The organism is Amycolatopsis camponoti, from assembly GCF_902497555.1.
In the GTDB taxonomy this organism is placed as follows: Bacteria; Actinomycetota; Actinomycetes; order Mycobacteriales; family Pseudonocardiaceae; genus Amycolatopsis; species Amycolatopsis camponoti.
The window spans coordinates 2,724,084-2,779,950 of the sequence record NZ_CABVGP010000001.1 but is presented as its reverse complement, the minus strand read 5'-3'; the positions used below and the strand labels follow the sequence as shown (position 1 = coordinate 2,779,950).

The following is a 55,867-nucleotide window of genomic DNA, read 5'->3' as shown; positions in this document are numbered from 1 at the left end:
CGGCGGGGTTCGCCGGTCTGCAACGCCGCCGGTGGTGGCGCCGGCGGCCGCCGGCGGCGAGGCCGGCGCAGCTCGTCCTGGACGTCGACCGGATCGACGAGATCCGGGCCGCGTGCGTCGACCACGGCCGGACGCTCGGCCTGAACGAGGCCGAGGCGACGCTGCTGAGCGACGCCGTGCACGGTGTCCTGCGCCGGGCGGCGGACGGTGGCCGCGGGTGAGCGCCCCCGTCCTGCCGGCCGTGGACGAGCCCGAGGCCGGGCACCGCTTGCGCGCCGTGCCCGCACCGTCGCGCCTGTGGTGGGTCTACGTCCTGGTCACGCTCGCGCTGGCCGCCACCGGCGCGGGCGCCGCCGAGGCCCTGTTCGTCACGCACGACTTCGGCGACTACACCGCGGCGCAGGATTGCCTGGCCCGCAACGGGATCTCGATCTCCGAGACGACGCAGCCGGTTTCCGCGGGGCCGGTCTACGCCAGCTGTACGCGCGACTACGACCGGCGGCTCGCGTTCACCAGCCTCGCCGGGGCGGCCGCGTTGCCCGCCGCGGCCGGGCTCTTGATGGTCCTCGGCGGCCTGGGCACGCGCCGGCGGCTCCGGGCCTCCCGGCTCGCCGGGGTGCCGCCCGCCGACCTCGAACCGCTGACCGCCCGCTTCCGGACGTTGTGCGACAGCCAGGGCCTGACCGGACGACGCCGGCCGCGGCTGGTGGTCGCCCCGCCCGCGACGGCCGTCACGGACGCCTTTACCGCCGGCCTGCCCGGCGGCCGGCCGTGGGTCGTCGTCCCCCAGGCCTGCGCCTACGCCGATCAGGCCGCGTTCGACGTCGTCGTGCTGCACGAGCTGGGTCACGTCCGCGCGCGGGACATCTGGTGGGCCTCGGCGGTCTGGTGGGCCGGCTGGCTGGTCTTCCCAGTACTGGTCCTGGCGTTGCTTCCGATCCTGGGCGTGCCCGAGGCGATGTGGGACTTCTACGGCGGATCGCTGATCGTCGCCGCGGTCACCGCCGTCGCGCTGATCGTGGTCCGCGCGGCGCTCCTGCGCCACCGCGAGCTGGCCGCCGACCGGTACGCGGTGGACGCCACGGGCGATCCGGACGTGATGGCCACCGTCCTGCGCGCCGGAAGCAGCCCGGTTTCGTGGCCGGGCCGGGTGTTCCGCACGCATCCGGCGGTGTCGGACCGGCTCGCGCCGGCCGGCCGCGGTGCGCACTGGGACGGCGGTTTCGTCTTCACCACCGCCGCCGGCGTCGTGGCGATGGTGACCTACCACGGCGTCCAAGCCGTGCTCAGGAACCTGCTCGGCTTCGTCGACGAGGATCCGCGGCTGTCCGCCGACGTCGCGCTGACCGTGGCAGCGCTGCTCTGGACGACGGTCGTGCTGCCCGCGTGGACCCGCCGGGCCGCGCGGGAGAAGCCCGCGTGGGCGGGCCCCTGGGCCGGTGCCGTGCTCGGGCTGGTCGCCGGGTTCTGCCTGCCGACACCGGGGGCGAGCGCCGCGATCACCGACTTCTTCGCTCCGGAACAGCCGCTGCTGGTCGTCGTGCTGACGCTGGCCGCGTTCGCGGTCTGCGTGCTGACGTCGGCGATCGCGACCCGCCTCGCCGTTCCCGCGGGCAGCGTCCCGCACCACCGGCTGAGCCTGGCCGGCGCCGCGCTCGCCGTCGCGGTCACCCTGGCGGCGGCCGTCAGCGGGGCCGCGTCGTCGGTGGCGACCTACCTCCTGTTCCACGACCCGGCGGTCGCTCGCGGGCACGTCGCCGGGCTCGGCAGTGATCGTGCGTGGCAGTACGCCCCGGCGGTGCTCCTGGCCGGGCTCGCGGCGGTCGCCGCGCGGTCGCGGTGGCGCCGGCCCCGGCCGGTCGTCGGGGCGGTGATCGCGGTGACGGCCCTGGCCGGGGGAACCGCCGCCGCGCTGTCCTTCTTCGTACGGGTGCACGACGTCCAGGACGACAGCCTCCGGTACGTCCTGGCCTACCAGCGGTGGTGGATCTGCGCGTTCGCCGGGCTGGTCGCGACCGTGGCCGTCGTGCTCGCGAACCGGCGTCGCGGCGCCGCCCTGGCCGGGGTCCCGTCGGCGCTGGGCGGTGGCTTGCTCGTCACCACCGTCGCCGGGGCCATCCAGTACACGGCCGTCCGGATCGCCGGCTACGCCCGGGAATCGACGGTGTTCCAGCAGTCCGTCCAGCTTCCCGGCTGGCTCCTGGTGGTCGCGCTGATCGTCACGCTTCCGCTGACTTCGCCGCTCGTGTCCGCCTGGGCGCGCCGGAACCCGCGGTGGGGCGCGGCGGCCTGGGCCGTGGGGTCCGGTGCCGCCACCGTCCTGCTGGCCGTGGCCCTGGTCGGCGGCGGGCTCTCGGCGGTGACCGTCGCCGAGTCCGACTACGCGGCCGGTCGGGCGGTCGCCGCGTTGGCCGTGCCGTCACCGCCTCCGGCCCCGCCGGTTGCCCCGCCGACGGCGGCGGACCACGGCCGGCCACTGGACGAACCGGCCGTCACCGCGGCACTCTCGCGCCTTCCCGCGCTCCTTCCCCCCGACGCGCGGCTCGAGGACAACGCACCATCGACGTCGGAGACGGTGACCCCGCCCGCCTGTGACGCCGCGGAAAAGAGCCTCAGCGCCACCGAGAAGGCCCTGCCGCGGACCGCCGACGTCGAGCGCACCTACGCCTTCGCGGCGGACGGCACCGTCGGCGGCGGGTACGTGTCGGCATCGATCACGTCCTACACCGGCGTCGACGACCTGTTTTCCGCGATGGACGACGCCCTGAGCGCGTGCGCGCGTTTTCGCACCCCGCAAAAGAACTTCGACGGCGGTCACCTCGACGGCGTCCTCACCCCGGGACCGGCGCCCGCGCTCCCCCAGCCGGCTCGCACGCGCAACCGCTCGCTGACCGGGCGGTTCCACGGCAAGCCCGCCGCCGTCATCAGCCGGGACTACAGTGTCCACATCGGACACAACGTCGTATTCGTCGAAGTCTACTTCGGATACATCCGGACGCCGCCGCCGCAGGACGTGCTGCGGAAGTTCGACCGGCTCCTCACCGACGTGACGGCCGGCCTCGCGGGATCCCTCTGAGCCCGTTGTCCCCCGGGCGAGCTACTCGGACTGCTCGCTCCGGGGTGACGTCTTCGCCGTCCCGATCTCGATAACTTCGTCGCCTTCACCGCGTGCGGCGGACCGCAAGGGGTTCGCCGGCGCGGAAATCGGAGGGCGAGCACATGAGCAAGACACGCGGGTCCGGGCGACGGAGCCACCGGTTCGCCGCGGCCCTGGCGGTCACCGGCCTGACCGTTCTCGGCGTGGCCGCCTGTGACAGCGCGGACGACGAGGACACCCCCGCGGCCGCGGCTCTCCCGTGGGGCCCGTGCCCGGCGGCGGCGCCCGGCACGGCCCGGGATCCGCGGCTCACCTGCGCGAAGGTGAAGGTGCCGCTCGACTACGGCCATCCGGACGGCGCGTCGATCGAGGTCGGGATCTCCCGCCTGGGCGCCACCGACCCGGCGAAGCGCCACGGCGTCCTGCTGCTGAACCCGGGTGGCCCCGCGCTGCCGGGTCTCGACACGCCCAGCGCGATGGCGCCGACGTTGCCCAAGCCCGTCCTGGACGGCTACGACCTGATCGGCTTCGACCCGCGCGGCGTCGGGACCAGCACCCCGCAGAGCTGCGGCCTCGACAACCCGAGTCTCGCCGCGCTCTTCCCGTACCCCGCCGCCGACGGCTCGATCGACGCGAACGTCCAGGCCGCCCGCGCGACGGCCGCGAAGTGCGCCACGAAGCCCGATCTGCGCTACTTCACCACGGCCAACACCGCACGCGACCTCGACCGCGTCCGCGAAGCGCTCGGCGAAGCCAAGATCTCGTACTGGGGCCAGTCCTACGGCACCTACCTCGGGACCGTCTACCGCGCGCTGTACCCGGACCGGACCGACCGCATGATCCTGGAGGGCAACGTCGATCCCGCCCACGTCTGGGCCGGGGAAGCGGAGAGCTGGGGCAAGGGCATGGCCGAGCGGTTCCCCGACGCGGCCGCCGTCGCCGCCGGGCAGAACGCCGCCCTCGGGCTCGGCGCCACCCCCGAGGAGGTCACACGGAACTACCTCGCGCTCGCCGACCGGCTCGACCGCCGGCCGGCCCCGGTGCCCGGCACACCGCAGGCGCTGAGCGGGGCGCTGCTGCGCGGCGTCACCTACGCCCTGCTGCTCCACAACGACACGCTCCCGGTGCTCGCCCAGGTCTGGAAAGCGGCCGCGGACCTGGCCGACGGGCACGTCACCGACGCCGACGGCAAGGTGCTCCAGCAGGTGTTCGCCGACTCCCCGGCGGCCCCGGGCGTGCCGGCGGACAACCAGGCGACCCTGTTCCTCGCCCTGACCTGTGGTGACGCCGAGTGGTCCCACGACGTCGGCAGCTACGCCCAGCGCACGGCCGCCGACCGCAGGACCTGGCCCCTGAGCGCGGGCATGCCGGCGAACATCTGGCCGTGCGCGTTCTGGCCGCAGCCGATCGAGAAGCCGGTCGCCGTGACCACCGGTGGCGCGCACAACACGCTGATCCTGCAGAATCGCCGCGACCACGCGACCCCGTGGGACTCCGGCGTCGGCCTGCACCGCGCGTTGGGCGACGGCGCCGCGTTCGTCGGCGTCGACAACGGCGGGCACTACGTCTACCACGAAGGTTCGGCCTGCGCCGACAACGCGACGGTGGCGTTCCTCGACAGCGGCCGGCTGCCGGACCAGGACCTCGACTGCACCGACGTCAAGCGGCCGTGACCCCGGCCGGGCGGCGGCCGTCCCGTGGAGGGGCGGCCGCCGCCCGGCGACGGAAAGTCCGCGGATTCAGCACCGAACTGCCCCGGCGGGCCCTGATTCCGGCCCCCGGAACCACTCCGGACTCCTTCGTGCGAACGCCTTTCCCGCCGGGGCGACCGGGGCGTGCCGGACCTCGCTAGGCTCCCCGCCATGCCGAAGCTGGGACGTCTCCGGGACCGCTGGGCGGACGTCACCCCGGAGGTCCGGGACCGGGCCCTCGCCGTGGCCGTCACGGCCGCCGCTTTCGTGCCGGGGCTCGGGATGATCGGGGCCCAGTTCGGCGACCTGCCGAGGCACGACGGCGGATTCCTCGCGGTGCTGCTGGTCCTGGGGCAGACGCTCCCGCTGGCGGTGCGCAGCCGGTGGCCCGCGGCGACCCTCGTGCTCATCGCGATCTGTTTCGGGGCGCACGAAGTGCTCGCGTACCCACCGACGATCGGCAGCCTCGCGCTGTACTTCGCGCTCTATTCCGCCGGGGCGCGCGAGGAGCGGTTCCGCCGGGCGCTGCCCGCGGCGATATCCCTGGGGTACCTGGTCTTCGCGGTCTCGGTCACCTTGCGCGGATCCCCCACGGGCGTGCTGACCTACCTCCTGTACTACGCGGTCCTGGTCCTGTTCTGGTCGCTGGGCACCCTGGTGCGGCAACGACGGCGGCAGGAGGCCGAACGGCGGCGGCTCACCGCGCGGGCCGCGGCGGCGGACGAGCGGGCACGGCTCGCCCGCGAACTGCACGACGTCGTCACCCACCACGTCACGGCCATGGTGGTGCAGGCCGACGCCGCGCGGTACCTCCCGCCCGAGAACGCCCCCGGGGTGTTCGCCGCCATCACCGGCTCGGGTCGCGACGCCCTCACCGAACTCCGGTTCCTGCTCGGAGTCCTTGAAGCGACCGGCGCGCGCACACCGGGCCTGGGCGCCCTGCGCACCCTCGTCGACCAGCCGGGCCGGGTGGTCGAGCTCGTCGAAGCGGGCGAACGCCCGGAGCTGCCGCCGGAAACCGAGCTCACCGCGTACCGGATCGTGCAGGAAGCACTGACCAACGCGGCGAAGTACGCCGCCGGCCGTCCCGCGACGGTGCGCGTCGGCTACCGTGCCGACCTCCTCGAAATCGAGGTGACCACGCGGGGTCCGGCGACCGCGCCCGGCGTTCTCGGCTCCGGTGGACGCGGGCTGGCCGGGCTGCGCGACCGGGTCGGCGCGCTCGGCGGCCGGTTCACCGCCGGGCCCGCGGAGGACGGATTCCGGGTCATTGCGCAATTCCCGACCGGCGGCACCCCGGTGGGGAGCGACCGGTGACCGGCGACCCGATCCGGGTGCTGATCTGCGAGGACCAGCAGCTCATCCGCGCGGGGTACGTGGCCGTGCTCGGCGCCCAGCCCGACATGGCGGTCGTCGGGCAGGCCGCGAACGGCCGCGAAGCGCTCACCGAGATCGGCCGGCTGCGCCCGGACGTCGTCGTGATGGACATCCAGATGCCGTTCCTGGACGGGATCGAGGTGACCCGCCGCGTCGCCGGCCCCGGCGCGGAGACGCCGGCGAAGGTCCTGGTCGTCACGACGTTCAACGTCGGCCAGTACGTCTACGACGCGCTCCGGGCCGGGGCGAGCGGGTTCCTGCTCAAGGACGCGCCCCTGGACGAGCTCGCCGCCGGGGTCCGCACGGTGGCCCGCGGCGAGTCGCTGCTCTCCCCGGCGGTGACCCGGACGCTGATCGGCCGGTACGCCGACCGGATCCAGCCGGCGGCACCCGCCGGAGGCCCGCTGGAGCGGCTCGCGCCCCGGGAGCTGGCGGTGCTGGAGCTGATCGCCGGCGGCCTGTCGAACGCGGAGATCGCGGCCGAGCTGGTGCTGAGCGTGGAAACGGTGAAGACCTACGTCTCGCGGATCCTCACCAAGCTCGACCTGCGGGACCGGGTGCAGGCCGTGGTGCTGGCCTACCGGACCGGGCTCGTCAGCGCCGCGGGGTGAGCGCGGCGCCGGCGGCCGTCGCCGTCATCCGGTCCCCGGCCCCGGCGCGAAACCGGGGTCGACACGGCCGAACAGTTGCTGGGCCACGGTTTCGCACACCTCGGCCCCGTACCGGTGCTCGTCACCCCGGTCCGGGTAGTGGACCATGACCGCGAGCACCCAGTGGTCCCAGATCGCCAGGCAGTTCACCGCCCACCAGGTCCCGTGCCGGGTCCAGCCGTTCTTGACGGCGGGAGACCGGCCCGCGAGCGCCGGCGCCTCCGCGATGCCGAAGGCGGTGGCGGGATCGACCGACCGCATGAGCCCGAGCAGCTTGTCCCGCCACTGCGGGCTCACCCCCGGGCCGCGGACCACGCAGCGGCCGAGCTCGGTCGCGTCGGGCGCGGACATCGTGGTCTTGGACCACCAGCCCGGGTGGACGAGCGTGTCGTGCAACCCGCAGGTCGAGATCATGCGCCGGATCGAGGCGTCCCCGCCGAGCCGGAGGTACAGCGTCTGGGCGGCGCGGTCGTCGCTGACCCGGATCATCCGGGTCACCCGGGCCTCGTCTTCGGCCGGGATCCGCGAGTCCCGCGACGCGAGGAAGTCCACGGCCAGCCAGATCTTGATCATCGATTCGGTGGTGTTGCGCAACGTCCCGTCGCCGACCACGGCACCGGTGCCGAGCTCCCGCAACGCCCAGGACAGCTCGCCCCGGATCTCGACGGCCACCTTGCCGCCGTCCGGACCCGGCAGGGCCGCCCGGGTGGCCGGGAAGCCCGGCGGCGACGGTGGGTGGGAGACGGGTTTTCCCGCCGTGGCCGGCGCTTTCGCGGGACGAAGCCAGACCGCCGCCGTGAGCGAACCGAAGACGAGACCCACCAGGACGACGAGCAGGAAGGCACGCATCGAAGCTCCTGACGGCCGCGGCGGGCGCCTCGCCCGCAGGGATGTGGTCCGGGGGTCCCGTCGACGGTTCGGCCGTGCACCGGGACAGCCGGGCGCGGCGGCTGTCCCGGCTGTCCTCAGCGGTCGAGCCGGACGGAGTCCAGCAACGCCCGCGCGGCCTGCTCGTTGGCGGGCGAGCTGTCGATTTCGACGGTGTAGGCCCCGACCGCCCGGTGCTGGTGCACGGGCAGCGGGTCCTGCGGGAAAGCGCTGTCCGCGAAGTGGCTCGTCAGCGACACGGTCAGGGAGAAGCACCGGCTGTCGAGCGGGGCTTTCCCGACCACGGCGCCGGGGCACAGCACCAGGGTGTTGGTCTCGGGCTCGCTGGTGAACGAGCCGACCTCCTGCCCCTCGGGCACCCGCACCGACTTGAGAGGCGACGCGACCACCGGCGGCGTGGTGCCGATCTTCCCCAGCAAGGTCAGCATTTCCCCGGCCGTCATGGGCTTCGTGGTCCTCGCCCAGATCCACCGGTCCGGTCCGTCCTGCCACATGACCGACTTCGGGTTCGGGAGCTGACCGGCGGCCGTCGGCTTCGCGGCCAGGGCACTGGCCGGTGCGGCGCCGTCACGGACGTCGATCTCGAACGCGTACTGGTGGGCCTGCCCGTAGTGCAGGGCGGCGAAGTGCGGCCGGGTGGACCACATCAGCAGGCCCCAGGAGCTGTCCTGGAGGCTGATCGCCGGCGCGGGCGGGGGTACCTTCCCGGTGGCCGGCGCGGCGGACGCCGAACTCGCGAGCGTCGCCGGCGGTACCGTCGCGACGCCCCGATCCAGCAGCGCGACCGCACCAGCACCGAGGGCGGCCACGGTGAGCGTCACGGCCGCGACGCTGATCGTGCGGCGGCGCCGGATCCGGCGGGTCACGGTGGCGAGCACGTCGCCGGGGTCGGGCGCCAGGGACTCCCGGGCGCGCAGGGCGCGACGCACATCGTCGAGGTCGGTCATCACACGCTTTCCTTGCCTTCCTTGAGCTGGACGCGCAGCGCGCTCAGGCCACGCGAGATGTGGCTGCGCACGGTTCCGGGCGCGCAGCCGAGGACCGCGGCGATCTCGTCGTCGTCGCGGTCCTCGTAGAACCGGAGCACGATCGACGCCCGCTGGGCGCGGCTCAGCCCCGCGAGCAGGCCGGTGAGGTGGTCGGCTTCGGCGATCCGCGACGCCGGATCGGGCGCGGTCGGCTCGCCGAACCCGGTGACGTCGGAGGCGGAGTGCACCGACCGCTGGTACCACCGGCGGCGCCAGCCGAGGTAGCCGTTGACGACCATCTTCCGCAGGTACAGGTCCGGCCGGTCCGCGGCCGCCACCCGCCGCCATCCCTGGTGCGCGCGCACCAGTGCGTCCTGCACCACGTCCTGGGCCAGCTCACGGTCACCGGTCAGCACGCCCGCGAAGCGCACCAGGCCGGGCAGTTGCTCACGTGAGAACTCTTCGAACTGCACACCCTTAAGATGCCGCTACCCGGGCGGGCTGTTGCGCTTCCGCCGGGAAAATTCCGGACGTGTCTTCGGGCCACGGGGACGCCCGGTCGGCGTCGAGCCGCTTTCCGCCCTTTTCCGCACTGACCGGCTACTTCCCCGGCTTCTCCTCGATCGACTCCTGGTAGATGTCGGCGTAGGTCCGGGAGTCCTTGATCAGCTCGTCGCAGAAGGCGGCGACGTCCTCGCCGATCACTTCCAGGACTCCCCTACCGGTCGCGGCGCCCTCCTCGAAGAAGTCGACGATGCCCGAGAGCAGGTTGCCCTCGAGCAGGTCGACCGGGCCGACCTTGAAGAGGTACTTCTGCATTTCCTGGTAGACGATCCGGTAGTCCGGCGGGAGGGCCTTGACCCGCGCCTGGTGCGCCCGCCACTGCTTCTTGCCCTCGATGATGTCGTGGATGCCCATCTCAGCCTCCCAGCCGGCCCAGTTTTCTCGCCACATTCCTGTTCAGCTGTCTCCGCCACCGGTCGCGGAAGGTCCGGGACTCTTCCCCGCCGGCGAGCGCCGCGCAGAAGCCGCCGATGTCGTCCCCCAGTACGTCGTGGACGCTCTGCCCCTCCGCCGCGGTTTCCTCCAGCAGCCCCAGCGCACCGTCGAGGATCGGCATCAGGTTGCGGCCGGTGAAGTCCCCGTACGGGACGAGGTGTGCCTTGATCTGCTCCCACGCCGCCCGGTAGTCCTCCGGCAGCGCGCCGGCTCTGGCTTCGAACGCCTGGTATTCCCGGGTCATGTCGCTGCCGGTGACGGTCTCCCAGAAGTTCATTTCCCGCCCTCCTTCAACTTGTCGATGCGCGACGACACGTACTGCCACTTAGCCCAGAACCGGCCGAGTTCTTCGCGACCGGCCTCGTTGAGCCGGTAGAACTTGCGCGGCGGCCCCTTCTCGGACGGCCGTTTCGTCACCTGGACGAGCTTGTTCTTCTCCAGCCGCAACAGGATCGTGTACACGGTCCCCTCGACGACGTCGCCGAAGCCGAGGTCGTTCAGCCGGCGCGTGATGGCGTAGCCGTAGGTCTCCTCGCCGCCGATGATCTCGAGCACGCAGCCTTCGAGGGTGCCTTTCAGCATCTCCGTCAGATCGTCCATCGCTCCTCCGGGCTCGCCCTGGCGCCACTAGTCAGTACTACTGTATACCAGTACTCAGCACCACTGAGTAGTCCGACGAGGGGATGACCATGACAGCGATCCGAGTTCGCGGCCTCGAGAAGTCGTACAAGACACTGCGGGTCCTACGCGGCGTGGACTTCGACGTGGAGCGGGGCAGCATCTTCGCCCTGCTCGGCTCGAACGGCGCCGGCAAGACCACCGTCGTGCGGATCCTGTCGACGCTGCTGAAGCCGGACGCGGGGACCGCCGCGGTCACCGGCTCCGACGTCGTCACCCAGGCCGGCGACGTGCGCGCGGCCATCAGCCTCACCGGCCAGTTCGCCGCCGTCGACGAAATCCTCAGCGGCCGGGAAAACCTCGTCCTCATCGCCAAGCTCCGGCGCCTGAAGCACCCCGGAAAGATCGCCGACGACCTGCTGGCGCGCTTCTCCCTGACCGACGCCGCCACGCGAAAGGTGGCGACCTACTCCGGAGGCATGCGCCGCCGCCTGGACATCGCCATGAGCCTGATCGGCGATCCACCGGTGATCTTCCTGGACGAGCCGACCACCGGGCTCGATCCCGAAGCGCGCCTGGAGGTCTGGGACGCGGTGAAGGGCCTCGCCGCGCGCGGCACGACGGTGCTGCTCACCACCCAGTACCTGGACGAGGCCGAACAGCTCGCCGACCGGATCGCGATCCTGCACGAGGGCCGCATCATCGTGAACGGCACCCTCGCCGAACTCAAGCAGCTCCTCCCGCCCGCCCAGGTCGAGTACGTCGAGAAACAGCCGACCCTCGAAGACGTCTTCTTCGCCGTCGTCGGCCACCGCACGGAAAGCGAGAACCGATGACCACGCACGCCCTCGGCGACACCACCGTCCTCTTGGGACGCTCCCTGCGCCACATCACCCGCAGCCTGGACACCATCATCACGACCGTCATCACACCGGTCGCCATGATGCTGATGTTCGTCTACGTCTTCGGCGGCGCGATCGACACCGGCTCGGCCTCGTACGTGAACTACCTGCTGCCCGGCATCCTGCTGATCACGATCGCCTCGGGCATCGCCTACACGGCGCTGCGGCTCTTCTCCGACCTCGAGAGCGGAATCTTCGAACGCTTCCACTCCATGCCGATCACCCGCTCGGCCGTGCTGTGGGCGCACGTGCTGACCTCGCTGGTCGCCAACCTGATCTCGCTCGTGATCGTCGTCGCCGTCGCCCTGCTGATGGGCTTCCGCTCGAGCGCCGGCGTCCTGGCCTGGCTCGAGGTCACCGGCATCCTGCTCCTGTTCACCTTGGCGCTGACCTGGATCGCGGTCCTCGCCGGCCTCACCGCCAAGACAGCCGAAGGCGGCGGCGCGTTCTCCTACCCGCTGATCTTCCTGCCGTTCCTCAGCTCGGCGTTCGTGCCGACCGGCACGATGCCCGGGCCGGTGCGCTGGTTCGCCGAACACCAGCCGGTGACGTCCATCGTCACCACCCTCCGCGCCCTGTTCACGCAGGCGCCGGTCGGCGGCGACAGCTGGACCGCCCTCGCCTGGTGCGCCGGAATCCTCGTCGTCGCCTACGCCTTCGCCACCGCGGCCTACCGGCGCAAGGTCTCCTGAGCGTCCACGTCGCGGCCGCCCGGTGGTCAACTTCCGGGGCGGCCTCGGCGGGGCAGAAGGCCCGGCCATGGCGTGGAAGGACCGCTGGGGTGACCCAAGTCACGCACAGTTCCTGTCAGCAATCGAGGCGCTGTCCCGCTCAAGCCATCGAGAGCAAGCGAACCGACAGGAGCACCCCATGAAGCACCGCATCCTCGTTCTCGGTGCCGGCTACGCCGGGACTTTCGCGGCCGGGAACCTGGCCCGCCGGCTGTCCCCTGTGGACACCGAGATCACCGTCGTCAACGCCGTGCCGGACTTCGTCCAGCGGATGCGGCTGCACCAACTGGCCGCGGGGCAGGATATCGCGTCCCCGGAACTCACCGACGTCTTCGCGGGCACGGGGATCCGGCTGCGCCCGGCCCGGGTCACCGCCGTCAACCCCGAGCGTCGGCTCGTCACCGTGGCCGACAGCGACGGCGGCGGCGAGCTGGGCTACGACACGCTTGTCTACGCGCTCGGCAGCCACGTCGCCGATCATGGCGTCCCCGGGGTGGCCGAGCATGCCTTCACCGTCGCCGGCCGGCCCTCCGCGTTGCGGCTGCGCGAGCGTCTGGACAGCCTCGGCGGACGACACGAAGGCGGGAGTGTGGTGGTCATCGGCGACGGGCTGACCGGCATCGAGACCGCCACCGAGATCGCGGAATCGCGGCCCGGCCTGCCGGTCACGCTGGTCGCCCGCGGCGAGCTGGGCGCCCGGCTCTCCCTGGCCCGCAACCACTTGCGCCAGGCTTGCGACCGGCTGGGCATCACCGTCCTGGAGCACACCGGCGTCGAGGCGGTCGAAGCCGCGCGGGTGCTGTGCGGCGACGGAGCGTCCCTGGTGTCCGGCGCCACCGTGTGGGCCGGCGGGTTCGCGGTCAGCCCCATCGCCACCGCGAGCGGGCTGTAGGTTACCGAAGAGGGTCGGATCGTCGTCGATCGCACTATGCGGTCGGTCTCGCATCCGGACGTCTACGCGATCGGCGACAGCGTCCACGCCATCGGCGACAACGGCCGGCCGCTGCCGATGTCCTGCGGCTCGGCCGGCTACACCGGCAAGCAGGCGATCGAAGCGATCGTGGGACGCCTGACCGGCCGGGAGGTGGCGACCACCAAGCTGGTTCACACCTACCACGCCATCAGCCTCGGGCGTCGCGACGGGATCCTGCAGACGGTGGACGAGGAAGGGCGGGCGAAGCCGAAGTACCTGGGCGGCCGGACGGCCGCGCGGATCAAGACGAGCATCCTCACCGGCTCGCTGTGGGCCACCTCGCACCCGACCTTCGGCGTCCCCCGGCGCAAGCACCGCCTGACCGCCGTCCCGCCGAGAAGCGATCTCCTGACTGCCTAGGGTGACTCGCGTGAACAGCACCGCCACCGATCGCTTCGACGCCAACCGGTTCGAGGCCGGCCGCACCCGGCTGGCCTCGCTGGCCTACCGGCTTCTGGGCTCCGCCGCGGACGCCGAAGACGTCGTGCAGGACACGTTCGTGCACTGGCAGGCCGCCGACCGGGCGCGGATCGAGCTGCCGGAAGCGTGGCTGACGAAGGTCGTCACCAACCTGTGCCTCGACCGGCTTCGGTCGGCCCACGCCCGCCGGGAACGCACCGTCGGCGCCTGGCTGCCCGAACCGCTCCTGGACGGCGACCCGATGCTCGGCCCGGCCGACACGTTCGAGCAGCGCGAATCGGTCTCCCTGGCCGTGCTGACGCTCCTGGAGCGCCTCTCGGCCGTGGAGCGGGCGGTGTACGTCCTGCGCGAAGCGTTTTCCTACAGCCACGCCGAAATCGCCGAGATCCTCGACGTCACGGAGGCCGCCAGCCAGCAGCACCTCCACCGGGCTCGGCGCCGCGTCACCGCCGCGCGCCGCGGCGGCGAGGTCGATCCGGCGTCCGCCCGCGAGATCGTGGCGGAGTTCCTCGCCGCCGCTTCTTCGGGCCGCACCGAACGGCTGGTGGAGTTGCTCACCGACGACGCGGTCGCGATCTCCGACGGCGCCGGGCTGACCGGGACGCTGCTGCGGTACGACACCGCCGAGCGCATCGCCGCGGTGGCACGGGCCGGCTTCAAGCCCACCCCCGCGAAACGGCGATTCGCCGGCGGTGCGCCCGCCGTGCACCACGCGCTGGTCAACGGCGCCCCAGCCCTGCTTTTCGTGCTCGGCGGCCAGGTTGTCGGCGCCGTGACGTTCGACCTCACCGGGCGCAGGATCGCCACCGTGCGCGGCATCGCCGCGCCCGCCCGCCTCGTCCGGCTCACCGAATTCTGGCGGCGGCACGAACCGGACACCCCGCTCATCACCGAGTGGTGACCCGACGCTCACCCGCTGACGGCACGCCCCAGCCGTGACCGGTCCTGCTTCGGTGGCCGGAAGCCGCCCATCTTCTGTTCCAGCAGTTCGGCCAGTCGCAGCGGGGTGCGGTCCTCGAACATCGGGCCGATGAGCTGTACCCCCACCGGCAGGCCCTCGGCGGACCGGCCCGCGGGGACGGCCGTGGCGGGCAGGCCGGGCATCGTGGCCACGCCGGCCCAGACGAGCTGGTCGAAGTACGGGTACTCGGTGCCGTCGATGTCGATGTGCCTTTCCAGCGGGTTCGGGTGGTGGTCGTGGGGGAACGCGGGGGTCGGCGTGATCGGGCACACCACCGCGTCGAACTCGGTGAACAGCCGCCGCCAGGCGTCGCGGTGGACCTCGCGGCGGTGGTTCGCCGCCAGCCAGTCGCGGTGGCTGAACGCCAAGGCGCGCAGCCGCTCGGCGTCGAGGCTCCGGTCGTCCGCGCCGGGCGGCTCGTACGATTCCATCGGAAACCGCGCGACCGAGCCCGAAATCAGCAACTGCATGTACAGCGTCGCGGCTTCGGTCAGGTCGGGCAGCAGCGGACTGTGCCGCGCGACCGGGGCGCCGCCGTCGGCGAGTGTCGCCGCCACCCGGTTCACGCCCGCCCGCACGGCGGCTCCGGTCGGGATGAGCGGGTGCTCGTCGAGGACCAGGACCCGGAACTCGCCGAGCCGCTGGTGGCGGGACGGCGGCAGCGCCAGCCGGTGCGCCACGCCGTGCGTCAGCGGGTCCGGTCCGGCCATGACGTCGAGCAGGAGCGTGAGGTCGCACGCGGTGCGGGCCATCGGACCGACGACGGCGAGGTCGAGGTCGGCCGGCAACGCCGGCTCGGACGGCGGGACCATGCCGCGGGTGGCCGCCAGTCCGAGCGTCGGCTTGTGCGCGTAGACGCCGCAGAAGTGCGCGGGGGTGCGCAGCGAGCCGGCGATGTCGGAGCCGATGGACAGCGCGCCGAACCCGGAGGCCAGTGCCGCCGCCGACCCGCCCGAGGATCCGCCCGACGTGCGACCGCGGTCCCACGGGTTGGTGGTGGTGCCGTAGATCTCGTTGAAGCTCTGGATGTCCTGCAGCCCCAACGGGACATTGGTCTTGCCGAGCACCACCGCGCCCGCGTCCTTGAGCCGCGACACCTGCACCGCGTCCTCGGCCGGCACGTGGTCCCGGTGCGGCGGCATGCCCCAGGTCGTGGGCAGCCCGGCGATGTCGTAGGACTCCTTGACCGTCACCGGAACGCCGAGCAGCGGCCGCTCCTCACCCCGCGCACGCGCCTGGTCGGCCCGGCGCGCGGCGGCCCGCGCGCGGTCGAAGTCCGGCACGCAGATCGCGTTGATCACCTCGTCGTCGCGCTCGATCCGGGCGATCGCCTCGTCGGTCAGCTCCACCGACGTCACCGCGCCGGCACGCAGTGCGGCAACGAGTTCTTCGGCTGTGCGCAAGCTCCATTCCATGAATCGGAAGCTAACGACCCGCCCCGGAAGGCACGAAATTCCGGTTCGCGCAACGAAGAAGCCGCGCCGGGCGGTGGCCGTCTCCACCGCGTAAGCCATGAAATGCCGCATCGTGCAACGGGACGCAAGTCTCACTTCCCGAGCCGCGCGGGCTCCGGTCTCACCGGTGTTTCCGCGCCATCCACTGCCAGACGTGGGTGCCGCGGACGCTCGGGTCGTTGCGGGCCACGTAGATCCACGACCAGTGGCCCGGGAACTGATGACCGTTCCACACGACGTGGTCGTAGAGCGTCACCTCGGAGCGCGGGATGAGCTCGTGCGCGTGGACGGTGTTGGCCCGCGGGTCCACCGTGTCGTCGTCGAGGGAGGCGACCAGCCAGGTGGGCGTGCGGATCGCGGCCAGCTCGGCGTCGGGCACCAGCGGCGGGTCGCCCTCCTTCCGGCCGGCGACGACGCCGCAGATCGGCACCGACGCCGCGAACGTCGCCGGGTAGACGGTGGTCATCTTCACGCTCATGTAGCCGCCGTTGCTGCAGCCGGCGACGTACACGCGTCCGGGGTCGACGGGCCGCGTGCGGAGCACGTCCCGGATGATCTCGTGGATGAGCGGGGCGAAGCGGGGACCGTCGTCCATCCAGGCGGACGTGCTCTGCGGGGCGACGACGTAGGCGCCGTCGAAGATCCCTTGCGCCTCCCGGGTGGCGAACCCCAGCGCGCCCCGGTTGGCGCGCAACGTGGTCTCGTTGTCGTAGTAGCCGTCCGGCAGGGAAGCGCCTTCTCCGCCGCCGTGCAGCCAGACGATCAACGGCCGCCGGCCGTGTCCCGACGTCGGCGAGTACAGCCGGTACTTCATCCCGGACCGGGACGCGTGGTAGGTGAACGCGTCGACTTCGGGGTTGACCAAGCCGCGTTGCGCGAAGCGGCCGATGGAGACCGGCCGGCCACGCCGCGTGCGGACGGGAGCGTTCTGCGTGAGGGTGTAGACGAGGTCGAGCCGGACATTGCGGCCCTTGCTGTTGATGTAGCCGAGAGTGCCGCCGCCGGTCTGGCCTTCGCCGTGGCTCAGCTCCAGGACGATGTTCCCGCGGCGGTCGAGCCGCGCGGCCGTCACGGGCCGGTCGAGGGCGTAGCCGATGTCCTGGCCGCCGGTGTCGATCGGGCTGGTGGCCTCGACGTGCACGCCGAAGGTGCCGGTGGTCAGGCTCGCCGGGTCGATCGGCCCGAGCCGCGAGGTGTCGAGGGTGAGGGACGTGACCTGCTCACCGCCGTCGAGCGTTTCGGCGTCGAGCGTGAAACCCACGCTGGCGTCGGTGGAGGAGGCGGCGGCGACACCGGGCACCGCCAGGCCGGCGGTGACACCCGCGGCGGTGACCAGCGCGACGCGACGACTCAGCACCTTGTCCATGCGAACTCCTTTGTCCGAGGATCCATCCGGGCGTCGGGGTTGGAGAATCTCCGTCAAACCGTAGTTGCCCGGACAGGGTGTTCCCAGGTCCCGAAGTGGGAACCACGCGGTCCCCCGGCACCGGCCGCGAGTAGCGGACATTTCCTGACCGCTACCGCTGCCACCGTGGTCCTCGTCGCCGGAATCCTCCGGCGGCGGAACCGCTCGTGAAGGACCGGACACCATGTCGCTCAACGCTGTCACCCACCTGAACTTCCACGGCCAGGCCCGCGAAGCCCTGGAGTTCTACCAATCGGTCTTCGGCGGGCAGCTCACCGTCGCCACCTACGGCGACTTCGGGATGCCCGCCGGCCTGCCCGGCGCCGACCACGTCGTGTTCGGCCAGGTCGTCGCCGACAGCGGCTTCCGGGTGATGGCCTACGACGTGCCGGGCGAGCACGCGCCCGCCGACCCGGGCGCGCCCTCCACGCGTCGCGAGAACGGCACCACCATCACCCGCGAGCCGTTCTTCCTCTCCGTCCGCGGCGAGACCGTCGACGAGGTCACGCCCGTCTGGGAGGGACTTTCCCGGGGCGCGACCGTGATCGAGGCGTTCGGTCCGGCGCGGTGGGCGCCGGCCTTCGGGATGCTGGCCGACCGCTTCGGCGTCACCTGGATCGTCGACGTCGCGGCCGAGTACCTCCAAGCCTGACCTTCCCCGGGGTGCGGCCGGCCCCGGCCGCACCCCACCACCGCGCAGGAGAGCCCCGTGCCGACCCCCCGGAACCGACGTCGAACCGGTCGACGTGGCCTACGTCCCGCCGTCGCTCACGCGACCGGAGCCGCGGCGCCGCGTCGCGGGCCGGTCACCGGTGTGACCGGACGACCAGCGAAAGCCCGGTGCCGGCCACCGCGCATTCGACGTCCCGCGAGCCGAACGCGACGAACACCACCGCCGCACCCACCCTCGACGCGACGCCGAGCTTGCGGATGATCCGGCTGACGTGCGCGCGCACCGTGCGCTCGCTGATCGCCAGCCGGCCCGCGATCTCACGATCGGTCTTGTCCTCCGCGACGATCGCGAGCACTTCGAGCTCCCGATCGCTCAACACGTCGAACAGGCCACACACCACTCCGGTTTCCACGATTCCCGCCCCCTCGAACCGAACACCCGCCGTGCCTCCGCCCCGGCGAATGCCCCTACGGTCCCAGATCCCGTCGACAATCCGTCGACAGCCGGCCAGTGGGGTCAGCCGGGCGGCCAGCGCCGGGCGGCGAGGTCGGCCAGCGGGGTGTTGACCAGTTGACGGCGACGCTGCGGGGCAAGCCCTTCGTACGCCGGGAGCATGTCGGTCTCGATCCACTTCCACCGGTGCTCGAACACCGTGAGGTCGCCGTCGGGCACCACCTCGCGGAACGGTTTCCCGCCGGGTACCGGCGACAGCGCCTCGCGGGACATCCGATCGGGGATCAGGTCGAAGTCCTTCATGTCGCGGATCCGGCCGTAGAACGGCGCCACGACGGTCTTCTGCTCCCGAAGCAGCAGTTCGCGGTTGCCTCGCCGGACCCGGCCGGGATCCCCGGAGGCGATGTCCCGCCAGGCGTCGGCCGGCGCGCCGGCCGTGGCCACCAGCTCCGCCACGCCGGCCTGCGCGAAGGCCTGGTGCTGCCAAGCCAGGTCCTCGAAGATCGCCCGCTGCGTGTCGAGCAGCACCACCTGCAGCCCGTGCGCGTAGTTCACGATGAGACCGGCGCCGGGATCCTGGCCGATGCCCCACTTGGCGGTGTCGAACTGTTGCTGCGCCAGCATCAGCCCGTGGTACACGGCACCGCCGGCGAGCTTCGCCATCCCCGCCCACAACAGGTTCTCGTCGCGGTTGAACAATCCCGCGTAGTAGGCGTAGACCCGTTCGACGATCGGCCGCTGGCGCTCGAACCCGTCGTCCGGTTTCCACTCGGCCGGGACGATCCCGGCCGCGGCCAGTGCCAGCCGGCGCCATTCGGATACCGGCCGTGGCGGTGGCGCCGGGGTCACCGCGACGGGCGGGGCCTGCAACGCCGGGCGCACGATGGTCATGCGGATGGTCGCCCACTCCCGGCTCAGCGCCCGCTCGCCGGACCGGATCGCGCGCCCCCGCAGCTCCGGGTGGCGAGCGTGGAAGACGACGTCGGTCAGCCAGTTGTCGTCCCGTCTTCCCCCGGAGACGAGCAACCGGACGGCCAGGGTCGTATTGCCGGACTTGAGCGCCACGCGCACCAGGCTCGGCAGGCGCGCCACCGTGTCGGCCCAGTCCTCCAGCTCGCGCTCCACCGAGAACCCGGCTCCACGGTCCCCATCGGACAGTCCGGGGATGTCCGCCGCGAACGGGCTGGTCAGCGGGAAAGATCGGTCAGCCACAGCCAGCCCGTCCTTCCCGCGTGCCGCCCGCCGGTCACCGCGACCTTCGTCCAGAACCACGACCGGGACGGCACGAGCGAACTCGGGCGGAGGTCGATCCGCTGCAGTGGCGTGCCCTTCGGCAGGGCGGCGATCGTCACGCGCGTGACCAGGTTGTCCCACAGCTGCGCGGTTTTCGCCGTCACCGTGCGGCGCTCGGCGATCGGCACCGCCTCCGGCCGAGCGTCACCGGTGGTCTTGCTGTCGTTCCACAACCGGGCCGCGGCCAGGAAGGCCGGCGACGGCACGCCCGCGGAGACGACCTCGAACTTCAGCAGCTCCGGAGCCCGGCGTTCCGGCCAGCTCCAGCCCCACCGCACGGAGCCGTAGTAGGTGCCCTTCTGCGGCCCCGCGGTCGCGACCGCCGCCGTCTCGAACTGCTGGCTCCACGCCCCGGTGTGCGCCACGGCCGCCGACGTGCCGTCGTCGCCGGAGCTCAGGTTCGGCCCGTCGGTCATCGACGCATCCGTCGGCTTTTCCTTCGCGTCCTTGCGGCGACGGCCGGGAGTCGCCGGGGCGTACCACGGTACCGGGCTCCGCGGGAGCTGGTCGATGTGCGCGCCGTCGCCGGGAACCATCCGGCTTTCGGCGGTCTTCCGCTCCTGGTCGGTCGCGGTGTACTTGTTGTACGGCGCGCCGTTCTTGACCGACCGCGCCAGCTGGACGAACTCGATCCGGTCGGCGTCGACGAACGCGTTGGGCCGGAACGACATGCCGATGGCCGCCCCGTACCCGACGACCAGGTCGCCGACGTCCGGGAACACTTCCTGAAGGGCGTAGCGGCCCACGGTGAACGAGCCGGCCCACGTCCCCACGGTGGCGATCCGGCCCGGTGCCCGCCCGGCCGGGCCTTCCCGTTCCACCGACGGCGGCTCGGGCCCGGACGGGTGCGTCCACTCCCACTCCCACCGGGGTTCGGGGAGCGTCCAGCCGCGCACCGTCCTCACTCCTTCCGGCCGTTGACCGAGGGCATGAGGGTCGCGCCGTTCGGCGACGGCACCTTCGCGCCGGACGGCGGCGACGCGGGCACGGGCACCCGCAGCGGCTGGGTGCCGGTGACGACGGGACGCGGGTAGGCGGGCGATTCCTTGACCCGCTCGCCGGTGGCCGACTGCCAGTTGTTGATCACCGAACGGGCGTCGCTGACGAGGTTGTTCTTGCCGGTGAACAGGCTCGCCGCGGTCTCCTCGGTGTCGAACAGCCCGAGCTCGATGCCGCGCAGCAGCGTCGACATCGGTTCGGCGAGGTCGAACAGCTCCCGCGACCGCAGGGCCGGGGTGATCCCCACCTTCTGGCCGAGCGCGCCCAGCCGGTCGGCCGCGTTGCTCGCCTGCGCCTGCAGGTCGGTGATCACCGACGTGTCGGTGTCGATGGTCAGGTGGAACCAGTTCAGCATGGTCACGTAGGCGAACTCCTCGCGGGCGAGCGCGCCGCCGCGGCGGCGGTTGCCGAGCAGGTCCTTGATCGCGGTGGACAGCAGGGCGATGTAGCCCGGGTCGGTCGGGTTGGGACCGCTGTTGTTCGCCGTGTTCTCCAAGCCGATCCAGACCTGGCGCAGGAACTCGCTCCACTTCTGCCGGAAGTCGAGGTTCACCGGGCCGGTCAGCGCCGTCCAGTCGGCGAGCGGGCCCGACCCGGCCCACACCGGCGGCACCGGGTGCGCGAGGTCCAGGCCGAACATGCGCCAGTACGCGTTGCGCCGGTTGGTCCGGTCGAACGGGCGGACCTCGCTGAGCACGCTGGCCACCGAGAACGTCGGGATGTCCCGGAAGAACAGCTGCTCGGTCGCGCGCAGCCAGGCGATGCTGTCCGGAGACAGGACGCCCATCGTCTCGCCGACCAGCAGCCGCCGCACGACCTCGGCGAAGATTTCGACGATGCCCGTGCTCTCGAGGACGTACGCGTAGGCCAGGTGGTGCCAGAGCAGCGGTGGGCAGAACAGCTGGTTCGGCCGCCCGCTCCACTCGAACGGGCCGCCGGAGTTGACGCCGGACGGCGCCAGGAACGCGTCGAGCCCGTCGGTCGAAGTGAACGTGTCGTCGCCCGGCTGCGTCGGCAGGTCGAGCGCGTCGAGCACCTTGTCGTCGAAGAACGTGGTGAAGAAGACGAGGTCCGACTGCCCGGTCGGGTCCGGGATCTGCGGTGTCCGGCGGGCCGAACCCCACACCTCGTCCAGCAAGTACGCGATCTGCCAGGGATGCAGGCGGAACACCCGCTGCGTGCCGAGGATCTTGGCCAAGGGAAAGAACATGACGCTGTCTCCGTTGTCTAGGGGGTCATTCGCCCGGTACCGGGTCGAGGCACGGGCCGATCGCGACCGGCGTCCCGTTGCGCGCGGTGAAGGTGACGATCGAGTCGATCCGCTGGTCGTACCGGATGGCGTCCTTGCCGTCGTCGATGGTCACGGGGGTGCCGTCCACCAGCCCTTCGAGCAGCCGGACGACGTTGTTCGCCGCCCGGACCCGCGCCACCGTCGCCGGGCCGAGGCCGGTGAAGGTGAGCGTGCGGGTGTCCCGGTGAACGTCCACTTTGGTCAGCTGGAAGACGCTCGGTGCCCGCCTGCCCAGTGCCACGCCGAGGAAGTTGTAGGCGAAGCGGACCCGGTCCGGCTTCGAGGTGTCGTCGGCCGCCGCGGCCGTCACCTGGGCTCCGGCGGAGCCGTTCTTCTGCTGGGCCAGTTCGCCGATCGACTGCGTGAGCGAGACCAGCTGGGCCAGCATGGCGTCGCGGTCGCCGGTGGACTGCACCTCCGCGGCGGCCGGCTTCGCACGGCCGGCGACGGCGCGGGATTCGGAGGTCTTCGGATTCGTCATGACGTCTTCTCGTTCCGTCCGGTCAAGCTGCACGATGGGGGGCGAGCGGTGCGGCGTCCGCGCCGACGGCGGTGACCCAGGCCAGCAGGGCCGCCTGGTGGTCCGCCGCCGCCTCGGGAGCGAGCACCGCGCGGGTGGACAAGTGGGCGAGGATCCGCAGGGGCTCGCGCCGTCTCAGGTACGCCGAGGTGAGCAGCGACGGGCCGGCCTGCCGGGCCAGTGATTCCAGCGCCGGCGGCGACACCCGGCGCGGATCGAGCAGCGCCGAGAGCGGTTCGCCGCCGAACGCCGCCATCGGCAGGCGGGTGCACACGTCGGCCACGTCCGCCAGCACCGGGAGGCTCGCCCGCGCCAGCGCACCCGCGTCCCCGGGGGCCCGCTCGACCGGGTGCCGGTGCTGCCACGCCGCCGCGAGGTCGTCCCACGGTCCGGCGCCGAACCAGCGGCGGCAAAGCTCGACGTTGAACATCACCCGCAGGAACGGGAACGGGTGCGGGTCGCCGAACCTGATCCGGTACACCGCCGACGTGGGACCGTCGACGACGTTGGCCAGCGCGGCGACCGGTGCCCAGCCCGCCTGGACGAAGGCGTGGACGTCGCCGGCGATCTCCCCGGCCCAGTCCCGCCAGGCCTGCGCCAGCTCGGCGGACCGCGGCGCGAGCCGGGCCGCCAGCGCGTCGGCGAGCTCGGTGTTCCAGCCGGTCAGGTGGGCGACCTGGTGGCCGGTCTCGTGCAGCAGCGCGGTCGGGTAGGCCAGGTTGTGCCGGGTCAGCTTGATCGCCGCGGCCGGCGAGGGGTGGCTGTGGTCCCACAGCCGGATGCCGGCCCGCAGGATCGACGCGCCCAGCCCGTGGTCCAGGTACACCAGGGCGGGCGGTGGCTCGATGCCGACGCGGGTCAGGATCGCGGCCATGCTGTCGCCCGCGAGCGTGTCGTAGCCGCGCAGCACCGCCCGCAGTGCCGGGTTGGTCCGGCTGTTGACCGCGTGACCGTAGAAGTCGAGGATCGTCTCGACCTGGAGGTACCGCGTGCGCAGCTTCAGCACCGCCCGCCGCACCGCGCCGGGATCGCCGCCCTGGCCGAGCATGCGGCGCACCGCCGTGCCTTCGGCCACCAGCACGGCGACCACCTCGGACAGCCGGTCGCGGACCCGGCGCTGCAGGTAGTCCTCCAGTGCCTGCCACGCCTCGGGCGCGGCCACCGTGTCGAGGTCGGCGAGGGCCTCGACCGCGAGCTGCCAGTGGGCCAGCTCCGCCTCGGTCTGCCGGTCCACCGCCTCAGTCACGGTGGCGCCCCGGCCTGATCGCGACGGCCGGGTCGCTCGCGGGAGTGCCCGCGGCGAGCGCCGCGCGGTCGGCGAACCCGAACGTGAACGTCAGGGTGGCTCCCGGGGCCGGATCCTGGGCCGCCTTGGCGAGGGTGGCCGCGGCGGCGGGAAGCTGGTCCGACACCGTGCGCAGGACGCCGTCGACGAGCCGCTGCGCGAGCTTGGCCGCCGCGCCGGCCTCCACCGTGATGCCGTGCTTGGTCATCAGCCGGGTCAGCCTGCGTTCGATCGCCCGCAGCGCGGCCGTGTCGAGCAGCTTCCGGACGATCGAGACGACCTGGACGAAATGCCGCCGCTGGAGGTGCGCGGCGAGCTCGTGGGTGTCCCGCTCGCCGAGCACGAGGTTCAGGCGGAGCACCGGCTGCGGCGCGGTGAAGTCGACCAGCACACCGAGGAAGTGCTTGCGGCGCAGGGAATGCCCGTTGCGGCGGAAGCGGAAGTAGCGGCTGCCCGGGCGCCGGTGCCTGCCCGGCGTGCCGTGGTGCCCGGCGTGGGCCAGGCGCGGGTTGCCGGCCAGCACGGTCGCCGCGGACTCGGTGAGCTCCTCGAACTCCTCGGCCGCGGCGACCGGCCCGTCGGCGGATTCGAACGCGGACACGTGCCCGAGCCCGCCACCGGGAAGGAGCTCGTACAGCTCGACCTCGCCGTCGACCGGCCAGGCCTCGGTTCCGTCGTCGACCAGCCGTCGTTCCAGCGAATCGCCACCGGACAGGATCACCGCGCGGGCCATCGGCCGGGTGATCCGCACCGGGATGACCCGGCTGTACTTCTTGTAGCGGAAGCACGGCCGGGTGGCGCGCGGCATCATCAGCCACACCCCGTGCTCGCCGTCGGCACCCGGCTCGACCAGTTCGGGGCGGAGCACGGTCGCGGGCAGGTGACGGGCGGCCGCCTCGGCGAACGCGTCCTGGATCTCGGTTTCCAGCAGCAGCTCGTTCTCCAGCGACTCCGGCGGCAGCGTCAGCACCTCCCGCACGGTGTCCTCGGCCGCCGCGGCGAGCGCCTCGCCGCCCAGTGCCGGGTCGCCGCCGCCGGCCTCCAGGCCGAGCAGGCCCAGCCCGGCGCTCGCGATGTGCCGCGACAGCAGGTTCGCCGCGTCCTGCCCGACCATGCTCGCGATCAGCTGCGAGAGCGGCTTGGCGATCCCGTCGACGATCCGGTCGCGGCCGATCAGCCGGACACCCATGCGGATCAACGGCATCGCCGCCATCACCACGGGGATGAACTGCTCGAGCTGCGCGACGGGCGGGACACCGGGGTCGGCCTCGGTCAGCTCGCGGGCCAGCCGGACGCGGGCCGAGTCCAGCTGGTGCGCGGCCGAGGGCGCGTACGCGTCCTCCTCCGCCGGCTGCAGCTCGGCCAGCATCCGCGCGGCCGTGGCGTCGTCGGGGGCGGTCACCAGCTCGGCGAGGCTGCGGTCGAACGTCTCCGCGAGCTCCTCTTCGTGGCTGCCGGTCTCGCCGCGGAGCTTGGCGGCGAGCTGGGTGGCCAACGGGCGCAACGATTCGGGCAGCTTGCCGATCGCGGTGTCGAGCACCTTGCCCAGCAACGGCTTGACGAGCAGGCGCAGCTGTCCGAACAACGGGCCGAGCGCGAGGTTCCCGACGACGGAAAGGCCCTTCTTCGCGAGCTTGACCGCGCCCTTCGCGAGCTTCTTCGCCTTGTCCAGCAACCTTCCGAAGAACAGCTGCTGCACGTCCGCCGGATCGGTGAAGCCGTCGATCCCGGTGGCCGCCTCGATCTCGCCCTCCTGCAGCGAGTCCGCCGGGCGGTCGCCGAAGTACGCCTCCAGCGCGCCCAGCATCCGGTCGGCCTCGCCGGCCAGGTGCTCCAGCCATTGCGTGGTGTCGGCGGTGGCGAGCGTCGGCGCTTCCGAGTCGTTCGACCAGGTGCCGACCGACTTGAGGTGCCGGGCGGCGGCTTCGTCCGCCAGCGCCTCCAGCGCCTCGGTGAAACCGGGGTCTTCGAGCTCGGCGAGCAGGGCGTCGGTCGCCTCGGCGGCGCGGTCACTGTCACCCGCGGCGACCGCGGCCTCCGCGAACGGGGAGTGCAGCGCCTGGCCGGGCCGCGGCGCCGCGGCCGCGGGCTCGGCCATGGCCGCCAGGCTCACCGGCGCGAACGGCGAGGTCGCGCCCCTCTCGGTGGTCACATCTTCGCCGTACGGATCGAGCACGGGAATGCTCATCGGAACCTCCACAGCCGACCGCTCCGGCCCGGGGCCGGCGCGACGAGTTCGACATCGCGGAGAGCCGGCGAGCCGCCACGGTTCTCCGCACGCGTCCTATCTGGACGGACGATGTGACATCAGCGTGACAGCCCGCTCCGGTGGTCACCAGTGGCTTTTCCGCCACATGTGAGCAGGAACAGGGCCGAACGGCCCTGGTACTCCTGCTGCGCCGACCGGAAAGAATCGAAGGCGACACCGCACAGGCGGAGCTTCGGGAAAGGTCTCACGATGACCGACAGAATCGCGGTTCTTTCCACCGTCAAACGCACAGTGAAACAATTCGCCAAAAGCGCCGAAGACGTCGTTCAGCGCCTGCTGGCCGCGGCCGGGGCCCGCCAGTCCGAGTCGAGGCTCGCCGCCGACTCGCAGGCCTACTGGGCCGGCGCGGGCGGCGACCGGTGGCGCGCGAACTCGCACTGGCGTGCCGCACACGTCTTCGACCACGACGACCTCTGGCAGCGGATCGGCCTCGACCACCTCGCCATGGCGGACCGCGGCGCGCGGATGATCGGCTTCGACCGGCCCTGGTCGCGCATCGTCGACTGGGGCTGCGGCGGCGGGGCCAACGCCGTCGCCTTCGCCCCGCGTGCGGCGGAGTACGTCGGCGTCGACGTCTCCGCGGAAACGCTGGAGACGTGCGAGAAGGAAGTCGCCGCCGTCTGCGACACCCCGTTCACCGGGCTTCGCATCGACGTCGAGGACCCCGAGGCCGTTCTCCGCCGGATCAGCCCACCCTACGACCTGTTCCTGTGCTTCTACGTGTTCGAGCTGATTCCGTCCCCCGAATACGGCGCCCGCCTGCTGCGCATCGCCGAACAGCTGCTCGGCTCGGGCGGCGCCGCCCTGATCCAGATCAAGTACACGACCGGGACGTGGCGCACGCGTCCGCGCCGCCGCGCCTACCGCACCGGCCTGGCCGAGATGACCACCTACACGGTGCCCGAATTCTGGGAGCTGGCCACCGCGTGCGGCCTCACGCCCCACTCCGTGCAGCTGGTTCCGCGCAACGAGCTCGACGAGCGCTACGCGTACTTCCTGCTCACCAAGCCATGACGTGGCCGTGCGTCCGTTCCGCCACGGCGGTTCCGGTAACTTCAGGCCCTGGCCGGGGAATCCGCTGTCGCTTGGCACGCGAGCGCGCGAAAGCACCCGCGCCGCACGGGGCGGACCTCCAGCCGAATCGCTGCCTCGCGCGGCCGAAGATCGACCGGCGACGCCGGTGAGAGATTCGCCGGGACGGCGACCGGTTACCCGGTGCCGCCGGCCACGGCGATCTCCTTCCGCGGCAACCGGTTCAGGCGGTAAGAACGTCGAGCGCCGCGGCGTGCACTCCCGGGGCGGCGGCCAGGTAGCTCTCCGAGGTGACCGTCCACGGTTTCCCGTCGAGGTCGGTGACCACCCCTCCGGCCTCGAGCACCAGCAGCACACCGCCGGCGTGGGCGCGGACGTTGTCGAACTGCCAGTGCAGATCCATCCGCCCCGCCGCGACCTGGGCGAGCTGGTGGCTCACCGGTACCGAGATCCGGACGTAGAGCGCGGCCTTGGACATCGCGGCGAACGAGGCGCCCGTGCGGTCGGCCAGTGCGACGGTCGTGCCGGGCTGTGCCTGGCCGGTTCCGGTCAGCGCGCCGTCGAGTGACTGCTTGTCGGAGACCCGCACGGGCACGCCGTTCAGGAAGGTGCCGCCGCCCTCGGTGGCGGTGAACATCTCGTCCAGCAGCGGGAAGTACAGCACCGCGAGCACCGGACGGCCGTCGCGGACCAGGCTGACCCCGATGTTCCAGTCGGTCATCCCGTGCACGGCGTTGAGGTTGCCGCCGACCGGATCGATCAGCCACCACGCACCCTCGGGCAGCGGGCCGGAGCCGTGCTCGTCGTTGAGCCAGCGCGCCTCGGGGACGATCTCGGCCAGCGCGGGTTCCAGCACGTCGACGACGGTCAGGTCATTGGCGTGGAGCTCGGCGAGCAGCTCGGGCAGCCCCGGCTGGCGGGCGGCGGTGGAGTACCGCTTCAGCAGCCGGGCGCCCGCCTGGCGGACGGCGGCGGTCGTGGCACGCAACAGTTCCTGAGACACGCTTATCTCCTGAGTCGGCGATCGAAAAGGGTGGTGAACCGGACCGTCATTTCGCGAGCGGGAGCGCGATTCGTCCGCCGTATTCCGGCCGCTCCGCCTCGTCGAGCATCGCGGCCGCGACGGTGGCACGGCTGATCCGGGCGGGAAAGAGCCGGCGAGGAGCGTCGTCGAGCGATACCGTGCGCCGAGCCGGGCTGAGTTCCCCGTCGGACAACGGGCCGGCGTGGAAAACCGTACCGCCGCTGCGGCGCACGATCGCGTCCGCCGTGGTGCGGTCGTCCAGCTCGTTCCGCATGAAGGTGCGCAGCAGCGTCCGGGTGAGAACGCCGGCGAACGGCGCCGACTCACCGGTGCCGAAGGCGGCGAGCCACACGATGAAATCCGGTTCGGCGCCGGCTGCCGCCCGAGCTCCCGCGGTCAGCACTCCGGGGGCGTCCTTACCGGCGATGCCGAGCCCGGACAGAATCACCTTGGCGCCCTTCAGCGCACGGCCGATCGACTCGGGATCGCGGACGTCGCCCGCGACGCGAACCAGGCGATCGGATGCCGGCACCGTGATCCGGTCCGGGTTGCGGGCGACCGCGGTGACGGTGTGACCCCGTTCCAGAGCCTGACGAGTCAGTTCGACGCCGGTGGCACCGGTGGCGCCGAGAACGGTGAATTCCATGAAGTCTCCGGATTCGGAAAAAAGAGCGACTGACGTTTTTCACCCTAGGGCGATACGACGGTCACTTCAAATGAGTGCGCTGCACTCGTGGGATTACCCGAACGCAACTGTCGCCGCGATCGCCCTTCCTCACTGTGCCGGGGGAAGCGAGACCAGCAGCCGTCCGTACTGTTCGCGGGCGAGTTCGGTGACGAAGGCGGGGTGCCGGGTCGCGGTACCCAGATCGCGCCAGATCCGCTGCGCCGGATCCGATTCGGCGAACCGGCCGGCACCGCCGACGTCCAGCAGCTTGTCCACCGCCTGACGGATCTGCCGCGCGGCGAACCCGCAGTCCATCCGGGAGCGGGCGATGGCGACGGACGGCAGGTGCGCGCCCGTGCGGGTGGCTCGGTCGACGGCGTGGGCGGTGCGCGCGGCCTGCAGGATCGCACTGTCGATGAGCATGGCGGCGTCGGCGATGTTCGCCAGTACGGCGGGAGAGTCGATCGCCCGCGCGGGCGATCTCGCCGCGGAGACCAGCGGCCGGCCGGCGCGGAGTTTCTCCACGACGTGATCGTGGAGCGCCATGCCCATCCCCAGCACCGGCGCGGCCAGCGCACCCATCAGGCCCTGCGGTTTCGGCACGCTCAGGGGCGTCGAGGCCCCCTGGGACGCGGCCGCCCTGGACGGGAAGACGACCTGCTCCCCCGGCACGAACACGTCGTCCGCGATGATCGTGTCACTGCCCGTGCCGCGCATCCCGGCCATGTTCCAGGTGTCTTCGATCGACAGTTCGCTCGTCCGCACCAGGGCGAACCCGCCTTCCGGAGGGGACGCCGCGGCGTCGTTCACCACGCTGAGAATCGCCCAGGACGCGTGGTGGATGCCCGAAGCCCAGCCCCAGCGGCCGCTGAGCAGGTAACCACCGTCGACCGCCCGTGCCGGCGCGGCGCCGGCGGAGGAACCGCACACGGTCGCGTCCGGATCCTCGTCCCAGACCCGATGCCGCACCTGCTCCGGGAAGAGCCAGAGGGCGACACTCGCGGTGTAGTACACCGTCAGCACCCAAGACGCCGAGGGGCAGCCGCGTGCCACTTCCGCGGCCACAGCCGTCGCGGTGCACGCGCCGGTCTCGTGGCCGCCGTACTCCCGCGGGGTGGCGAGGCGGAACAAGCCCTCTTTGCGCAGCGCCGCGATGGTGTCGTCGGGCAGCCTTCCCGTGGCGTCCGCTGTCTCCGCGTCGGCGCTCAAGACCGGCACCAGCGACGCCGCGGCCGACACCAGCGCCCGTTCTTCCGCGGGCAGGTCGGCGGTGAGCGCCTCCAGCCGATCGTTCACGGGGGGCGTGGCGTTCGTGGCCTGGCTCGGGTCCATCGACGTACATCTCCGCTCAGAATGTGATACCGAGTAGCGTTTGTGAAACCACGGTACCAGATTTGGGGTGTAGTACCATCGGCCCGGTGACCAGGCTGCCGGAGGGGGACGAGCGTCGTCCCGGTGCACGCGAACTCGCCCGGCGCGCCATGCGGGCGCAGGTGTCCGAGATGGCGCTCGACCTGTTCCTGGACCGCGGCTACGAGCAGACCACCATCGACGACATCTGCGCGGTCGCCGGGATCTCGCGGAGCACGTTCTTCCGCTACTTCCCTTCGAAAGAAGACGTCTTCGCGAGCGAGACCTCGAATGCTGTCGACGAGATAGCGCGGGCGTTGCGACAGCGACCCGATGACGAATCCCCGTGGTCCGCGCTCCGCCACGCGATGGGCCCGCTCGTCGAGCACTACGCGAGCCAGACCGAGCGCGCCCACCGACTGGCCGCGCTCGCCGTGGCGACCCCCGCCCTCGCGGCGCTCAACCAGGAAAAGCACGCGAAGTTCCGCGCCCTGATCGCACCCGAGCTCGCGCGCCGGCTCGGTTCGGACCCGGACGACCCGGCCGATCCGCGACCCCGTGCCCTCATCGCCGGCGCCCTGGGATGTCTCGAGGCCGCCGTCGCGGCTTGGATCGCCGGCGATGGCAAGCAACAGCTGGGCCGGCTGCTCGACCGCGCGATGGACTCGATCAGCTCCTGACGCCTGAGCCGTAGCGAGATCGCCGGAACTCAGCTCGGCCCGCCTGGGCGACGGCGATCACGGGGTGGCCTTGGGTGCCGCGGCCTTGCGGGCGCGCACGAACGCCTCGTAGTCGGCGTACGGCTTGTGGTGGAAGAGGTGCACCTCGGCGAAGCCGATCGCCTGCCGGTGGTCGATGTTCCGGAAGTCGAGAGCCGGCACGCCGAGCGCCTTCTTCGCCCATTCGAAGCCGGTCTTGGACGGGTTCCAGAACTGGCCGAACTTGTCCGGGTCCAACGTCTCGTTGAGTTCACTGACGACGGAACCGGTGAACCGCGAAGGGTTCTTCGTGATGAAGTTCTCGACCGTTCGCTGCTCGTTCTGCACCATCCGGATGTCGAAGTCGAACCCGCCGATCGCTCCTGGCGCACCGGTCACCGGGTCGCGGGGTTGCTTCCATTCGAAGATCAGGTTGTGGATGACCTTCATGTTGAGGGCGAACAGCTGCTCGTTGACGTCGCGGAGGATCTGGCGAGTCTCCTTGCCCAGCATCCCCGCGCCCAGCGCCGTGTCCACCGAGCCGACTCCGGGCGTTCCGGTGACCACCGTGGCCGCGTGGAAGAAACGGATGTCACGCAAGGGATCCGGCGTGTTCCGGTCGAATTCGAGGACGTAGCTGATCAGGTCGTAGTAGTCGTGGCGCTGGCGCACCGTCGTGTATTCGGCCGGCAGGACGTTCTGCGTGTTGTAGAAGACCGCACGCATGAACGTGTTGGACGGGGACAGGGACCGGATACCGCCGTTGAGGCTGAGGATCTCCCATTCCTGCCGGTCCAGGGCCAGCCAGTCGGACGGGCCGACGTTCGCCCGGTTGCCCCCGGCCAGCGACGAGTCGATCTCCTTGCGGTGCACCTGCTCCGCCCCGGCCCGCTGCTGCAGCACGTGGGTGAGCTCGTGCGCGATCAGCGACCGGCCGGCCGGCGTGTCCGGCTGGTACTGGCCGGCGCCGAACACGACGTCGTCTCCGACCGTGTACGCGGCGGCCGAAAGCGAACGCGCCGCGCGCTCCGCGCCGGGCCCGGTGTGCACCCGCACCGAACCGAAGTCGGGGCCGCCGGTGGTCGTCGGTGCGGGCCCGGCGGCCACCCTGGCCGCGATCGCGTCGGCCTCCCGCTCCCCGGCGTCCCCGGCCTTGCTCACCGCGGACTTGCCCTGCGCCGATGCCGGCGCCGGAGAGACGGCGGCACCCGCGAACGCCTGCTCCATCGACGAACGCACCCCGTCCGGCAGCGGCATCCCGGAGCCGTGGGCCACCGTGTCCCTGGCGAACGCGGCACCCCACCAGTGGTTGCCCAACGCGCGGTGAACGGCCGCCACCGGGCTGACCGGCGCGGCCGCCGGCGCGGTCCGGGCCGGTCGAGCCGGCCGGTTCGGTTCCCTGCTCGTCACACGTTTACTGGCCATGTCCCCTCCGGAGCCGCGACCGGACGGAGGCCCGGGAGCCTCCGTCCGGTCGCCGATCAGTCGTCGTCCTCGAAGCCGAGCAGCCGCCTGCGGATGTCGATCGTCGGCAGCAGCACACCGGCGGCCGACACCTTCAGCGTCGGCCGCTGGCGGTTGGTGAACAGGATGACCCGCTGGTAGGTGCCGTCGGTCTGCACCGGCGCCGGCTGGTGGTTGACGACGTGCTGGAACGCGCCGTCCCGCAGCGCGAAGATGACCTCGTCGTCCTTGCCGGGTCCGAGGTCTTCACCGCGCTTGTCCTGCGGCAGGACGACCACCTGCGCGGCCAGCATGCCGCTCGGGTCGTGGGCGATCCGGGTCACCGTGATCTTGGTGGCCTTCGGGTCGACCTTGACCCGCACGAACGTCGTGATGGTCAGCTCCCGGGTGAACGGGTTGCCGTTCAGGTCCGTGCCCGCCACCGACAGGTGCCAGACGTACGTGCCTTCCTTGAACACCTTGGCGAACGTGTTGGTGTAGTTGCCGTCGCCGTCCGGGTCGAACAGGCCGTTCGTACCGTCGACGAACAGCCCGCTGCCGCCGTGGCAGGTGCGCGGCAGCGTCTTCCACTGCTGCTTGGTGAGCAGCGCGCCGATGCGCTGCTCCATCCAGGTCGGCTTGTCCAGGCTGCCGGCGACCGAACTCGACGCCGCGCCGGTCAGCGCCGTCAGCTGCTGGCCGAGACCGACGGTCGGCGCGTCCAGCGTCGCCGTGACGGTCGCGCCGCGGATCGGCTGGTCGTCCTGGCGGACGCGGACGGTCAGCACCATCCGGTCCCCGGTCAGGTACGACGGCTTGTCCAGCACCACGTCGGCGAGCAGGTGCAGGTCGAGGTAGACCAGCACCTGACTGGGGTCCAGCTCCTCCGCGGTGGACGGCCCGGTGCCGTGGATGAGCCGCCAGTCGATCTTCTTCCCCTTGGCGACGGCGGGCAGCTGCGCCACCGACAGCGCCCGGTCCGACTGGGTTTCCTGGATCTCCACGGGGAACGGCTGGAACGAGGCACCGTCCCACCGGGACAGCTGGATGGTGTCGGTGAAGACGGTGGTGCCTGCCTTCGGGGTGACGGCGAGCACCAACCGGTCCACGCTCGGTTCGGTGGAGAAGTAGACCGCGGGCAGCACGGCGGGGGCCGGCGGCGCGTCCGGGTCCGGAACCCCCGTGGTCGGCGTCGTGGCCTTGGTGACCGCGTTCACCTTCTGGACGTCCGCCAGGATGTCCCCGACGTGCTGGGTCAGCTCGCTGGGGTCGTTGGCGAGAGCGAACACGCCACCGTTGAACTCCGACAGCTTCGAGAGCACGTTCTGGTCGGCGCTGGGGCCCAGCGCGATGGCCGAGAGGGAGCAGCGTTTCGGGTCCAGCACGGCCTGCCGCAGCGAACTGGAGTTGACGGCGTCGTGGAAGGAGATCGCCCCGTTCGCGGGCGTCGCCGACGCGGGCACCAGCGCCACGTGACCGGAGTTCTCCTGACCGTCGGTGAACATGATGATCGAGAACCGCTGGTCGGTGATCGGTCCGGCGTTGCCCAGCAGGTCGATGGCGAAGATGAGCCCGTCCCCGATCGGCGTGTTCGTCCCCGGGGCGCCGAAGTCGAAGGCCGGGTTGTTGATGGCCTTCAGGGCGTCGTCGAGCGGGGTCAGCGGCAACAGGGCCACGATCCGGCCGGACGGCGGGCCGGCGCGGAAGCCGGCGATCTCGTCCTCGAACGCGACGATGGCCACCCGGTCGTCGGTGCCCACCCCGGTGAGCAGGCCGTTGATCAGGTGGACCAGCACCCGGCTCGCGATCTTGGCGTTCTCGAAGCGGTTCTCCAGCGCCATGCTGCCGGAGCGGTCCAGCACGAAGACGATGTCCTTGCGGCGCTGGGTGATCGTCATCGGCGCGGTCGTGGAGTTGTGCAGGAATCCGGTGTAGAGGCCGGCCGTGTCGGTCAGCTTGACGTTCAGGCCGAATTGGATGGGGACCTGTTCGTACACGCTCGGCAGGTTGACCGTCAGTGTCGTGCCGTCGGTCTCCGTGGGCTCCGTGGGATTGTTCGAGATGGCCGTGATGGGAGCGGCGCCGGTGTAGGACCAATCGTACTTCGCGGTGAAGCCCGGCGGCGTACCGGCGAAGGTCTTGTCGGACATGGCCAGGCCGGCGTGCAGGTCGAGGTTCTGCAGTTCCACCGCCGTGGCCGGCACGTTCAGCGTGGCCACCGGGTTGACGGCGGCCCACTGGACCTTCACGTTCTCGCTGGAGAAGCCGAGCGACCAGTCGGCCGGAGCACCGGTGGAGACGCGGAGCTCCCACAGCTCACCGTCGACGACACCGCCGTTCAGGTCGGTGAAGGTGACGCCGACGTTCACCGTGTCGCCCTGGATGGTCTCGGTCACGACGTCGATCTGGTACTGGTGGGTGCCGGTGGGCGGCACGAACAGGGTGCCGTTGGCGGGCAGCTGCTGGGTGATGCGGGCGCCGGTACCGGCGTCGATGTGGGTCAGCGACGACGTCACGCCGGTCACCGTGTCGGCGTACTGCAGCGTGAAGCTCTCCTGTGAGCCCCCACCTGCTTGCAGGGCCACGGAGAACACCGTGACGAACGCGCTGGTGTCCGACATCGTGTAGGCGGCCGCGCCGCCGGTCGTCGGGTCGATGATCGGGTCTGGCATGGTGTTTCCCCTCAAATTGCCGTGATGATCTGCTTGGCGTAGATGTCGAAATCCGCGTTGGTGCGATTGCTCTGCCACAGCAGCCACAAGCCCAGGTTCGGGACCAGGAGCGGGTGCGGCGCCTGGTTGATCTGGACGTTGGTGATCAGCCGCTGCGCGTTCGCCCAGCCCCCGCTGATCGGGCTGCGCCTGCGCAGCACGAGATCGATGAGGCTGCTGGAGAGCACCCGGGCGCTCACGAGGTAGACGGTGCCGTCGGCGTCGCGCACCAACGTCGGAAAGCCGTCGATGGCGTCCGAATCGGCGATGTGGCTGGTCGTCCACACGCCGTTGCTGCACGAGGCGATCCCCAGCCCGGCGGTGCCGTCGTCGTAGCAGACGAGCGCGTCGGTGGCGCTGAGCGCGAGCACGAACACGTCCAGCGCGCCGGTCGCCGCCGTGTTGAACGTGAAGTCGATGACGGGCGGGTCCTGCGGGTTCGAGGTGGCCGGCACCGGGTTGAACCGCAGCGTCTGCAGTTTCGTGCCGTCGGCGTAGGCCACCCACACGACACCGCCCGCCGCGGCGCAGTGCAGGTTCCGCTGGGTGAGGCCGGTCGCGGACAGCGCCACCGGGGCCCCGTCCGGGAAGGTGTTGTCCGTGTGCCGGTAGCGCCGGTAGAACCACTGCTTCAGGGTGGAACTGCTCTGGTGGGTGAAGAACACGACCTGGTCACCGGCGATCGCCGCGCGCGCGGCCTGGTCGGCGACGGGATTGGCGGTGTTCGCCACCGGCTGTTCGCTCGCCGAGCCGATGGTGGCCAGCGGGCCGCGCTTCATCATCACGTCGGTGCCGGTCTGGTCGAACCCCCCGGTCTGGTAGGCGACGAGGACGTCGCCGTTCGGCAGCGCGACGGCGGCCGGTTCCAGGTGCGCGCCGCCGCTGGTGATCGCGGGCGCGGTGGCGAAGCCGAGTTCGGGATGGGCCGGGTCGAGCCGGGCGGCGAGGATCTGGTTGGTTCCCCCCGTGCGCGCGGACTGCCAGACGGCGACCAGGCCGCCGTTCGCGTCCACCACGCTGGCCTTGGTCAGCACGTCCAGCCCGGCGGCCGGCGACACCGGGATGTCCTGGCTGGCCGGCAGCTGACCGGTCAGCAGGGCGTTGATCGTGTCGCGCAGGTTCACCTTGGGACGGTTGCGGCCCTGCCGGTAGTCGGCGGCCGTGCCGCCCAGCATGTCCTCCGCCAGGGTGCTCGGCGCCAGCTGGAGGCTGCGGGGCCGCAGGTCGGTGAGGGCGGGCGGGAGGATCGCCGGGGTGGCGGCCTGCCGGGCCAGCTGGGCGAGCGGCAGGTAGGAGTGCCCGGCGGTGAAGTCGCCGTCCCCGCTCGCCGGGACCGTCGTGGCGCCCGTCCGGACCCGCACCGCCCACTCCCGCTTGAGCCGCACGCTCGTCTCGACGCCGACGAACGGATCGACCAGCGAACCGTCCTCGGCGGAGGTCACCTCGCGGTCCCACACGTCGAGGTACACCAGGTCCGACCGGGTGCCGCTGGACGGCGCGGAGAGCGGCGCCACGACGGGCACACCCCACGCGGCGGCCAGCGCGCTGTTGGCGTACAGCGGCTGGGAACCGTAGGCCGACCGTCCTTCCTGGACGGCGTCCCGGCCGTCGGCCAGGCAGCGCCCCGCACGCTCCGGCGTGCCGTCGCCGCCGGTGATGACGAAGTCGTCGCCGGCACCGGCGGACGCCGCGACCCGGGTCGCGGACGCGTTGATCGCGGCGACCACCTGGGCGGCCGAGAAGCTCCCGGCCGCGAACGTCACCGTCTCGGCGGCGGCACCGTCGGCGGCGATCGACAGCGTCATGCCGGCGGTGAGCGCGAACGGCTCGGCCGCGTCACCGATGAGCCGGGCGGGTGCCGGCCCGCGGCTCGCCTGCCGGTTCGCCGTGGTGAACCCGAGCGCGGCCGCGGCCGTGGAGTGCGCCAGGTCCACGCTCACCGTCGAGGCGGTGGGCGCGGACGCCGTCGAAGTGAGCCGGATGGTGGCGACGCCGCCCCCGGCGGCCGCCGCGATCCGGAAGCCGTCGTTGCCGGCCGGGACGCCGTCGCCGACGAACCACTTGAGGAAGGCCTGTACCTCGAAGCGCCGGATGTCCTCCAGCTCGTTCCAGTCGGCGTCCACCAGCGGCACGCCCTGTTGCAGGCGAACACCGACGTAGTGCTTGACGCGGTCGAACGTACTGCGTGAAAAGTCACCCACGGTGACCCCCCTCTGCGATGATCGTGCCGGTTCGCGGCGTGATGAAGACGGATCTGGTCGTCACCGGTGCGAAGTCGTCGAGCACCCCGGCCAACCGGTCGGTGGTCGCCTTCACCTGCGCCGGATCGGTGACGGTCGGCGTGAGGTAGAGCCCGACGGTGTCCCGCGAGATGTGCACGTCGTCGTCACGCTCGCCGTTGGTGCCGGTGTCGTAGGTGTAGGTCTGGAAGTCGTCGAACTTCCCGCGCCGGTCCAGTTTCCGCGCGCCACCGGTGTCCACAGTGGTCGTTCCCGCGTAGCGGTTGTCCAGCGTCGCGGTCGCGCCGTACTCGCTGCTGGCGTACGGGATGCTCGCGTTGGACCGGTGCACGAGCAGGGTGCCGGTGCCCAGGTCGGCCGCCATCGGGCCGCGTCGCGCGTACGGGCCGTCGACCACCAGCTGGTTCGTGCCCCAGGTGAGGGTGCCGACGGCCAGGGAGTTGCGGACGATGGTCCAGCCACCGTTCTGGGTGGAACTGAAGAACAGTTCGATGTCCCCGGTCGCGGTCACCAGCGGGGCCGGCTGCCGATCGTGGTAGGCGGTCGTCGTCTTGGGCAGCGACCGGACCGGCGACCAGTCGGACGCGTTCAGGTCGAGGCCCTGCTTGACGCGGTGGACGATGCTCCACCGGGTCTGACCGGCCGGGCCGCCCGGCTCGTGCCGCGCCCAGAACAGCCACAGCCGCTGCGTCGTGCTGGTGGGGTGGAACAGCACGTACAGGTCGTCCTCGACCCTGGGGTTCGCGCCGCCGTCCAAGGGCAGGGTGGGCGGCGTGGTCGACTGCCACGTCGTGCCGTCGTGCCGGTTGTAGCGGACCTGCCAGCCGCCCGCCACGAGTTCCAGCCAGAACAGCCAGACGCCACCGGCGTTGTCGGCCACCGCGGCCGGCAGCCGCCGCTGCGTCGCCGCGTCGCCGAACACCGAGGGCGCCGACCAGGTCGTGCCGGTCCGGGTGGCGGTCGAGATCCGCCAGCCGGCGGCGGGGTCGTAGGTCTGCCAGAACAGCCGCAGCAGGCCACCTTGCACGGCGACGGCCGGATTCTTGTCGATGCCGGGCCGGTCGACGACCGGCGCGCTGGGCTGCCACGCGCCGTCGGCGAACCGCTTGGCCCAGATGTCCCAGCCGTGCTGCCGCAGCGTGTGGAAGAAGACCAGCGTCGAGCCGTCGGTGTCGCGGACCGCGACCGGACGGCCGTCGTAGGCGAAGTTCACCGACGCCGGCGCGGGCGCCGACCACGTGCCGGTGGCGTCCCGCGTCGTGGACCACAGGTTCAGCCGCTCCGGCTGGTTGCTGCGCGCGACGTTGTGCACGAACTCCTTGGTGCGGTTGGCCCACCCGGTGACCCGGGCGACGGTCGCGTCCAGCGTCGGCACGCCGCCCACGGTCGGGTAGAGGCGGGGCGCGTAGCGGATCTCGTTGCGCTGCGCACCGACCGGCAGGCGCGAGTCGGTGGGCCAGCCGATCCACTGGGCCAGGAGCGGCAACAGCCGGCCGTCGACCCGGTCGGTGTCCAGGAAGCCCAGCGCGGCCCGGTTGAGGCTGTACAGCCGGTCCAGCTCGGCGCCGGGCAGGTCCAGGAACCCGCGTAGCTGTCCGGGATCGGTGACCGGCGACTGACCGGGCCGCAGCGCGGGCGGGCGTTCGGCGTCGTAGCGGCGGTAGATCGCCGGCAGCAGGGCGTAGAGCCGGCCGGCGAGGTCGTAGGACGCCGTGGCCATCGCCTCGGCCACGTTGTGCGGGTCGGGGTCGTACACCGCCGGACTGCCGGTGAACGGGAACAGTGTGTAGTAGTAGACGTGCTCGCCGAGCAGGCCGGAGTCGGTGGCCGTGGTGATCCCGTTGCCCTGCGCCACGAGCACGCCGTCCTCCGGTCCCACCGGGTGGGTGCGCTCCGCCCGGACCACCCGGACGCTCACCGGGTGCTCCGGGTCCGGGAACGACCAGGAGAGCGTGATGCGGTTGCCGTCGCTGTGCGCGGTAGCCGTGATGCCGACCAGTCGCATCGTCACCGGCCCCCTTGGTCGACCAGCACCACGTTCAGGCCCAGCGCGTAGGCGGCCTCGGTGGGGACGATCGGCACCTCGTTCGGGCCGAGCACGATCGTGCCGTGCGGTTCGACCGCGGGAGCCGAGACGTCACCGCGGCGGAACTCGGTGATGTTGACGAACCGGACGCCGGGCACGTTCTGGCTGTCCTCGTAGAACCGGCTCAGGTAGACGGTCTGGCTGAAGCCGACGTTGTCGAACGCCAGCAGGTCGGCCGCGGCCTGCCGGACCGCGGCGATGACGTCGGCGGGCACGAAGAAGCTCTGCACGGCGATCTCGGCCGTCACGAAGATCGGCACGTAGTCCACATCGGACACTTCGACGATCTGGCTGAGCATCCGCTTGTCCTCGAAGTAGCCGATCAGGCCCGCTTCCAGCACGTCGCTGACCTTGCCACCCCCCTCCGGCGCGACGTAGAGCGTGATCGTGTTCCAGCCGGTGGCGGCGGCCCGCACCTTGCCGACGCCCTTGTAGCTCAGGGCCAGCGCCTCGTAGTCGGCCCCGGTCACGGCGCGGCGCAGCGAGCGGAACACCGACGGTGCCTGGGCGACGGCGTGGGTGACGGTCTCCCGCTCGGCACCGCCGGTCGCGGGCGCCGGGTTGGTCACCGTGGCGCCCAGCAGGGCGAGGGCGGGCGCGTCGGCGATGGTGGTGATCGTGCCCGCCGCGACGTTGCCGGCCTGGCCGCCGCCGGTGCGGTAGGTGGCCGTGACCAGTGCGCCGTTGCGGGGGACCACACCGAAGCCGCCGTCCCCGAAGATGACCACGGCCTGGTCGTTCTCGTCGACCTCGACCACGTAGTCGTGCTGCCCGGCCTGGCTGAACGCCAACGTGTCCCGCCGGGTCCAGACGTCGATCGTGCCGGCCAGCTCGGTGCGCACGCTGATGTCCTGGCCGGTCGGCTGGGCGACGCCGGGCCGGCCGAGCAGCGCGCCGGGGTGGGTCAGCGCGAAGCGCTGGTTCGGCGTGCCGTCGGACGTGCCGAGCACCTCGCGGTCGACCAGCCTGCCCTCCTGCACCGACAGCCCGGTGAACACCTTCCGGCCGGTCGACGGGTCGGCCGCGATCGCGCCGAAGTCGATCACCAGCGGCGAGTCCCTGGTGTACTCGAAGCGGGCGGCCGGCCGGTCCGGCCGGCTCTTCGTCGCGAACGCGGTGCCCTTGGCCAGCGTCACCGTCGACGTCACCGACCCGGGCACGGTCACCGTCAGGTCGGCCGCGGCCGCGGCGGCCGTGCCCAGCTCGTAGCCGATCAGCCGCAGGTGTTCGATCACGCTGCGCCGGGTCTGCGCCGTGCCGAGGAAGCTCTCGTTCGCGACGCGGTCCTGGTAGTAGCTGAGGATGTCGCCGATGTGCGCGAACAGCTGCAGCAGGACGTTGCCGAAGTCGGCCTCGTTGGTGAAGTCCGTCCACTGGCCCAGTTTCCGCGGAATCTGGTCACGCATGGCCTGCAGCAGGCTCTCGTAGTCCCGAGCCGCGTAGTCGATGACCGGCTGGCCGTTCACCTGAACGATGTCCACCATCACGCTCCCCTATCTGAAGTGGACCCGGAGTGCCTGCGGCGCGAGGTCCTTGCGGCGCACGTAGGACACCTCGACGGTCATCGCCTCGTCCGCCGAGCTGACGTCGACGCCGGCCACGGCCAGGTCGTCGCCCAGCCACCGGGTCAATGCCTGACCGATGGAAAACTCGACGGCGGCGGCCATGATCGCGTTGTCCGGGTCGAACACGAGGTTGAACAGGCCACAGCCGAAGTCCGGCCGGTTCACCCGTTCCCCCGGCGCGGTGAACAGCACCTGGAGCACCTTGCCGCGCAACTGGACGGCGTCGTCGTCGACCGGCCGGATCGACCCGGCCACGTCGACGCCGAACGGGAACCCGAACCCGGTCACCATCCGGCCCACCCCCTCACTCCGCGCATGTCACGAAGTCCTGGCCCTGCGCCGCGACCGACGACGCCGCCGTCGTCGGTGCCGGCCCGCAGGTGTCGAAGCTGTCGCCGTCGAGCAGGACCCCGACGCCGTCGACGGTCAGCAGGCCGCTGCCCGCTCCGCTGCTCGGTGCGCCCGCCCCCAGCGGCGTGTCCAGCAACGACACCGGCGAATTCGGCGCCGGCCCCGGCGCACTGAAGTCCTTGCCGCTCAGCGGGCCGTGACCGCCGGTCGCCGTCTCGGCGGGGCCGAGGGAACTGCCACTGGTCACCAGGGCCACCGGGGTGCCGCCGATCGAGACGAAGTCGCTCGGCTCCGCGGTGACCGACCCGTTGTAGGCGAACTTCCCGGTACCGGCGTAGGCACTGCCCTGTGCGTTGGTGCCGGACACGTTGTGCAGGTCGGTGCCGGTCACCGGATCTCCCTTCACCACGACGAGCTTTCCCATGGTTCAGCCCTTCTTCAGGTCGATGCCGGCACAGATGATCTCCACCGGCTGACCCGCGGCGTCGATCTTGAACGGGACCACGGCGGTCAGGGTCATGGCTTCGGCGGTCATCTCGATCGAGTTGCCCGTGGCGTCGGTGACCGTGATGCCGTCCTGGTCCAGGACCACGAGATGCCCCCGCGCGCCTTCGCGGATGATGATCGACTCACCACCGTCCTTGTCCTCGAACTGGACGGTGTGCCCCTTGCCGGTCCTGATGATCTTGGCGGTCGGCGGCCGCTGGACCTCGCCGGACTCGGTGCCATCGGCCTGCTGCGGCTTGGGTACCTGGCTGCCCGGCCCGGGTTTGGCCCAGTACGTGCCGACCCAGATCGGGAACTCCAGGTCGCCTTCCTCGAACTCCACCCACACCCCCGCCTCGAGGTCCGGGACGAACAGGGCACCTTGGCCGGCGGCGCCGCCGTAGGGCGCGCACGGCGTCGCCCACCCCGTGACGACGTCGATGCCGAGCACGCTGGGCACCTGCAGGCGCAGCCGGCCGAGGCCGGCCGGGTCGTCGTTGTACTTCACGATCCCGCGGTACTTGCCGTAGTACCGGTGTTCCAGCTTGTCGGCCAGGCCGGCGACGACACGTTCCAGCGTCACGGCAGACTCACCCCGCCGCCGGTCAGCACCGCGTTGCGCTTGACCCGGAACCGCTGGACGTAGCCGTCGTCGGTGAACCGGTGCGTGACGTGCGTGACGTAGTAGGTGCCGCTGTGCGTCTCGCCGATCCCGTGGATGACGACGGTCCGGCGCGGCAGCAGGATCGCGTCGTAGGAGTTCGCGGCCACCTCTCCCTCGCCGGTCACGAACCATTCGTTGTCGTCGAACACGGCCTGGCACAGCGCCGCCATCTCGGCGGGGCCGGTGGTCACCGTCTGTCCGATGAGGACCTGACCGGCCGTGATCCCGGCGGGCAGCACGTCGGCGGGCCGCTGGGCACCCAGTGCCGGCTGGTGACCGCTCTGCGCCGCCTCGACCCGCACCTCGCCGGTGCCGTGGTCGATCCCGGCCATCCCGACGGCCGCCGGGGTGAGCGCGTCGACCTCGACGCGGAACCGGTTGACGTTGGACTGCTCGCCGGCGTGCACGGTGAGCACGACCTGGTGCGCGTCGTCCAGTACGGGCGGCCGGAAGTAGCCGGTGTCGCCGTCGACGAAGCACTCGAACCCGTTGCGGCGCGCGAGCCGTTTCAGCAACCGGATGTCGGTCTCCCGCTGGACGATCGTGCCGACGTCCTCGTCGTGGACGATGCCGGTGTCGGTGACCTGCGGCTTGAGCCGGGCCTGCTCGAACAGCCGGGTCGCGACGTCGCTGTCCCGCATGTTCGGCCAGGTCGTCAGCACGTCGGCGCGGTCCATCAGCACGCCGGCGTCCATCCCCCAGATCGTCAGCCTGCACTGTTCCAGGCCGGCACCGAACTCGGGGGCCACGTGGGTGATGTAGCCGGTGAACAGCTGCCGCGAGTCGCCCTCCAGACCGGCCGTGATCGCGACCTTCGTCCAGACGGCGAACTGGTCGTCGTCCACATAGGGCCACGAACCGTCGGCCTTCAGCAGCAGCGCGACGGTCAGCCGGACCATCCCGGTCAGCTGGTCGTCCAGCTCGATCTCGAGGCTGATCAGGTTGTCGGCCAGCCCCGGCACCTCGGCGCCGCCGAGCTCGATCAGCAGTCGGTCGGTGTTCACGTCAGCTCACCGCCGGCGGGATGACGATCTGCCGGCCCAGCCGGCCGCTGTCGGCCGGGAAGCCGACGGTGAAGCCGGCCGCCTTGATCACGTCGATCACGGCGGTCACGTCGAGGTCGGTCCGGTTGTACGTGACCTCGATGGTGTCGCCCGTCACGATCACCGCGTCGACGCCGACGGTCCCCGACAGCGCCGCCCGCAGCGCCGCCCACGGGGGCGTGCCGGCGGCCGTCACCGGGAACCGCGTGGTGACCAAGGGTTCCTGGCCCAGCAGGGCGAGCGGGGACAGGAAGTCCGGGTTCGCGTCGCACACGTGCCAGTACTGCGACGGCTGGCCGTAGAAGGTGAACGCGAGCTGGTCGAGGCGGTCGCCGCCGTCCACCGTGTGCGTGAACGTGCCGGTCACCTCGGGCAGCGGCCGGAAGTCCTTCGCGGCCACGACCCGGCCGCGCGCGTCGACGACGGCGATGTCGGGCACCAGCCGGTACCGGGAAAGCTTGCCGAACACGTCACATCACCCCGGGACCACGACGTTGGCGGCGTCGGCGGCGTTGGCCACGTTCAGCACGGACATCGCCTCCAGCATCGACTTCGAGTACAGGAAAGGCAGGTTCTTGCCTTCGATGACCGTCAGGTTCACCGACACGGTCGCGCGGATCGGGTTGAGATCGGCGCTGAACTCGGTCTCGGTGATGCCCATCGTGGTGATGTTCACCGGCAGCACCCGCTTGCGGCCGAAGACGAACAGGATCATCGGCGGGTTCGGGCTCCTGGCGAAGCTGAAACCCTTCGACTTCCCCAGCAGCGCACCGACCGCGCCGCCCAGCAGGCTCTCGTCCTTGGGCGCCACCATCAGCTCCAGCGTGGAGATCTGCGGTCCGATGCCGAACTGCTCGGTGATGCCGTCCCGGGCGTCGAGCTTGTCGGTGGCGTCCAACCGGATGTCGAACGCGATCGTCTGGTCCTGCACCGCGACCAGCTGCTGCTTCTGCAGTTCCAGCAGGTCGCCGAATTCGGCGCGGGCCTGCCGGAGACTGCGCTGCGGTACGGCGGCCGGCGCCGTACCGGTCGGCGTCGGACCGGGCACGCCGGGGAAGGCGAACGTGAGCGCGCGGCTGCGGGTCAACTGCACCGGGTTGAACTGGAACACGACGACCAGCGGTGGCACGCTCAGGCCGAACTCGACGAAGGCGCCCCGGAGGATCTTGGGCTTGTTCGGAAAACCGTCGCTCATGACTCCCCCGTCCGGACCGGAAGATCGGGCCACAGCTTGCCGATCTTCACGAACTCGCTTTGCACGCCGCGCAGGATGTGCGACCGATGGATCACGCCGCCGTCGGCGGCGGCCAGGAACGCCGCGTTCACCGCGATGTTCCGGATGTTCGCGCCCGTGACGGCGAACCGCGCGGCCAGGTCGGCGAAGTCGACGTCCGGTGCCAGTGGCGCGCCGGGCGGGATCACCGCCCGCCAGATGCGGCGCCGGTCCTCGGCCTCCGGGAACGGGAACTCGACGACGAACCGGATGCGCCGCAGGAACGCGTCGTCCATGTTCTGCCGGAGGTTGGTCGCGAGCACGACGATCCCCTCGTACTCCTCGATGCGCTGCAGCAGATAACTGGTCTCGATGTTGGCGTACCGGTCGTGCGCGTCGCTCACCTCGGTGCGCTTGCCGAACAACGCGTCGGCCTCGTCGAAGAACAGGACGGCGTTGGCGCTCGCCGCCGCCTCGAAGATCCGGGCCAGGTTGCGTTCGGTCTCGCCGATGTACTTGCTGACCACTCCCGCCAGGTCCACTGTGTACAGATCGAGGTCCAGGTCGCCGGCCAGCACCTCGGCGGCCATCGTCTTGCCGGTGCCCGGCCCGCCGCTGAACAGCACGGTCAGGCCGGTGCCACGGCTGAGTTTCGCACCGAAGCCCCAGTCGGTCAGCACCCGCCGCCGGTGCACGACCTGGTCGCGGATGTCGCGCAGCCGGCCGACGCGGTCGGCCGGCAGGACGAGGTCGTCCCAGCCGGCCCGGCAGGTCGCCTTGACCGCGGCCCCGCCCAGGGTCCGCGCGGACTGCTGCCGGCAGGCGGCCGCGATGTCGGCGAGCGTCAGGGCACGCGGCCGCGGCTGCGCCAGCCGCAGGTCGTCGGCCAGGCGGACGGCGGCCCGGATGCGGGCCGGCGGCAGGCGGTAGCGGCCGGCGAGTTCGGCCGCCCACGCGGCGGCGGCATCGGTGTGCGGGGTCAGGTGCCGGTTCCAGAGCTCGACGGCACGGTCGACGTCGGGCAGGGGCACGGCGATCGGGTGGACGTCCAGCGTGCCGGCCCATTCCGGCTCGCCGGTGAGGAAGACCGGCCGGGGGTGGTCCTCGACGGCCGAGCGCAGCGCGGGCTCGTGCACCGGCGCCAGGTCGGCGATGTGCACGGCCGCATCGTGCAGCAGGGCGTCGCGGAACGTCAGCCGGATCAGCTCGGCGGCGTCCTGCTCGGGCAGGGTCGCGGCGTTCAGGCTGAGCAGCGGCAGGCCCATCCGGTGGCTCGCCCGGGCCGCCAGGTCGAGCTTGCCGGCACCGGCCGGGCCGTGCAGGTAGCACACCCGCGGCGAGAGCCGGACGAGGCGGTCGGCCACCGGGTCCGCGGTGTCGGCGTCGGCGTCGGACAGCCGGTGGATCCGGGCGTGGCCGGCCAGGCGCGGGTCCAGGCCGGCCACGCCCAGCAGGAACTGGCGGATGTGCGGGTCCAGCACCAGGAATCGCGCCAGGTCGGAGGAGCCCGACGGGCTCTGCGGGTCGTCGACCGGACGCAGGATGCCGTACCGCAGCAGCGGTGCCGTCGCGGTGAACAGGCCGGTGGCCGCCCACCGCCGCGGTTCGCCGTCGCACAGCAGCTTCAGGATCAGGTCGACGCTGGGGCGACGGCGGGTGATGTCGTCCTGCAGGTAGGCGTACACGCGATCGTATTTGTGGCGCAGCTCCGGGGCCAGGCAGACGACCACGGCACCGAGCTCGACGGCGGACAGCCCGAACAGGCGGCCGAGCGCGACCAGCGGCAGGTCATCGCTGGCCTCTACTCTCGCGTCGATCTCGAGGGACAACTGCTTCAGCGCGACGCTCTCGATCGGCGTCATGCCGTCCCGGCCGTCGGCCAGCAGCCAGTCGACCTCGTCCCGGGTGATGTAGACCGCCCGCGCCGGCTGGGTTTCCGGGAACTCCTCGTTGTGCAGCGACAGCGACGTCAGACGCGCGCCGATCAGCAGATCCAGCCGGCGGAGCTCGTCGGCCAGGTGCTCGACGGGGTCGCGGTAGGCCGTCATGGGGTCACCTCGAACAGGAACGTGCGCCGGGCCAGCTGGGCGACGTCCACCCGCAGCTCGTAGAAGCCGGCGCTCAGCGCGGGCACCGCGGCGGTGAAGGAATCGGCGGTCAGGGGCTGGCCGGGCAGCACGGTCCGGTCGCCGACCGAGACCATGCCCCGCCAGCCGGCCAGGTGCGCACCGGTGAACGTGACGACGGTGCCCGCCGGGCCCGCGGCCGGCGTCATGCCGGTGATCACGGGCAGGTCCAGCGGCGCCCTGATCTCCGGCACGCCCACCGTGCGCACGCGGTTGGCCAGCGGGCGCTGCGCGGCGGGCAGCCGGTCGAGCTGGACGGTGGACACCTGGTACATCACCGACAGCCGGAACGGCTGGGAGAACGTGGTCCAGATGCCGCGCAGCTCCTCGGGGTCGAGCAGGTCACTGGCGATCTGCAGGTGTTCCCTGGCGTCGGCGAGTCCGGGATCGAGGTAGATCGCGGGGACGACCGGGTTCTCGTAGAACACCCGCATCGCCTCGCCGAGGATCTGGTGCGCGGTGGCGTTGCCCTCCAGCGGGTCGTTCGGCGCGTAGGGCGTGAGCAGGTAGAACAGGTTGACCGACAGCGGCGCCGGCACCAGCTGGTTCGGGCTGCCGGCCTTGACGGTGAAGTCCTGGTTCTTCAGGAACTGGTTCTCGGCGAGCTTGTAGAGGAACAGGTTGACCCGCCTGGTCGTGCTCGCCTCGTCGGGCGCCAGGATCGTCACGTCCGGCGCGGGGTTCAGCCGCATCTCGCCGACCAGCAGGTTGCGCAGCGACGCGCTGACCATGCCGATCGCCGTGCCCGCGCTCATCGCACGATCCGGTTCGTCAGGCGGCCGAGGTTCCGGCGCTCCCAGAACGCCGGGACGGCCACGGCTTCGTCGGGCGCGTGCACCACGACGATCCGCGGCGGCGCCGGTGGCGGCGCGACGACCGGCGGCGTCTCCACGACGGTGCCGTCCGGCTTCGGAGTCTGCCGGTGCGGCGGCCGGTTGGAGGCCACCACGGACTGGACGGCGCCCAGCCCGTGGTCCGGCTTCCGCTCCGGACGCACCGCCGGTGCTGCCGCGCTCAGCGTGCGGATCGGCCGGGGTGCGGCCGGGGTGCGGCCGGTCACCGGCGCGGGTCGCGGGGTCTCGGTGGGCCGTTCCGGGCCGGACAGGGCGGCAGGCCGCGCCGAACCGACGGGCGTCACCGTCGCGGCCACCGCAGGTTCCGGCCGGACGGCCGGCGCGTCCGGCCGGCGGGTGAGCCCGAGGGGCCCGGGCCGCTCGGCCGGCGGGTTCGACGTCGGCCGCGGGGAGCCGGAAGCCGGCGCGGACATCCCCGGTGCCCCCTGGCTCTTCGCCCGCGTCGCCGACGGGGTGGCAGGCAGGGCGGTCCCCGGCGAGGAGAGAGGCGCGGCGGCTGACCGTTCCGGCGCGGCGGCGTCGGCCGGTGACGCCTCCGCCACTCTCGCGTCGACCGGCCGGGGCGTCGGCTCGACGGCAGTCGCGGCCGTCCCCGGGCGCACCGGTTCCGCCGCGTGCGCGGTGGCCGGCGGTTCGACGACGCGCTTCAGGTGATCGGACCGGCGTTCGGTGGCATCCGAAACATTCACCGGGACCGGTGCCGGCGCGAGCTCGAAGTCGTCCGTCTCCGCCAGCCAGTACGACCCGTCGTCCCACTCCGCGGTGCCCGGCGCGGCCGGGGCGTGCTGCCGCACGTACCGGAAGACACCGCGTGGCGGGCGGGGTGGAAAGGCGACCCGCACGCCGTTGTCGTCGGCCGCGCCGAGCAGTTCGCGGACGCCGGCCCGGAATCCGAACGGCCGCGCTCCGTCGGCCAGCACACCGCGCAGGTAACCGTCAGGCGCCACTGTTGAGCACCTCGATCGTGTCGGCGAGCACGTCGATGTAGGTGTGCCGCTTGTCGCGGGTCATCGCCATGATCTCGCCCTCGCTCCAGTGGTAGTGGTAGGCCAGGTAGTGCACTTCCTGGTAGAGCACGGTCGCGTCGGTGCGCAGCTCGCCGAAGAAGAACCGGTGGACGTCGAACGGCGCCACGAACGTCCGGCCGCACTCGGCGCAGCGCGCGGCGAGGGTCTGCTCGACCTTCGGCGCCAGCTCCCGCATCCGTTCCTCGATCTCCAGCCGGGCGGCGGCCGGCAGAGCCGCCACGCGGTCGGGGTCCGGCGGGCGGTCCCCGATCCGCAGGACGCACCGGGACAGCAGTGCGGTCAGCGCCTCGGCCTCGTTGGCCGCGAGCCGCTCGGACAGCAGTTCCTGGTCGGCGCCGGTCGGCAGCCGGAACGCGACCTCCGTGCCGCCGGACAGCGTCATCGCGTACTGCGGAGCGCGGTCCGGCTGCTCGTCGACCGGCACGTCGGCGATCGAGAAGTCGACGGACATCTGTTCGCCGCACTCCGCCCACGGGCAGGTCAGGGCGGCCCGCACGACATCGCCGAACGTGGCCTGCCGCAACCGGAGCAGCAGGTAGAGCCGGTCGGCGACGAGCAGGTGCCGGGTGACGTCCTGGGTCACCGGGCTGATCGCACCGAGCCGGGCGACACAGCGGCTGAGCACGTCGGTCACCAGCGCCGCGGTGGGTGCCGCCGACCGGTGGGCCAGCAGCTCCTCCTCGCGACCGGTGAGCGGCGCCAGCTCGAACTCGCGGTGCAGCACTCCGCCGGCGTCCCGGTAGCCGCCCGGCAACAGGTTCATCAGTTCTCCTTGACCTCGGTCACGGAGGTGTCCCGAACCCAGCCCTCGTTCTCCAGCTTGACCGTGCTGATCAGCACCGCGTTGCCACCGGCGTCCAGCTGGGGCAGCGCCTGGTACTCCGACACCCAGGCGCGGTAGACGTTGTACGCCAGCACCTTCTGGCCGCCGAGGTTGTAGACCTCGATGGTGATGTCCTTGCGGAACGTGGCCAGCGACGTCGCGGCGTCGCCCTGGAAGTTGTTCACCTTGTTGGCCCAGTCCTCGAAGGTGGTGTCGTGGGTGACTCCCGCCTCCATGAGGATCGCGTCGTACTTCGTCTTGCCGGGCATCTGGTGCGGACCGCTGGCGTCGCCGCCCTCGTACCACGGCGTGACCTCGGTGGTTTTCTTCAGGGCGCCACACTTGTTCAGGGCGGCCACGTACTGGCCGTCCACCTTGATCTTGAACCGGAACCCCTGGTAGGGGTCCAACCGTGTGGTGTTGACTGTGAACTTGGCCATCTGGCCCTACTCCTTTCGTTGCGCCGCAGCACTATCCGGAGGCCAAGCCCGCCTGCTGGCTGATCCTGACCACGACGAACTCGGCCGGCTTCAGCGGCGCGAAGCCCACCAGCACGTTGACCACGCCCGCGTCGATGTCGGCCTGCGTCGTGGTTTCCGCGTCGCACTTCACGAAGAAGGCCTGGGCCGGCGTCGCGCCCTGGAAGGCTCCCTGGCGGAACAGGCCGGTCATGAAGGACCCGACGGCCAGCCGCAGCTGCGCCCACAGCGGTTCGTCGTTCGGCTCGAAGACGGCGAACTGGATACCGTTGTAGATGCTGACCCGCAGCATGATGGCGGTGCGGCGGACCGGAACGTAGCGCCACGACGGATCCGACGAGATGGTGCGGGCGCCGAACGCCACCACGCCCGCGCCGGGGAACCGGCGGATGACGTCGATACCCTTCGGGTTCAGGTTCCCGTGGTCCACATCGGACAGTTCCACGGCCAGGCCGACGACGCCGTTGAGGCTCGCCTCGGTGCCGGCCGGCGCCTTCCACACGCCGCGAGCCGCGTCGATCCGGGCGTAGAGGCCCGCGACGTGACCGGAGGGCGGCAGCAGGATCGGGTCCCTGGACTGGCCGGTCGGGTCGAGTGCCTTGACCCAGGGGAAGTACACCGCCCCGTAGGAGTTCGCCGTGGTGAGCTGGTTGCGGAACGCGGTCGCCTCGGCGACGGTGTCGTCGTGCGAACCGGTCTCACCGAGGTAGAAGACGTCCTGCAGCGGCCGGTTGGCGGCGTAGGCCATGCCGAGATCGGCCATCGCCGGGGTGCTCTCCCCCGGCACCGCGAGCAGGCTGAAGTCGGTCACGCGGTCCAGCAGCGGGAAAGCGTTGCTGAAGCTCGTCTCGCTGATCGCGGTGGTGCCGTCGGATCCGGCCACCGCCGCGGTGACCGGTGCGGCCACGGCCGCGTCACCGACCTGGATCGCGGTGGCGTTGGCGGGCCGTTGCACGGCGTTGCCGCTCTCCGACCGGCCACCGCCGCCGTCACCGAGCTTGAGCTGGATGGACGCGTCGTTCGCCGCGGCGGGCTGCACCGCCACCGAGGACGCGGCCGTGCCGGTGCCGGACTGCAGCACGAGCCGGGACTGCGCGCCGACGGTCTCCACCGAGCACGCGAAGGCGGTGAACGCCGCCGGGTCGGTGGACGTCTTCTTCTTGACCAGCAACCGCACCGCGGCCTGGATCGCGTCGCGGACGTCGTTCAGCGCGGTCGCCGTGCCGGCGGCGGTGGGCAGGGTCACGGTCTGGAGCCCGTCACCGTCCACATTGATCCGGAAGCTGAGGTTGGCGTTCAGCGGCAGCACCGGGTTGACGCCGCCGCGATGCACGCCGTGCTGCAGGCTGGCGGCGTTGGCCGGGAGCACCTGCACGTCGACCAGTGCGGAACCCCGGCCGACCACGGCGGCCACGTAGTCCGGCGAGCCCGGGTCGATGCTGAGGTTGTCGAACACCTCCAGCGGGACGATGCCGAGCGGATCATCGGGCAGCACGCTCGCGTTGTCCTGGCGGCGTACCGACAGTTTGAACAGGTTGCCGGGGTCCAGCGTGCCGTCCTCGATCTGCAGCAGCAGGGTGTTGCCCCAGGCGCCCTTGTTCTTGGCGCTGAAGGTGAAGCCGGCGATCGGGGCGGCGGCCCGGTTGTTCACCGTCACGCTCGCGACGGTGGCGTTGGAACGGGTGACCCGCACGACGTAGCACTGCCGGCCGCCGTTGTTGAAGTACTGGAACACGCTGTGCGCGAGGAAGCCGTCCGCGATGAACGAGCCGTAGGTGCGCTGGAAGGCCGTCCAGCTGGTGACCAGGGTGGGGCCGGTGTCCGGTCCCCGCTCGGTCAGCCCGACGAACGCGGCCGTCGACGTACTCGCGGTGTCCAGCGGTTTCGCCCCGCCGGGCACTTCCTGGACGTAGACACCCGGATAGCTCAGGGTCGGCATGATCGTCTCCTCTCGCTCATTCGGTGGTGTCCGGACGTTTCCGGGAACGCGGGCGCTCCGGCGCCGGTTCGGCGGCGGCGTCGTCGACCGTCTCGACGTCGATGAGTCCCCGCCGGCGCAGTTTCTCGACCTTGTCGCTGCCGGCGACCTCGACGTCGGGCACTTCGTCCGACTCCTGTCCCGGGGACAGGCGCACGGTCCGGCCGGTGCTCAGCGGCACCGAGATCGGGCCGGACACGAGCAGGCTCCTGATCCGCACGGCCATGTTCGTTCCTCCTCGTTTGGTTGTCAGCCCGGGTCGGCGGCCGACCGGAGCACGGCCGCCAGGTACTCCGGCCACCCCGCACCGGCGCCCCGCGCCCGCTCGACGATCCGGCACACCCGGACCACCCCGAGCCGGTCGGTCGGATCGACGACCGCGACACCGAGCCGCGGGTTGTCCCACATCAGGTCGAGATAGCCGCACAGCGAATCCGGCCGCGACGCGGACAGCAACAGGACGTCGAACCCGGGGCGGAACAGCGCTTCGGCTGCCTCCTCGGGCCCGCTCACGGAGCCCACGATCGTCATGTCGGTCCGCTCCCCCGCGATCCGCCGCACGATGTCGCAGTCGAGCGCGACCATGTGTGTGATGAGAACTCGGATCGGACCCATCGGCGTTCACCACCTCGGACACCGAGTCTGCTGGCCGGTGCGGCGACCGTCATGAATCCCCGGGATCAGGGTTCGGTCTGCAAAGGATCCGGATCAGCTGGATTCCGCCAGCACCCGCAACGGCGGGGGCGCGGTCTCGATGCCCCACTGCCGCCCGCGGATCGCCGCCATCACCTGACCCCGGCCGCGGACACCCAGCTTCTCGAGGATGTTGTGCACGTGGTTCTTCGCGGTGGTGAGCTGGATCTGCAGCAGCCGGGCGATTTCCTTGTTCGAGTACCCGGACTCGATCAACGCGACGATCTCCAGCTCACGGGACGTCAGGTTCACCAACGCCGCGGGACGGCGATCGCGGGCCAGCGCGGCCAACCGGTCCACCAGTCCGGCGGCGATGTCCGCCCCGCAGGTGAATTCGCCCTTGGTGGCCGAGCGGAGCGTGCCGACGAGATCGGCGAAGCCGTGCTCGTTCGTCACGTAACCGGCGATCCCCGCCTCGGCGCAGGCGATCACCTCGGCCGGCCGGTCCGGGATGCCCAGCACGACGCACGGCACCGCGGTGATCCCGGCCAGCCGGTGCAGCGCGGTCAACCCACGCTCACCGGCCATGTCCCCGGTCATGTCGAGCAGGATCACGTCGACGTCCGGCCGGTCCAGCAGCGGCACGGCGGTGTCGACGCCACCCGCCGTCCCGGTCAGCCGGATGCCGGGCTCGGCGTCGAGCAGCCGCGCCAGGCCTTCGACGTAGATGCGCACGGGTGAGATGACGACGACCCGCAACGTCGGTGGTCTCTCTTCCATAAGGCAGAACCCCCAGTCCCTGTGAGGACCACGCTGACACGAGCCGTCGACAATCCGTCGACAATCCCGCTCGGCCCTAGGCCGTTCCAGCGACCCGGTTACCCCCGGTTGACGTAGTGTCGACGGATTGTGGACGCGCTCCGTGATCGTGGCGTCTGCCGGGCCCGCGCGGCCGTGGACGGCGGCACGCAACGCCTTCGACGCAGCCAGGATCGACGGATCCAGGCCTTCACCTACGAACTCCCGTTCACCGGCGGGGCTCCCGGCGCGTTCGAAAGGGCAAGATCGGCGCACTGTCGTCGATCGTGCCGGGCTCGGCCCCGCCGGGCGTGAAGAACAAGCCACAGGTCGACGGCGCGCGTGGGTGCTCAGCGGCGACGTCGCCCGCGTGACCCCGCCGGTCCCGGCGTCGCTCCCGCAGGACGGCGACAACAGATAGCGATCAGTGACTGAGGGGTGCGCGTGGTGCGACCGGCGGTTCGCCGGCCGCACCACGTGCGGGAGGGGCGGACCGGGCCGCTCAGACGCGCCGGGCTTCCTCCACCGCGTTGCGTCCTTTGTAGATCATCGCCGTTCTCCCGCGGAGGCCCGACTCCGCCGGGACAACCCTGAATCCGCGGGAAAGTCACTCCGTCACGATCGCGAGGCGGTTTGTCCCGGGATGCGGCTCCTGATCTAGGGTGGGCGCATGATTCTGCGGCGTACCCTGCTCGCGGCGATGGCCCTGAGCGCGGCGATCGTCACCGGCTGCTCCTCCTCCGACGGCGGCGCGTCGCTGCCCGACGCCGGCGCCCTCCTCAAGGACAGCGCGCAGGCCGCGGGTGGCGTCACCAGCACGCACTTCACGCTGAAGGTCAACGGCACCGTGCCGGGCCTGAGCGTGCACAGCCTCGACGGTGACCTGACCAAGGCCAACGGCGGTGGCGCGAAGGGCACCGGCACGCTGGAGCTGATGGGCCAGGTCGTCGACGCCCAGTTCGTCCTCGTGAACGGCTCCCTGTACATCAAGGGACCCACCGGCGGGTTCCAGCAGATCCCCGCGATGCTGAGCTCCTCGATCTACGACCCGTCCGCGATCCTCGACCCGCAGCGCGGCATCCCGAAGGTGCTGTCCTCGGTCCAGAACCCGAAGACGGAGGGGAAGGAAGACGTCGACGGCACGCCGACGTACCGCGTCACCGGGACGGTGCCGAAGGACGCGCTGGCCGCCCTCGTGCCGGGGGCGTCCTCGGACGCGAACGCCACCTTCTGGCTCCGCCAGGACGGCGGCCACCTGCCGGTCAAGGCTTCGCTGGGTTACCAGGGCGGGGCCAGCGTCGACGTGACGCTGTCCGACGTGGACAAGCCAGTCACCGTCACCGCGCCGGCGTGACCGGGCTGACCGGCTCGCGCGGCGGCCGCGCGCTCGCGGTCGGCGCCGGTGGTCTCGCCGTGCTGCTCGGCGCGTTGGACACCTACGTCGTGGTCGGCCTGCTGCGGCAGATCATCGACGACCTGAGCGTTCCGGTGAACCGGCTGGAGATCGTCACGCCGGTGATCACCGGCTACCTGCTCGGCTACGTGGCCGCGATGCCGCTGCTCGGCCAGGCCTCCGACCGGTTCGGCCGCAAGCTGCTGCTGCAGGCCTGCCTCGGTGGTTTCCTCGCCGGGTCGGTCGTCACCGCGCTGGCCGGCACGGTGCCGGTGCTGGTCGTGGGCCGGGTGATCCAGGGGACCGCCGGGGGCGCGCTGCTCCCGGTGACCCTCGCGCTGGCCGCGGATCTGTGGCCGGGCAACCGCCGCTCCGCCGTACTGGGGACCGTCGGCGCCGCGCAGGAGCTCGGCAGTGTGCTCGGGCCGCTCTACGGGATCGGGCTGGCCGCCGCGACCGGCTGGCGCGGCGTGTTCTGGGTGAACGTCCCGCTGACCGTGCTGGCCGCCGTCGCGGTGCAGGTTTCCGTGCGCGGCACCAAACCTGCCGTACGGCCGCGAGTCGACCTCGGCGGTGCCGCGCTGGTGGCGCTCACGCTGGCGTTGCTCGTCATCGGCCTGGACAACCCGAACCCGCGTGAGCAGGTGCTGCCGCCGTGGGGCGTGCCGTGCCTGATCGGCGCCGGGCTCAGCCTCGTCGCGTTCCTCTGGTGGGAGTCGCGCGCCGAGGTCCGGCTCGTCGACACCGCGAACGTGTCGCTGCGGCCGTTCCTCACCGCACTCGCGACGAGCGTCGCGGCGGGGGCGGCGTTGATGATCACGCTGGTCGACGTCGACCTGTTCGCGCAGACCTTGCTCGGCCGCGACGACGGCGGCAGTGTCGAGCTCCTCCTGAGGTTCCTGGTCGCGTTGCCGGTCGGTGCCCTGCTCGGCGGCCTGCTCGCCACGCGGATCGGCGAACGCTGGATCGCCGGCGCCGGGATGCTGATCGCGGCCGGCGGCTACCTGCTGATGTCCCGCTGGCCCGCCGACGTTCTCGCGCCAGGTCCATCCTGGGGCTGCCACGCCTCGACGTCGACCTGGCGCTGGCCGGCCTGGGGCTCGGCCTGGTCATCGCCCCGTTGTCGGCGGTCGCGCTGCGTGCCGTGCCGCGCGCCCAGCACGGCGCCGCGGCGGCCGCGGTCGTGGTCGCGCGGATGACCGGCATGCTGGTCGGCGTCGCCGCCGTGTCCGCCTTCGGCCTGCACTACTTCCACACGTTGACCG

54 protein-coding genes (2 of these 54 only partly in view) are annotated in these 55,867 nt (G+C 71.7%); 16 read left to right on the top strand and 38 right to left on the bottom strand.

The window, feature by feature from the left end:
* The 5 genes from AA23TX_RS13210 to AA23TX_RS13190 form a co-directional block, all read left to right on the top strand.
* Window positions 1–221, top strand: partial view of a hypothetical protein gene (locus AA23TX_RS13210; RefSeq protein ID WP_155542817.1) — the final stretch only. Its footprint begins 334 nt before the window's first position; the window shows 221 of its 555 coding nt (coding positions 335–555); its start codon lies off the left edge, out of view; its stop codon occupies window positions 219–221.
* On the top strand, window positions 218–3,076 hold the full coding sequence (locus AA23TX_RS13205) for a M48 family metallopeptidase (RefSeq protein ID WP_155542816.1): 2,859 nt from the start codon (window positions 218–220) through the stop codon (window positions 3,074–3,076). Before AA23TX_RS13210 ends, AA23TX_RS13205 begins: the two co-directional genes overlap by 4 nt.
* A gap of 143 nt (window positions 3,077–3,219) precedes the next feature.
* The gene (locus tag AA23TX_RS13200) at window positions 3,220–4,770 is read left to right on the top strand and encodes an alpha/beta fold hydrolase (protein WP_155542815.1); all 1,551 of its coding nucleotides are present in this window, start codon (window positions 3,220–3,222) and stop codon (window positions 4,768–4,770) included.
* A 189-nt stretch (window positions 4,771–4,959) separates the two neighbouring features.
* The gene (locus tag AA23TX_RS13195; protein WP_155542814.1) at window positions 4,960–6,105 is read left to right on the top strand and encodes a sensor histidine kinase; all 1,146 of its coding nucleotides are present in this window, start codon (window positions 4,960–4,962) and stop codon (window positions 6,103–6,105) included.
* A complete protein-coding gene (locus AA23TX_RS13190) occupies window positions 6,102–6,776 on the top strand; it encodes a response regulator (protein ID WP_155542813.1) in 675 nt (224 codons plus the stop codon). The genes AA23TX_RS13195 and AA23TX_RS13190 overlap by 4 nt, the downstream gene beginning before the upstream one ends.
* Window positions 6,777–6,800: 24 nt before the next feature.
* Here AA23TX_RS13190 and AA23TX_RS13185 read toward each other — a convergent pair whose 3' ends face one another.
* The 6 genes from AA23TX_RS13185 to AA23TX_RS13160 form a co-directional block, all read right to left on the bottom strand.
* Entirely contained in the window at window positions 6,801–7,664 is an 864-nt protein-coding gene (locus tag AA23TX_RS13185; RefSeq protein WP_155542812.1) for a serine hydrolase, read from the bottom strand.
* A gap of 116 nt (window positions 7,665–7,780) precedes the next feature.
* Complete coding sequence (locus AA23TX_RS13180) at window positions 7,781–8,650, bottom strand: hypothetical protein (RefSeq protein WP_196425302.1); 870 nt, start codon at window positions 8,648–8,650, stop codon at window positions 7,781–7,783.
* On the bottom strand, window positions 8,650–9,144 hold the full coding sequence (locus AA23TX_RS13175; protein WP_155542810.1) for a SigE family RNA polymerase sigma factor: 495 nt from the start codon (window positions 9,142–9,144) through the stop codon (window positions 8,650–8,652). The genes AA23TX_RS13180 and AA23TX_RS13175 overlap by 1 nt, the downstream gene beginning before the upstream one ends.
* A 127-nt stretch (window positions 9,145–9,271) precedes the next feature.
* Window positions 9,272–9,589, bottom strand: a complete 318-nt coding sequence (locus tag AA23TX_RS13170; protein WP_155542809.1) for a DUF1048 domain-containing protein — start codon at window positions 9,587–9,589, stop codon at window positions 9,272–9,274.
* 1 nt (window position 9,590) lies between these two features.
* Entirely contained in the window at window positions 9,591–9,947 is a 357-nt protein-coding gene (locus AA23TX_RS13165; RefSeq protein ID WP_155542808.1) for a DUF1048 domain-containing protein, read from the bottom strand.
* On the bottom strand, window positions 9,944–10,270 hold the full coding sequence (locus tag AA23TX_RS13160) for a PadR family transcriptional regulator (RefSeq protein WP_155542807.1): 327 nt from the start codon (window positions 10,268–10,270) through the stop codon (window positions 9,944–9,946). Before AA23TX_RS13160 ends, AA23TX_RS13165 begins: the two co-directional genes overlap by 4 nt.
* An 83-nt stretch (window positions 10,271–10,353) precedes the next feature.
* Between AA23TX_RS13160 and AA23TX_RS13155 the strand changes: the two genes are divergently transcribed.
* From AA23TX_RS13155 to AA23TX_RS13140, 5 genes are all read left to right on the top strand, one after another.
* A complete protein-coding gene (locus AA23TX_RS13155) occupies window positions 10,354–11,124 on the top strand; it encodes an ABC transporter ATP-binding protein (RefSeq protein ID WP_155542806.1) in 771 nt (256 codons plus the stop codon).
* The gene (locus AA23TX_RS13150; RefSeq protein WP_155542805.1) at window positions 11,121–11,882 is read left to right on the top strand and encodes an ABC transporter permease; all 762 of its coding nucleotides are present in this window, start codon (window positions 11,121–11,123) and stop codon (window positions 11,880–11,882) included. The genes AA23TX_RS13155 and AA23TX_RS13150 overlap by 4 nt, the downstream gene beginning before the upstream one ends.
* Window positions 11,883–12,060: 178 nt before the next feature.
* Window positions 12,061–12,813 carry an NAD(P)/FAD-dependent oxidoreductase gene (locus AA23TX_RS50105; RefSeq protein WP_230862470.1) on the top strand — a complete coding sequence of 251 codons (753 nt, stop codon included), beginning with the start codon at window positions 12,061–12,063 and terminating at the stop codon, window positions 12,811–12,813.
* A 36-nt stretch (window positions 12,814–12,849) separates the two neighbouring features.
* Window positions 12,850–13,254, top strand: a complete 405-nt coding sequence (locus AA23TX_RS50100) for an NAD(P)/FAD-dependent oxidoreductase (protein ID WP_230862469.1) — start codon at window positions 12,850–12,852, stop codon at window positions 13,252–13,254.
* Window positions 13,255–13,264: 10 nt separating this feature from the next.
* Window positions 13,265–14,215 (top strand): sigma-70 family RNA polymerase sigma factor, encoded by a 951-nt coding sequence (locus AA23TX_RS13140; RefSeq protein ID WP_196425301.1) that lies wholly within the window; start codon window positions 13,265–13,267, stop codon window positions 14,213–14,215.
* Between the two features lie 8 nt (window positions 14,216–14,223).
* On the opposite strand, the gene AA23TX_RS13135 is transcribed toward AA23TX_RS13140, so the two are convergent.
* Window positions 14,224–15,690, bottom strand: a complete 1,467-nt coding sequence (locus AA23TX_RS13135) for an amidase (protein WP_155542803.1) — start codon at window positions 15,688–15,690, stop codon at window positions 14,224–14,226.
* 160 nt (window positions 15,691–15,850) lie between these two features.
* The gene (locus tag AA23TX_RS13130) at window positions 15,851–17,095 is read right to left on the bottom strand and encodes a PHB depolymerase family esterase (protein WP_155542802.1); all 1,245 of its coding nucleotides are present in this window, start codon (window positions 17,093–17,095) and stop codon (window positions 15,851–15,853) included.
* Window positions 17,096–17,318: 223 nt separating this feature from the next.
* Here AA23TX_RS13130 and AA23TX_RS13125 point away from each other — a divergent pair, with 223 nt between their 5' ends.
* Window positions 17,319–17,786: a VOC family protein gene (locus tag AA23TX_RS13125; RefSeq protein ID WP_155542801.1), complete on the top strand. Its 468-nt coding sequence runs from the start codon at window positions 17,319–17,321 to the stop codon at window positions 17,784–17,786.
* A gap of 154 nt (window positions 17,787–17,940) precedes the next feature.
* On the opposite strand, the gene AA23TX_RS50095 is transcribed toward AA23TX_RS13125, so the two are convergent.
* The 7 genes from AA23TX_RS50095 to AA23TX_RS13090 form a co-directional block, all read right to left on the bottom strand.
* Window positions 17,941–18,186: a helix-turn-helix domain-containing protein gene (locus AA23TX_RS50095; RefSeq protein ID WP_277875385.1), complete on the bottom strand. Its 246-nt coding sequence runs from the start codon at window positions 18,184–18,186 to the stop codon at window positions 17,941–17,943.
* A gap of 137 nt (window positions 18,187–18,323) precedes the next feature.
* Entirely contained in the window at window positions 18,324–19,472 is a 1,149-nt protein-coding gene (locus AA23TX_RS50090; RefSeq protein ID WP_155542800.1) for a hypothetical protein, read from the bottom strand.
* Window positions 19,448–20,449: a hypothetical protein gene (locus tag AA23TX_RS13110; protein WP_155542799.1), complete on the bottom strand. Its 1,002-nt coding sequence runs from the start codon at window positions 20,447–20,449 to the stop codon at window positions 19,448–19,450. Before AA23TX_RS13110 ends, AA23TX_RS50090 begins: the two co-directional genes overlap by 25 nt.
* 5 nt (window positions 20,450–20,454) lie before the next feature.
* On the bottom strand, window positions 20,455–21,762 hold the full coding sequence (locus AA23TX_RS13105; protein ID WP_155542798.1) for a hypothetical protein: 1,308 nt from the start codon (window positions 21,760–21,762) through the stop codon (window positions 20,455–20,457).
* Window positions 21,763–21,787: 25 nt separating this feature from the next.
* The gene (locus AA23TX_RS13100) at window positions 21,788–22,324 is read right to left on the bottom strand and encodes a hypothetical protein (protein WP_155542797.1); all 537 of its coding nucleotides are present in this window, start codon (window positions 22,322–22,324) and stop codon (window positions 21,788–21,790) included.
* A gap of 22 nt (window positions 22,325–22,346) precedes the next feature.
* Window positions 22,347–23,609 carry a hypothetical protein gene (locus AA23TX_RS13095; RefSeq protein WP_155542796.1) on the bottom strand — a complete coding sequence of 421 codons (1,263 nt, stop codon included), beginning with the start codon at window positions 23,607–23,609 and terminating at the stop codon, window positions 22,347–22,349.
* Window positions 23,602–25,836: a hypothetical protein gene (locus tag AA23TX_RS13090; protein ID WP_155542795.1), complete on the bottom strand. Its 2,235-nt coding sequence runs from the start codon at window positions 25,834–25,836 to the stop codon at window positions 23,602–23,604. Before AA23TX_RS13090 ends, AA23TX_RS13095 begins: the two co-directional genes overlap by 8 nt.
* A 270-nt stretch (window positions 25,837–26,106) precedes the next feature.
* On the opposite strand from AA23TX_RS13090, the gene AA23TX_RS13085 reads away from it, so the two are divergent.
* Entirely contained in the window at window positions 26,107–26,931 is an 825-nt protein-coding gene (locus tag AA23TX_RS13085; protein WP_155542794.1) for a class I SAM-dependent methyltransferase, read from the top strand.
* A gap of 241 nt (window positions 26,932–27,172) precedes the next feature.
* On the opposite strand, the gene AA23TX_RS13080 is transcribed toward AA23TX_RS13085, so the two are convergent.
* The 3 genes from AA23TX_RS13080 to AA23TX_RS13070 form a co-directional block, all read right to left on the bottom strand.
* Window positions 27,173–27,952 (bottom strand): inositol monophosphatase family protein, encoded by a 780-nt coding sequence (locus tag AA23TX_RS13080; protein ID WP_155542793.1) that lies wholly within the window; start codon window positions 27,950–27,952, stop codon window positions 27,173–27,175.
* 46 nt (window positions 27,953–27,998) lie between these two features.
* Window positions 27,999–28,619, bottom strand: a complete 621-nt coding sequence (locus tag AA23TX_RS13075; RefSeq protein ID WP_155542792.1) for an NAD(P)-dependent oxidoreductase — start codon at window positions 28,617–28,619, stop codon at window positions 27,999–28,001.
* 129 nt (window positions 28,620–28,748) lie between these two features.
* Window positions 28,749–29,972 carry an acyl-CoA dehydrogenase family protein gene (locus tag AA23TX_RS13070; RefSeq protein ID WP_155542791.1) on the bottom strand — a complete coding sequence of 408 codons (1,224 nt, stop codon included), beginning with the start codon at window positions 29,970–29,972 and terminating at the stop codon, window positions 28,749–28,751.
* A gap of 86 nt (window positions 29,973–30,058) precedes the next feature.
* Here AA23TX_RS13070 and AA23TX_RS13065 point away from each other — a divergent pair, with 86 nt between their 5' ends.
* The gene (locus AA23TX_RS13065; protein ID WP_230862468.1) at window positions 30,059–30,670 is read left to right on the top strand and encodes an acyl-CoA-like ligand-binding transcription factor; all 612 of its coding nucleotides are present in this window, start codon (window positions 30,059–30,061) and stop codon (window positions 30,668–30,670) included.
* Between the two features lie 57 nt (window positions 30,671–30,727).
* Here AA23TX_RS13065 and AA23TX_RS13060 read toward each other — a convergent pair whose 3' ends face one another.
* From AA23TX_RS13060 to AA23TX_RS12965, 20 genes are all read right to left on the bottom strand, one after another.
* The gene (locus tag AA23TX_RS13060; RefSeq protein ID WP_230862467.1) at window positions 30,728–32,113 is read right to left on the bottom strand and encodes an eCIS core domain-containing protein; all 1,386 of its coding nucleotides are present in this window, start codon (window positions 32,111–32,113) and stop codon (window positions 30,728–30,730) included.
* A 56-nt stretch (window positions 32,114–32,169) separates the two neighbouring features.
* Window positions 32,170–34,803 (bottom strand): vWA domain-containing protein, encoded by a 2,634-nt coding sequence (locus tag AA23TX_RS13055; RefSeq protein ID WP_155542790.1) that lies wholly within the window; start codon window positions 34,801–34,803, stop codon window positions 32,170–32,172.
* Between the two features lie 11 nt (window positions 34,804–34,814).
* Window positions 34,815–37,043: a DUF6519 domain-containing protein gene (locus AA23TX_RS13050; RefSeq protein WP_155542789.1), complete on the bottom strand. Its 2,229-nt coding sequence runs from the start codon at window positions 37,041–37,043 to the stop codon at window positions 34,815–34,817.
* Complete coding sequence (locus tag AA23TX_RS13045; RefSeq protein ID WP_155542788.1) at window positions 37,036–39,093, bottom strand: hypothetical protein; 2,058 nt, start codon at window positions 39,091–39,093, stop codon at window positions 37,036–37,038. Before AA23TX_RS13045 ends, AA23TX_RS13050 begins: the two co-directional genes overlap by 8 nt.
* Window positions 39,090–40,652, bottom strand: a complete 1,563-nt coding sequence (locus AA23TX_RS13040; RefSeq protein WP_155542787.1) for a baseplate J/gp47 family protein — start codon at window positions 40,650–40,652, stop codon at window positions 39,090–39,092. Before AA23TX_RS13040 ends, AA23TX_RS13045 begins: the two co-directional genes overlap by 4 nt.
* A 9-nt stretch (window positions 40,653–40,661) precedes the next feature.
* Window positions 40,662–41,024 carry a GPW/gp25 family protein gene (locus tag AA23TX_RS13035; protein WP_155542786.1) on the bottom strand — a complete coding sequence of 121 codons (363 nt, stop codon included), beginning with the start codon at window positions 41,022–41,024 and terminating at the stop codon, window positions 40,662–40,664.
* A 13-nt stretch (window positions 41,025–41,037) separates the two neighbouring features.
* Entirely contained in the window at window positions 41,038–41,508 is a 471-nt protein-coding gene (locus AA23TX_RS13030; protein ID WP_155542785.1) for a hypothetical protein, read from the bottom strand.
* 3 nt (window positions 41,509–41,511) lie between these two features.
* Window positions 41,512–42,153 (bottom strand): phage baseplate assembly protein V, encoded by a 642-nt coding sequence (locus tag AA23TX_RS13025; RefSeq protein WP_155542784.1) that lies wholly within the window; start codon window positions 42,151–42,153, stop codon window positions 41,512–41,514.
* Window positions 42,150–43,238, bottom strand: a complete 1,089-nt coding sequence (locus tag AA23TX_RS13020) for a phage late control D family protein (protein WP_155542783.1) — start codon at window positions 43,236–43,238, stop codon at window positions 42,150–42,152. Before AA23TX_RS13020 ends, AA23TX_RS13025 begins: the two co-directional genes overlap by 4 nt.
* A gap of 1 nt (window position 43,239) precedes the next feature.
* Complete coding sequence (locus tag AA23TX_RS13015) at window positions 43,240–43,746, bottom strand: hypothetical protein (protein WP_155542782.1); 507 nt, start codon at window positions 43,744–43,746, stop codon at window positions 43,240–43,242.
* 6 nt (window positions 43,747–43,752) lie between these two features.
* Window positions 43,753–44,472, bottom strand: coding sequence for a hypothetical protein (locus tag AA23TX_RS13010; protein WP_155542781.1), 720 nt, complete (start codon window positions 44,470–44,472; stop codon window positions 43,753–43,755).
* Window positions 44,469–46,538, bottom strand: coding sequence for an ATP-binding protein (locus tag AA23TX_RS13005; RefSeq protein ID WP_155542780.1), 2,070 nt, complete (start codon window positions 46,536–46,538; stop codon window positions 44,469–44,471). Before AA23TX_RS13005 ends, AA23TX_RS13010 begins: the two co-directional genes overlap by 4 nt.
* On the bottom strand, window positions 46,535–47,371 hold the full coding sequence (locus AA23TX_RS13000; RefSeq protein WP_155542779.1) for a Pvc16 family protein: 837 nt from the start codon (window positions 47,369–47,371) through the stop codon (window positions 46,535–46,537). The genes AA23TX_RS13005 and AA23TX_RS13000 overlap by 4 nt, the downstream gene beginning before the upstream one ends.
* On the bottom strand, window positions 47,368–48,417 hold the full coding sequence (locus AA23TX_RS12995) for a hypothetical protein (protein ID WP_155542778.1): 1,050 nt from the start codon (window positions 48,415–48,417) through the stop codon (window positions 47,368–47,370). Before AA23TX_RS12995 ends, AA23TX_RS13000 begins: the two co-directional genes overlap by 4 nt.
* Complete coding sequence (locus AA23TX_RS12990; RefSeq protein WP_155542777.1) at window positions 48,407–49,261, bottom strand: T4 family baseplate hub assembly chaperone; 855 nt, start codon at window positions 49,259–49,261, stop codon at window positions 48,407–48,409. The genes AA23TX_RS12995 and AA23TX_RS12990 overlap by 11 nt, the downstream gene beginning before the upstream one ends.
* Window positions 49,261–49,761 carry a phage tail protein gene (locus tag AA23TX_RS12985; RefSeq protein ID WP_155542776.1) on the bottom strand — a complete coding sequence of 167 codons (501 nt, stop codon included), beginning with the start codon at window positions 49,759–49,761 and terminating at the stop codon, window positions 49,261–49,263. Before AA23TX_RS12985 ends, AA23TX_RS12990 begins: the two co-directional genes overlap by 1 nt.
* 31 nt (window positions 49,762–49,792) lie before the next feature.
* Window positions 49,793–51,739: a phage tail sheath subtilisin-like domain-containing protein gene (locus AA23TX_RS12980; protein ID WP_155542775.1), complete on the bottom strand. Its 1,947-nt coding sequence runs from the start codon at window positions 51,737–51,739 to the stop codon at window positions 49,793–49,795.
* Between the two features lie 16 nt (window positions 51,740–51,755).
* Window positions 51,756–52,004 (bottom strand): hypothetical protein, encoded by a 249-nt coding sequence (locus tag AA23TX_RS12975; RefSeq protein WP_155542774.1) that lies wholly within the window; start codon window positions 52,002–52,004, stop codon window positions 51,756–51,758.
* Window positions 52,005–52,027: 23 nt separating this feature from the next.
* Window positions 52,028–52,363 (bottom strand): hypothetical protein, encoded by a 336-nt coding sequence (locus tag AA23TX_RS12970; RefSeq protein WP_155542773.1) that lies wholly within the window; start codon window positions 52,361–52,363, stop codon window positions 52,028–52,030.
* Window positions 52,364–52,486: 123 nt separating this feature from the next.
* Window positions 52,487–53,191 carry a LuxR C-terminal-related transcriptional regulator gene (locus tag AA23TX_RS12965; protein WP_155542772.1) on the bottom strand — a complete coding sequence of 235 codons (705 nt, stop codon included), beginning with the start codon at window positions 53,189–53,191 and terminating at the stop codon, window positions 52,487–52,489.
* A 688-nt stretch (window positions 53,192–53,879) separates the two neighbouring features.
* Here AA23TX_RS12965 and AA23TX_RS12960 point away from each other — a divergent pair.
* The 3 genes in view from AA23TX_RS12960 to AA23TX_RS50085 are tightly spaced (each overlapping or abutting the next) and all read left to right on the top strand, a layout consistent with a single transcriptional unit that may run on beyond the window.
* Entirely contained in the window at window positions 53,880–54,563 is a 684-nt protein-coding gene (locus tag AA23TX_RS12960) for an LppX_LprAFG lipoprotein (protein ID WP_155542771.1), read from the top strand.
* The gene (locus AA23TX_RS12955; RefSeq protein WP_230862466.1) at window positions 54,560–55,801 is read left to right on the top strand and encodes an MFS transporter; all 1,242 of its coding nucleotides are present in this window, start codon (window positions 54,560–54,562) and stop codon (window positions 55,799–55,801) included. Before AA23TX_RS12960 ends, AA23TX_RS12955 begins: the two co-directional genes overlap by 4 nt.
* Window positions 55,747–55,867 carry the beginning of a hypothetical protein gene (locus AA23TX_RS50085; RefSeq protein WP_230862465.1) on the top strand. 233 nt of this gene lie beyond the right edge of the window, so 121 of the gene's 354 nt are visible here — the first part of the coding sequence; it begins with the start codon at window positions 55,747–55,749; the stop codon falls past the right edge of the window. Before AA23TX_RS12955 ends, AA23TX_RS50085 begins: the two co-directional genes overlap by 55 nt.

What these genes read in the sequence shown, in the direction of transcription:
- AA23TX_RS13200 (WP_155542815.1), top strand. Translation starts at nt 3,220, where the DNA reads ATGAGCAAGACACGCGGGTCCGGGCGACGGAGCCACCGGTTCGCCGCG.
- AA23TX_RS13195 (WP_155542814.1), top strand. Translation starts at nt 4,960, where the DNA reads ATGCCGAAGCTGGGACGTCTCCGGGACCGCTGGGCGGACGTCACCCCG.
- AA23TX_RS13185 (WP_155542812.1), bottom strand. Translation starts at nt 7,664, where the DNA reads ATGCGTGCCTTCCTGCTCGTCGTCCTGGTGGGTCTCGTCTTCGGTTCG.
- AA23TX_RS13180 (WP_196425302.1), bottom strand. Translation starts at nt 8,650, where the DNA reads ATGACCGACCTCGACGATGTGCGTCGCGCCCTGCGCGCCCGGGAGTCC.
- AA23TX_RS13170 (WP_155542809.1), bottom strand. Translation starts at nt 9,589, where the DNA reads ATGGGCATCCACGACATCATCGAGGGCAAGAAGCAGTGGCGGGCGCAC.
- AA23TX_RS13165 (WP_155542808.1), bottom strand. Translation starts at nt 9,947, where the DNA reads ATGAACTTCTGGGAGACCGTCACCGGCAGCGACATGACCCGGGAATAC.
- AA23TX_RS13160 (WP_155542807.1), bottom strand. Translation starts at nt 10,270, where the DNA reads ATGGACGATCTGACGGAGATGCTGAAAGGCACCCTCGAAGGCTGCGTG.
- AA23TX_RS13155 (WP_155542806.1), top strand. Translation starts at nt 10,354, where the DNA reads ATGACCATGACAGCGATCCGAGTTCGCGGCCTCGAGAAGTCGTACAAG.
- AA23TX_RS13150 (WP_155542805.1), top strand. Translation starts at nt 11,121, where the DNA reads ATGACCACGCACGCCCTCGGCGACACCACCGTCCTCTTGGGACGCTCC.
- AA23TX_RS50105 (WP_230862470.1), top strand. Translation starts at nt 12,061, where the DNA reads ATGAAGCACCGCATCCTCGTTCTCGGTGCCGGCTACGCCGGGACTTTC.
- AA23TX_RS50100 (WP_230862469.1), top strand. Translation starts at nt 12,850, where the DNA reads ATGCGGTCGGTCTCGCATCCGGACGTCTACGCGATCGGCGACAGCGTC.
- AA23TX_RS13135 (WP_155542803.1), bottom strand. Translation starts at nt 15,690, where the DNA reads ATGGAATGGAGCTTGCGCACAGCCGAAGAACTCGTTGCCGCACTGCGT.
- AA23TX_RS13130 (WP_155542802.1), bottom strand. Translation starts at nt 17,095, where the DNA reads ATGGACAAGGTGCTGAGTCGTCGCGTCGCGCTGGTCACCGCCGCGGGT.
- AA23TX_RS13125 (WP_155542801.1), top strand. Translation starts at nt 17,319, where the DNA reads ATGTCGCTCAACGCTGTCACCCACCTGAACTTCCACGGCCAGGCCCGC.
- AA23TX_RS13105 (WP_155542798.1), bottom strand. Translation starts at nt 21,762, where the DNA reads ATGTTCTTTCCCTTGGCCAAGATCCTCGGCACGCAGCGGGTGTTCCGC.
- AA23TX_RS13100 (WP_155542797.1), bottom strand. Translation starts at nt 22,324, where the DNA reads ATGACGAATCCGAAGACCTCCGAATCCCGCGCCGTCGCCGGCCGTGCG.
- AA23TX_RS13090 (WP_155542795.1), bottom strand. Translation starts at nt 25,836, where the DNA reads ATGAGCATTCCCGTGCTCGATCCGTACGGCGAAGATGTGACCACCGAG.
- AA23TX_RS13085 (WP_155542794.1), top strand. Translation starts at nt 26,107, where the DNA reads ATGACCGACAGAATCGCGGTTCTTTCCACCGTCAAACGCACAGTGAAA.
- AA23TX_RS13075 (WP_155542792.1), bottom strand. Translation starts at nt 28,619, where the DNA reads ATGGAATTCACCGTTCTCGGCGCCACCGGTGCCACCGGCGTCGAACTG.
- AA23TX_RS13070 (WP_155542791.1), bottom strand. Translation starts at nt 29,972, where the DNA reads ATGGACCCGAGCCAGGCCACGAACGCCACGCCCCCCGTGAACGATCGG.
- AA23TX_RS13060 (WP_230862467.1), bottom strand. Translation starts at nt 32,113, where the DNA reads ATGGCCAGTAAACGTGTGACGAGCAGGGAACCGAACCGGCCGGCTCGA.
- AA23TX_RS13055 (WP_155542790.1), bottom strand. Translation starts at nt 34,803, where the DNA reads ATGCCAGACCCGATCATCGACCCGACGACCGGCGGCGCGGCCGCCTAC.
- AA23TX_RS13040 (WP_155542787.1), bottom strand. Translation starts at nt 40,652, where the DNA reads ATGGTGGACATCGTTCAGGTGAACGGCCAGCCGGTCATCGACTACGCG.
- AA23TX_RS13035 (WP_155542786.1), bottom strand. Translation starts at nt 41,024, where the DNA reads ATGGTGACCGGGTTCGGGTTCCCGTTCGGCGTCGACGTGGCCGGGTCG.
- AA23TX_RS13030 (WP_155542785.1), bottom strand. Translation starts at nt 41,508, where the DNA reads ATGGGAAAGCTCGTCGTGGTGAAGGGAGATCCGGTGACCGGCACCGAC.
- AA23TX_RS13010 (WP_155542781.1), bottom strand. Translation starts at nt 44,472, where the DNA reads ATGAGCGACGGTTTTCCGAACAAGCCCAAGATCCTCCGGGGCGCCTTC.
- AA23TX_RS13005 (WP_155542780.1), bottom strand. Translation starts at nt 46,538, where the DNA reads ATGACGGCCTACCGCGACCCCGTCGAGCACCTGGCCGACGAGCTCCGC.
- AA23TX_RS13000 (WP_155542779.1), bottom strand. Translation starts at nt 47,371, where the DNA reads ATGAGCGCGGGCACGGCGATCGGCATGGTCAGCGCGTCGCTGCGCAAC.
- AA23TX_RS12990 (WP_155542777.1), bottom strand. Translation starts at nt 49,261, where the DNA reads ATGAACCTGTTGCCGGGCGGCTACCGGGACGCCGGCGGAGTGCTGCAC.
- AA23TX_RS12985 (WP_155542776.1), bottom strand. Translation starts at nt 49,761, where the DNA reads ATGGCCAAGTTCACAGTCAACACCACACGGTTGGACCCCTACCAGGGG.
- AA23TX_RS12980 (WP_155542775.1), bottom strand. Translation starts at nt 51,739, where the DNA reads ATGCCGACCCTGAGCTATCCGGGTGTCTACGTCCAGGAAGTGCCCGGC.
- AA23TX_RS12975 (WP_155542774.1), bottom strand. Translation starts at nt 52,004, where the DNA reads ATGGCCGTGCGGATCAGGAGCCTGCTCGTGTCCGGCCCGATCTCGGTG.
- AA23TX_RS12970 (WP_155542773.1), bottom strand. Translation starts at nt 52,363, where the DNA reads ATGGTCGCGCTCGACTGCGACATCGTGCGGCGGATCGCGGGGGAGCGG.
- AA23TX_RS12965 (WP_155542772.1), bottom strand. Translation starts at nt 53,191, where the DNA reads ATGGAAGAGAGACCACCGACGTTGCGGGTCGTCGTCATCTCACCCGTG.
- AA23TX_RS12960 (WP_155542771.1), top strand. Translation starts at nt 53,880, where the DNA reads ATGATTCTGCGGCGTACCCTGCTCGCGGCGATGGCCCTGAGCGCGGCG.